The sequence below is a fragment of the Alteromonas antoniana genome (assembly GCF_019249295.1).
Classification (GTDB): Bacteria; Pseudomonadota; Gammaproteobacteria; order Enterobacterales; family Alteromonadaceae; genus Alteromonas; species Alteromonas antoniana.
Window position 1 is genome coordinate 115343 of the sequence record NZ_JAESDH010000010.1, and the last position, 45860, is coordinate 161202.

39 protein-coding genes and 6 pseudogenes (1 of these 45 cut by a window edge) are annotated in these 45860 nt (G+C 44.3%); 20 read left to right on the plus strand and 25 right to left on the minus strand.

Annotated elements, in window-relative coordinates; translation table 11 throughout:
* Both JKP77_RS10430 and JKP77_RS10435 read left to right on the plus strand, forming a co-directional pair.
* On the plus strand, positions 1-360 hold the end of the coding sequence (locus JKP77_RS10430) for a circularly permuted type 2 ATP-grasp protein (protein ID WP_218311132.1). 1092 nt of this gene lie to the left of the window's left edge; the window shows 360 of its 1452 coding nt (coding positions 1093-1452); its start codon lies off the left edge, out of view; it ends in the stop codon at positions 358-360.
* Between the two features lie 4 nt (positions 361-364).
* A complete protein-coding gene (locus JKP77_RS10435) occupies positions 365-1285 on the plus strand; it encodes an alpha-E domain-containing protein (protein ID WP_218311133.1) in 921 nt (306 codons plus the stop codon).
* Between the two features lie 128 nt (positions 1286-1413).
* Here the strand turns inward: JKP77_RS10435 and JKP77_RS22735 are convergent, their stop codons facing one another.
* Both JKP77_RS22735 and JKP77_RS22740 read right to left on the minus strand, forming a co-directional pair.
* Entirely contained in the window at positions 1414-2274 is an 861-nt protein-coding gene (locus tag JKP77_RS22735) for a methyl-accepting chemotaxis protein (protein WP_420840065.1), read from the minus strand.
* Positions 2272-2754, minus strand: a pseudogene (locus JKP77_RS22740) (HAMP domain-containing protein); the annotation flags it as partial. The pseudogene JKP77_RS22740 and the gene JKP77_RS22735, both read right to left, overlap by 3 nt.
* A gap of 182 nt (positions 2755-2936) precedes the next feature.
* Here JKP77_RS22740 and merR (JKP77_RS10445) point away from each other — a divergent pair.
* The 5 genes and pseudogenes from merR (JKP77_RS10445) to merA (JKP77_RS10465) all read left to right on the plus strand — a co-directional run bounded on the left by merR (JKP77_RS10445) (position 2937) and on the right by merA (JKP77_RS10465) (position 6181).
* Entirely contained in the window at positions 2937-3332 is a 396-nt protein-coding gene (gene merR, locus JKP77_RS10445; protein ID WP_425292844.1) for an Hg(II)-responsive transcriptional regulator, read from the plus strand.
* Between the two features lie 84 nt (positions 3333-3416).
* Positions 3417-3764 carry a mercuric transporter MerT family protein gene (locus JKP77_RS10450; protein WP_012801203.1) on the plus strand — a complete coding sequence of 116 codons (348 nt, stop codon included), beginning with the start codon at positions 3417-3419 and terminating at the stop codon, positions 3762-3764.
* A 34-nt stretch (positions 3765-3798) separates the two neighbouring features.
* The gene (gene merP / locus JKP77_RS10455; RefSeq protein WP_012801202.1) at positions 3799-4074 is read left to right on the plus strand and encodes a mercury resistance system periplasmic binding protein MerP; all 276 of its coding nucleotides are present in this window, start codon (positions 3799-3801) and stop codon (positions 4072-4074) included.
* Positions 4075-4087: 13 nt separating this feature from the next.
* Positions 4088-4533 (plus strand): annotated as a pseudogene (gene merC / locus JKP77_RS10460) (organomercurial transporter MerC).
* A 10-nt stretch (positions 4534-4543) separates the two neighbouring features.
* Positions 4544-6181 carry a mercury(II) reductase gene (merA, locus tag JKP77_RS10465; protein ID WP_012801201.1) on the plus strand — a complete coding sequence of 546 codons (1638 nt, stop codon included), beginning with the start codon at positions 4544-4546 and terminating at the stop codon, positions 6179-6181.
* Positions 6182-6559: 378 nt separating this feature from the next.
* Here merA (JKP77_RS10465) and JKP77_RS22745 read toward each other — a convergent pair whose 3' ends face one another.
* From JKP77_RS22745 to JKP77_RS10505, 8 genes are all read right to left on the minus strand, one after another.
* Positions 6560-6850: a bile acid:sodium symporter gene (locus tag JKP77_RS22745; protein WP_197047990.1), complete on the minus strand. Its 291-nt coding sequence runs from the start codon at positions 6848-6850 to the stop codon at positions 6560-6562.
* Positions 6851-7161: 311 nt separating this feature from the next.
* Positions 7162-8049, minus strand: a complete 888-nt coding sequence (locus JKP77_RS10475) for a cation diffusion facilitator family transporter (RefSeq protein ID WP_045980004.1) — start codon at positions 8047-8049, stop codon at positions 7162-7164.
* 34 nt (positions 8050-8083) lie between these two features.
* Complete coding sequence (locus tag JKP77_RS10480) at positions 8084-8986, minus strand: cation efflux transmembrane domain-containing protein (RefSeq protein WP_045980005.1); 903 nt, start codon at positions 8984-8986, stop codon at positions 8084-8086.
* Positions 8987-9162: 176 nt separating this feature from the next.
* Positions 9163-12357: an efflux RND transporter permease subunit gene (locus tag JKP77_RS10485; RefSeq protein WP_018624877.1), complete on the minus strand. Its 3195-nt coding sequence runs from the start codon at positions 12355-12357 to the stop codon at positions 9163-9165.
* 16 nt (positions 12358-12373) lie between these two features.
* On the minus strand, positions 12374-13690 hold the full coding sequence (locus JKP77_RS10490; protein ID WP_246601166.1) for an efflux RND transporter periplasmic adaptor subunit: 1317 nt from the start codon (positions 13688-13690) through the stop codon (positions 12374-12376).
* 10 nt (positions 13691-13700) lie between these two features.
* On the minus strand, positions 13701-14933 hold the full coding sequence (locus tag JKP77_RS10495) for a TolC family protein (RefSeq protein ID WP_045980007.1): 1233 nt from the start codon (positions 14931-14933) through the stop codon (positions 13701-13703).
* Positions 14934-15031: 98 nt separating this feature from the next.
* A complete protein-coding gene (locus tag JKP77_RS10500; protein WP_106646697.1) occupies positions 15032-15397 on the minus strand; it encodes a hypothetical protein in 366 nt (121 codons plus the stop codon).
* 120 nt (positions 15398-15517) lie between these two features.
* Positions 15518-16468 carry a DNA-binding protein gene (locus JKP77_RS10505; RefSeq protein WP_018624881.1) on the minus strand — a complete coding sequence of 317 codons (951 nt, stop codon included), beginning with the start codon at positions 16466-16468 and terminating at the stop codon, positions 15518-15520.
* Between the two features lie 176 nt (positions 16469-16644).
* On the opposite strand from JKP77_RS10505, the gene JKP77_RS10510 reads away from it, so the two are divergent.
* On the plus strand, positions 16645-17586 hold the full coding sequence (locus JKP77_RS10510; protein ID WP_053909437.1) for a site-specific integrase: 942 nt from the start codon (positions 16645-16647) through the stop codon (positions 17584-17586).
* A 234-nt stretch (positions 17587-17820) separates the two neighbouring features.
* Complete coding sequence (locus tag JKP77_RS10515) at positions 17821-20796, plus strand: Tn3 family transposase (protein ID WP_049586311.1); 2976 nt, start codon at positions 17821-17823, stop codon at positions 20794-20796.
* A gap of 144 nt (positions 20797-20940) precedes the next feature.
* Here the strand turns inward: JKP77_RS10515 and JKP77_RS10520 are convergent, their stop codons facing one another.
* Positions 20941-21288, minus strand: coding sequence for a hypothetical protein (locus JKP77_RS10520; RefSeq protein ID WP_218311135.1), 348 nt, complete (start codon positions 21286-21288; stop codon positions 20941-20943).
* 142 nt (positions 21289-21430) lie between these two features.
* Here JKP77_RS10520 and JKP77_RS10525 point away from each other — a divergent pair, with 142 nt between their 5' ends.
* Positions 21431-22357, plus strand: coding sequence for a porin (locus JKP77_RS10525; protein WP_218311136.1), 927 nt, complete (start codon positions 21431-21433; stop codon positions 22355-22357).
* Between the two features lie 153 nt (positions 22358-22510).
* Positions 22511-23581, plus strand: coding sequence for a hypothetical protein (locus JKP77_RS10530; protein WP_218311137.1), 1071 nt, complete (start codon positions 22511-22513; stop codon positions 23579-23581).
* A gap of 742 nt (positions 23582-24323) precedes the next feature.
* Here the strand turns inward: JKP77_RS10530 and merA (JKP77_RS10535) are convergent.
* The 5 genes from merA (JKP77_RS10535) to JKP77_RS10555 form a co-directional block, all read right to left on the minus strand.
* Positions 24324-25763: a mercury(II) reductase gene (merA, locus tag JKP77_RS10535; RefSeq protein ID WP_052806657.1), complete on the minus strand. Its 1440-nt coding sequence runs from the start codon at positions 25761-25763 to the stop codon at positions 24324-24326.
* 3 nt (positions 25764-25766) lie between these two features.
* A complete protein-coding gene (gene merP, locus JKP77_RS10540; protein WP_044447517.1) occupies positions 25767-26045 on the minus strand; it encodes a mercury resistance system periplasmic binding protein MerP in 279 nt (92 codons plus the stop codon).
* A gap of 50 nt (positions 26046-26095) precedes the next feature.
* A complete protein-coding gene (locus JKP77_RS10545; protein ID WP_015067766.1) occupies positions 26096-26443 on the minus strand; it encodes a mercuric transporter MerT family protein in 348 nt (115 codons plus the stop codon).
* 123 nt (positions 26444-26566) lie between these two features.
* Positions 26567-26956: an Hg(II)-responsive transcriptional regulator gene (merR, locus tag JKP77_RS10550; RefSeq protein ID WP_218311138.1), complete on the minus strand. Its 390-nt coding sequence runs from the start codon at positions 26954-26956 to the stop codon at positions 26567-26569.
* Positions 26957-27048: 92 nt separating this feature from the next.
* On the minus strand, positions 27049-28287 hold the full coding sequence (locus JKP77_RS10555; protein ID WP_044447510.1) for a tyrosine-type recombinase/integrase: 1239 nt from the start codon (positions 28285-28287) through the stop codon (positions 27049-27051).
* Positions 28288-28441: 154 nt separating this feature from the next.
* On the opposite strand from JKP77_RS10555, the gene JKP77_RS10560 reads away from it, so the two are divergent.
* From JKP77_RS10560 to JKP77_RS10575, 4 genes and pseudogenes are all read left to right on the plus strand, one after another.
* A complete protein-coding gene (locus JKP77_RS10560) occupies positions 28442-29146 on the plus strand; it encodes a helix-turn-helix domain-containing protein (RefSeq protein ID WP_218311139.1) in 705 nt (234 codons plus the stop codon).
* A gap of 93 nt (positions 29147-29239) precedes the next feature.
* On the plus strand, positions 29240-29389 hold the full coding sequence (locus JKP77_RS10565; RefSeq protein ID WP_246601167.1) for a DUF3703 domain-containing protein: 150 nt from the start codon (positions 29240-29242) through the stop codon (positions 29387-29389).
* Entirely contained in the window at positions 29340-30128 is a 789-nt protein-coding gene (locus tag JKP77_RS10570) for a tyrosine-type recombinase/integrase (protein WP_338024859.1), read from the plus strand. Before JKP77_RS10565 ends, JKP77_RS10570 begins: the two co-directional genes overlap by 50 nt.
* A 320-nt stretch (positions 30129-30448) precedes the next feature.
* A pseudogene (locus JKP77_RS10575) lies at positions 30449-31400 on the plus strand (IS30 family transposase).
* A gap of 182 nt (positions 31401-31582) precedes the next feature.
* Here the strand turns inward: JKP77_RS10575 and JKP77_RS10580 are convergent.
* From JKP77_RS10580 to JKP77_RS10610, 7 genes and pseudogenes are all read right to left on the minus strand, one after another.
* Positions 31583-32794 carry a permease gene (locus JKP77_RS10580; protein WP_218311141.1) on the minus strand — a complete coding sequence of 404 codons (1212 nt, stop codon included), beginning with the start codon at positions 32792-32794 and terminating at the stop codon, positions 31583-31585.
* Positions 32795-33050: 256 nt separating this feature from the next.
* Positions 33051-33683, minus strand: a complete 633-nt coding sequence (locus JKP77_RS10585) for a cation diffusion facilitator family transporter (protein WP_218311142.1) — start codon at positions 33681-33683, stop codon at positions 33051-33053.
* Positions 33684-33791: 108 nt separating this feature from the next.
* Positions 33792-34070, minus strand: a pseudogene (locus JKP77_RS10590) (efflux RND transporter permease subunit); the annotation flags it as partial.
* Between the two features lie 242 nt (positions 34071-34312).
* Positions 34313-37432: an efflux RND transporter permease subunit gene (locus JKP77_RS10595; protein WP_218311144.1), complete on the minus strand. Its 3120-nt coding sequence runs from the start codon at positions 37430-37432 to the stop codon at positions 34313-34315.
* A 60-nt stretch (positions 37433-37492) separates the two neighbouring features.
* On the minus strand, positions 37493-38428 hold the full coding sequence (locus JKP77_RS10600; protein ID WP_139758263.1) for an efflux RND transporter periplasmic adaptor subunit: 936 nt from the start codon (positions 38426-38428) through the stop codon (positions 37493-37495).
* Positions 38428-39684 (minus strand): TolC family protein, encoded by a 1257-nt coding sequence (locus JKP77_RS10605; protein WP_246601168.1) that lies wholly within the window; start codon positions 39682-39684, stop codon positions 38428-38430. Before JKP77_RS10605 ends, JKP77_RS10600 begins: the two co-directional genes overlap by 1 nt.
* 528 nt (positions 39685-40212) lie before the next feature.
* Entirely contained in the window at positions 40213-40830 is a 618-nt protein-coding gene (locus JKP77_RS10610; RefSeq protein ID WP_218311155.1) for a cation efflux transmembrane domain-containing protein, read from the minus strand.
* Positions 40831-40909: 79 nt separating this feature from the next.
* Here JKP77_RS10610 and cadR point away from each other — a divergent pair, with 79 nt between their 5' ends.
* From cadR to JKP77_RS22750, 3 genes and pseudogenes are all read left to right on the plus strand, one after another.
* On the plus strand, positions 40910-41299 hold the full coding sequence (gene cadR, locus JKP77_RS10615) for a Cd(II)/Pb(II)-responsive transcriptional regulator (RefSeq protein ID WP_218311146.1): 390 nt from the start codon (positions 40910-40912) through the stop codon (positions 41297-41299).
* 128 nt (positions 41300-41427) lie between these two features.
* Positions 41428-42192, plus strand: coding sequence for a helix-turn-helix transcriptional regulator (locus JKP77_RS10620; protein WP_218311147.1), 765 nt, complete (start codon positions 41428-41430; stop codon positions 42190-42192).
* Between the two features lie 340 nt (positions 42193-42532).
* A pseudogene (locus JKP77_RS22750) lies at positions 42533-42778 on the plus strand (sterol desaturase family protein); the annotation flags it as partial.
* An 18-nt stretch (positions 42779-42796) separates the two neighbouring features.
* On the opposite strand, the pseudogene JKP77_RS10630 reads toward JKP77_RS22750, so the two are convergent.
* Positions 42797-43949: pseudogene (locus JKP77_RS10630) on the minus strand (IS3 family transposase).
* Positions 43950-44027: 78 nt separating this feature from the next.
* Here JKP77_RS10630 and JKP77_RS10635 point away from each other — a divergent pair.
* A complete protein-coding gene (locus JKP77_RS10635; protein ID WP_218311150.1) occupies positions 44028-44579 on the plus strand; it encodes a DEAD/DEAH box helicase in 552 nt (183 codons plus the stop codon).
* A gap of 84 nt (positions 44580-44663) precedes the next feature.
* On the opposite strand, the gene JKP77_RS10640 is transcribed toward JKP77_RS10635, so the two are convergent.
* A complete protein-coding gene (locus tag JKP77_RS10640) occupies positions 44664-45464 on the minus strand; it encodes a SprT-like domain-containing protein (protein WP_044447527.1) in 801 nt (266 codons plus the stop codon).
* Positions 45465-45653: 189 nt separating this feature from the next.
* Between JKP77_RS10640 and JKP77_RS10645 the strand changes: the two genes are divergently transcribed.
* Positions 45654-45836: a hypothetical protein gene (locus JKP77_RS10645; RefSeq protein ID WP_218311151.1), complete on the plus strand. Its 183-nt coding sequence runs from the start codon at positions 45654-45656 to the stop codon at positions 45834-45836.
* The last annotated feature ends 24 nt before the right edge of the window (positions 45837-45860 follow it).

The following is a 45860-nucleotide window of genomic DNA, read 5'->3' on the forward strand; positions in this document are numbered from 1 at the left end:
GTTATTGAACATATTGATGAGATGGTGGTTAAACCGGCCAATGAGTCTGGCGGCTACGGCATGTTAATAGGTCCGCATGCGACAAAAGCGGAGCGGGAAAAATTTGTCCGCCTCATTCGTCGCGATCCACGAAACTATGTGGCGCAACCCATGCTACTGTTATCAACGGCCCCTACACTTATCGATACAAAAGCGGAGGGAAGGCATTTAGACTTGCGGCCCTTTATTTTGTCTGGCAGCAGCGTGTCTGTAACAACCGGGGGACTAACCCGTGTTGCCATGCGCAAAGGATCGACCGTCGTCAACTCTTCGCAGGGTGGCGGGAGTAAAGACACCTGGATTGTGGATATGGAGGCCTAATCAGATGCTATCACGTGTTGCTAATCATATTTACTGGATGGCCAGATACCTTGAGCGAGCCGAAAATACGGCAAGATTGATACAGGTAAATACCCACTTGTTACTGGACTTACCCAAAAACGTTACCCTCGGCTGGGAACCTATCATCGATATGTTATCGTTTCGCGATACGTTCTATGAACGCTACAGCGAACCCGACGAAAAAAGCGTGATCCGGTTTATGGTAATGGATACCTCAAATCCAGGCTCTATTATTAATTCACTGGCAAGCGCACGGGAAAACGCGCGCATCGTCCGGGAAATCATTCCTTCTGAGGCGTGGGAGCTGATTAACCAGCTTCATCTTCAGGCTAAAGAAGATGGTCAGAGTGTGTTAACCCGCCGGCACCGCTTTAATTGCCTGAATCGGGTTATAACGGGAAACCAGACCATTACCGGACTGGTGGGCGGTACCATGAACCGCGATAACGCCTACGCTTTTTTACGTCTTGGACGTCACCTGGAGCGCGCAGATATGACAACCCGAATCATCGATGTGCGGTCTGCGTCGCTGTTACCGGGACTTGCGGACGACAATGCTGCATTTGAGAACATACAGTGGATGGGCGTGTTGAAATCGTTAACGGCCTATCAAATGTACAGACAAGAGATGCGCTTGCGGATCCAGCGTGCTGATATACTGGAATTTCTGTTACAACGAGATACGTTTCCGCGTTCGCTCAGCCATTCCTTGGGCCAAATTGTTAAGTGTGTATCTGAATTACCGAAGCCAGAAAAAGTCATTGAGTCTGTCAACAATGTGAAAAAAGAACTGCAGTCTCTGGATACCAAGACGCTTAAGCAGGCAAAGCTTCATGATGTCATGGATGAGATACAGGTTCATTTGCTGGACGTTCATAACACAATTGATCAGACCTATTTCTGATTAACAACAGGAAGCATTATCTACAAAAGCCAGTAGGGTATGAAATTAAGACAGATATAGTTGACTATATCTGGCTACTTAATTTCTGCCCTTCTGTCCTGTGTTTTAAAAGACCCTATTCAGGAGGATTACACCTTAAATGTGCTGACGTTTTTGTTTAGCGCATTTGCAATCTCACTGACTTCTTTGCTAACGCTTCCTGCCTCACTAACTTGTTTCAGGTTATGCTGACTTAAGGACTGAAGCGATGAAGTATTGTTATTAATTTCGTCGACCACAGTGCTTTGCTCTTCGGTTGCAGTTGCAATCTGATAAATCATCTCATTCGCTTTTTCTACGCAACTCTTAACCTCTGTCAGCGCTTTGGACAGTTCGTTAGATGATTCCAGTACAACCGTGACTTCAGTATTCCCTCGTTCAATAGCAGATACTGCCTCCGACACGCGGTTTTCCAGTCCTGCGAGCATACTGTTAATGTCTTCGGTCGATTTTTGCGTGCGACTGGCCAGTGTTCGAACCTCGTCAGCAACCACCGCAAAACCGCGGCCCTGTTCGCCCGCTCTGGCCGCTTCAATTGCAGCATTAAGTGCCAGTAAATTTGTCTGCTCAGCAATATCGCGTATCACATCCAGCACTGCGACAATATTTTTAGAGTCATTTGCAAGTTCCATGATGACGCTATTTGCGTGCTGAACAGATGTGTTTAGCTGCGTAATACTTTTTGACGAATGTGTTACCACGTCTGTTGCTTTGTTGCTGGAATCAGACGCCGCCTGGGTATTGCCAAGGGCTGACTGGCTGTTTTCTGCAACTTCATGAACGGCGTGATTGAGTTCGTTTACTGCGGTGGCTATATGGTCAAGATTACTGTCTTGCTCGCTGGTGTTAAGTTCTACTGTGTCTGTACTGTTCTTAAGTGTACCAACGGTATTTCCCAACTGGTCTGCCTGTTTTTTAATATCGATTATCAGTGACTGAAGGTTTTGCATCAGTCTATTGAACGTTCTTGCCAGGATGGTAATTTCATCTTTACCAGACTCGTCGAGCCGACTTCTGAGATCGCCTTCACCTTCACTGATGTTATCCATGACGCTGATAAGATTATTCAGACGCGTGGTCACAAGTTTAGGCCCCACCACAATAGAAATGATAGAGGCCACAAGAACAATAAGAATCACTAAAAACAGGATATTGCGTTGCCGTTCACCGGCAGACTTTGCTTCTGCAGTGACCTCGTCGGCCTTCGCTTTGATACTTTCTCCTACCTTGTCATAGTGTGTTCTGACTGAGTCGAAACGATCTATCAGCTCCCCATTCAGCAGGTTTATAGCTTGCGCTGTATTGTTATTCTGAAGTGCTGAAATTACCTCTTCGGCAGAACGCTTCCAGGCATTAAAATCTTTATCGAAACCGGTTATTGATGTGACCAAATCAGGGTATTTCTGGACAATATCCGAAACCTCATACATGCGATCCTGAGGTACGGCCACGATTCGTGATAAATCGACCAAAAAATAGTTTAACCATATGAAATATATTGAATATCTCAACGAACTAACAGCAGACTTTGCGCTATTGATACACTGTTTGTTATATTCGTACTTTCAACTTAGAATTTTACTACCCACTTCAGTACCGACAATACGGTTAAATTATGTATGTAATTGGTCAACTTGCCAAATTGGCAAGCGTAAACGTTGAGACCGTTAGATATTATGAACGGTGCGGCTTAATTGAACAGCCCCAAAAACCCGTTAAAGGTTATCGTCGTTATCCTGAGACGACTTTGAATCGCATTCGGTTTATCAAACGTGCTCAAGAGTTAGGGTTTTCCTTGGATGAGATCGCTAACTTGCTGATGCTGGAAGAGACTTCTTGCCAAGAAGTACAAAGTATAGCAAACCACAAACTTGCCAGTGTTCGTGCAAAAATGGCTGATCTACGCCGCTTAGAAACCAGTCTTAATGATTTACTGAAACAATGTGCAAGCAACACTGAACAGGCACATTGCCCGATTATTACTTCCCTTCTCCCAGAAAACAACTAATAACAATCGCTAAACCCCTTGACTCCGTACTTGGATACGGAGTTTATACTGTTTTCTATCAGAACATTTGAAGTGGAGTAAGCCATGGCAAAAAACGATACCAGTTTACCGCTAGTTGGTGGTATTGCTGCTGCTATTGGTGCTGGGCTTTGTTGTGCTGGGCCCTTAGTCTTGTTACTACTAGGCGTTAGTGGTTCTTGGATTGGCAATCTGACCGTATTGGAGCCATACCGCCCTATTTTTATCTTGCTGGTACTGGTTTTATTTAGTTTTGCCGGTTGGAAAGTTTATCGACCTATAGAAGAGTGTGAGCCTGGAACCGCTTGTGCAATGCCACAAGTACGTAAGCGCCGGCAGATCATTTTCTGGGTAACCGCCTTCATTGCATTAATATTAGTCACTAGCAATTACTGGATTATCTGGTTTGCTTAATTATATCGTTGAGAAATAACCCTTGGAGAAGAAGATGAAAAAAATTGCACTATTATCCCTACTATCAATACTTAGCTTGGGTGCGTTTGCCAAGCAGCAAACAGTCATGCTTGAAGTTCCCACGATGACCTGCGTAACTTGTCCGATTACGGTGGAAAAAGCATTGCAACAGGTTGAGGGAGTTACCAAAGCTGAAGTGACCTTCGAAGATAAGTTAGCCGTGGTCACTTTTGATGATGAAAAAACTACGGTGGAAAAGCTGACCGAGGCCACAAAAAATGCCGGCTATCCATCTGTGGTAAAGCAATAAAGGACGAATACTAATGAAGAACCTGCTGAGTCTTTTTACCCGCATTGGCGACAAAGCCAGCTCATTAGGTGCCGTGGTGTCTGCCATGGGTTGTGCCATGTGCTTTCCGGCCATCGCCAGCTTGGGGGCAGCCATCGGGCAGGGTTCCTCAGTCAGTGGTAGTGGTTCTTTATCAATACACTCTTGCCTATATTGGCTTGGGTTAGCCTAATAGTTAACGGACTTGGCTGGATTGGTCACAAGCAGTGGCATCGTAACCTGCTTGGTATGCTAGGGCCTATTCTGTTGTTGCTATCACTTTATCCGTTCTTTCAATATGCCTGGAGCACTTATGTGACGTACTCAGCCTTGGCACTGATGGTAGCGGTATCAATCTGGGATATTTTTTCGCCAGCGAATAAACGCTGTGACAATGAAAGTTGTGTGCTTCCTGCCGACAACACTCACTCAAATCCATAAGGAGGTCTTTATGCGTAAATTCTCCATCTCTGGAATGACTTGTGAAAGATGCCCTCAGCAGATCGAAGATGCCTTGATCGTCATGCCTGGCGTCAGAAATGCCACCGTTTTTTATACGAAATCCAGTGCAGTCGTCGAAGCAGAATCTGATGTCAATGAACAGACGCTAATCAATACCATCAAAGCTCTTGGCTACACGGCTCAACCTGTCGCGTTAGATGGCTGCGATAGTGAAGATGTGACTGACAAAAAGTCGCTGCATGTCGCTATCATCGGTACTGGCTCGGCTGCTTTTGCTTGTGCTATCAAGGCAGTGGAAAATGGAGCACAAGTCACACTCGTTGAAGCTGGAGATGTGATCGGAGGTTGTTGTGTTAATGTCGGTTGTGTACCTTCGAAAATTCTGCTCCGGGCTGCCCAGCTGGCTGAACAGCAGCGTAACAATCCTTTCGACGGTCTAGAAAATCATGAACCTTCTTTGGATCGTAGCTTGTTAGCGAAACAACAAACTGCACGCGTGGAAGAGTTACGTGCCGCCAAATATCAGCATATTCTGGATACCAATCCAGCATTGTCATTGGTACAAGGTTATGCATCTTTTAAAGATACTCATACCTTAACTATTCGCAACAAAGATGGTTACGAGCAAGAGCTGGTTGCAGATCGCTTTTTGATTGCCAGCGGCAGTCAGCCATCTATTCCTCCTATTCCAGGCCTGGTTGATACCCCTTATTGGACTTCGACGGAAGCTTTATTCGAAACTGAGCTACCTGAGCACTTGTTAGTGATAGGCTCTTCAGTTGTGGCTGTCGAACTTGCTCAAGCTTATCGTCGGCTGGGTGCAGAGGTCACTATCTTGGCTCGCAGTACTTTATTGCTCCGTGAAGACCCACTGTTGGGAGAAGGCTTAACCGTAGCTTTTGAACAGGAAGGCATTCGCGTACTGGAACATACCCAAGCCAGTCAGGTGTCTTATGAAGATAATAAGTTTATCCTTGATACCGAGCAAGGAGAAATTCGTGGCGATAAATTGCTGGTCGCCACCGGCCGTGCACCTAATACCGGTAAGCTTAATCTTGCCGCTGCCGGTGTAGAAAAAGAGGCCAATGGAGCGGTCACTGTAGGTGATCAGATGCGCACATCACAGTCACATATTTACGCAGCAGGTGATTGTAGTAACATGCCGCAACTGGTTTATGTCGCGGCAGCGGCAGGCAGTCGTGCAGGGATTAACATGACAGGGGGTGAAGCTCGGTTGAATCTATCCGCGATGCCAGCCGTGATCTTTACCGAACCGCAGGTAGCAACGGTAGGGTTGTCAGAACAAGAAGCTCATGCACAGAATATTGAGACCGAAAGTCGAGTATTGCCACTGGAAAACGTGCCTCGAGCACTGGCTAACTTCGACTCTCAGGGTTTCATCAAACTGGTGGTTGAAGCTGGCTCCCAACGCCTGATCGGAGCCCAAGTATTAGCTCATGATGGCGGCGAGATTATCCAGAGCGCGGCACTGGCGATTCACAACCACATGACAGTGGATGACTTAGCGGATCAATTGTTTCCTTATTTAACTATGGTGGAAGGCCTGAAGCTTTGTGCACAAACTTTCAGTAAAGATATTAAAGAACTGTCTTGCTGTGCTGGGTAAGCTTTATCTTTCGTCAGAAAAGATATTTATGAGTCTGCTTTTGGTTTCCAGTGATACGGTACTACCAATTTACTGCATATTTCTTCGTGGAAAGTTTCTTCAGTAACTGTTTGAGAGCTAGCCTCAAGCAAGATATTTGGCCACAATAGGAGATGTGATCATCTGAATTACTGCAAAGAATGTGGCTGGTATTACTATTTCTGATGGCAACCGGGATGCAGCCACAAAAGCCGCTGCAATGCTAAATTCTTTTTTGCTGACAGTAAATAGGTATGCGATGACTTCCGGTCGGTCTGTCGTTATAAACCGTGAAGCCATTCCAATTAAGTAGCCACAAAGATTTAGACTTAAAGCTGCTCCAGCAATTACAAAAGCATACTATCCATAACCAATGATGGTTTCTGCATTGGAAGCCACTACCGCAAGTAATATTACAAGATAGAAGACTGACCCAATTCCTGCGTAAGTCGAATCATGCTTTGAAATAATCGTCGGAAAGTTGGTGCGTAAGGTTACACCGAGAATTGTAGGCACTAAAACAACTAGAGCTAACTCCAGGATGATGGAAACGAGAGGGACTTCTAGCTGTATCCCTGTCAGCCATAGAAAAAGGAGCGGAACTACGAAAGGAGAAAAGGCTGTATTGACCGCATTGAAAAAGGCGACCAGTCAAGAAGCCTGCAATTGAATCGGGCCATAGACGAGCCCCATTGCCAAAAACTGTCTTGACGGTTTGCGAAAGACTATTCGTACGGCATGTGCATCAAATGTAAGGCTGATCACAAACATCAGAATCACAAGTAAAGGGGCTATTGAGGAGTCGAGGTACTTCCCGGATTCGGGCAATATCAGGCCAACTCCAGCTACAATAATCACAAACCAAACAAGATTTGATTCAACGAAATAAATTAATCGACGCATAGGTCAAGGGTACCAGTTACAGTGCGGCCACAATATAAATTATAGCTGTACACTCCCAATTACAGAGCTTGAGAATCATCGCGACATTGCTCATTTGTCATTTCAAGCTCAATGGTCGTATGCTCTAAATTAAATTTACTCAATCGTTCTGCTATGGACTTTTTTAACTCCAGTTGCTGTTGAGTAGACAGTGCCTCTTGTAGAGCTAGATGAGCAGTAAGTACATGATGCTCTCCATCCAATGACCACAAGTGCAGGTGATGGATACTATCCACTTCTTTGAGTTCTATTAAGGTTTTATAAACTGATTTTGACAGTTCTTTGTCAGGGATTGCCTGTAAAAATAACCTTATAGTGTGCCAAAGGTTTTTAGCAACATTAATTAAAATATAGAGAGTGAAAAGAATTGATAAAGCTGGGTCAAGAATGGGCCAGTCAACAAAAAGAAGTACGATGGAAACGATTAAAACTGCAACCCAACCCAGTACATCTTCCAATAAATGCCAATTGAGTACACGCTCATTAAGAGTTTTGCCTTTACTTAATTTATAAGCCGCAAACCCATTAACTAGCACCCCAAACACGGCTAAGGCGATCATGCCCTCAACTATAGGCATTTCTGGTTGCAGGAGTTTAGGGATAGCTTCTGTCAGAACCCAGACGGAACCAATAATGAGGACTAGACCATTAATAAGTGCACCGAACAATGATAACCGGCGGTAACCATAGGTGAACTCTGAATTTGAACCTTTTTCACTAACTTTACTGAGAAACCAAGCAAATCCGATGGATAAACTGTCGCCAAGATCATGAACGGCGTCGGCCATGATGGCGGTACTATTGGTTAAGATACCTCCTATAAATTCGATAATGGTAAAGGTGACATTCAGAAAAAATGCCCAACCTATACGATTATTTGAACCATGTGAGTGCGAATGATCATGCATTTAAGATTACCTCTTGTGGAGCTCTATTCCTACCTTAGGATTTGATCTTCAATATACGAATACCGCCAACTAAAACAATTAATCCAATGATAAACCCAATGATTAAGTCTGGATATTGTGAGCCCGTCCATGCCACTAATCCTCCGGCAATAATAACGCCTGCGTTAGCGATGACATCGTTAGCAGAAAAAATCCAACTTGCTCTCATGTGAGCGCCGCCATTTCGCTTTTTGGCAATTAAGATTAAGCACCAGACATTTGCTACCAAGGCAATTAAGCCAAACACCATCATAAGGTTTGACTCAGGCTCACTCCCTTGAACCAGTCTCCTCACAACTTCTGTTAATACACCCAGAGCTAATATAATCTGTAACCATCCTGATATATGCGCTGCACGGAGTTTTTTTCGGACGCCATGCCCAACGGCGTATAGTGCCACCCCATACACTGCTGCATCGGCAAACATATCCAATGAATCAGCTATCAATCCGGTCGATTGTGCCCACCAGCCGATAACAAGTTCTGTAATAAACATCACTGCATTAATAGCTAATAGCATTTTAAGTATCCCAGCTTCCTCTGCTTCTTCATTTTGTGCCGTCAACCTTGCTTTATGGATAATCTCGCTGTCCACAGCGTTAGTTGATTCCAATCTAGCCCCAAGCCCAAGAGACGTTATCCGGTCTTCTACCATGTCCCTGAGTTCAAGGTGATGAAGCACTCTAACTATGCGTTTATGTGTATCAAACTCGAGGATTACACTTGGCTCAAGACTGTCCAGTGCCATTCGGATCATGCTTTCCTCTGATGGGCAGTCCATTTTAGGAACGTGGTATTCGCTTACATGTGCCCCTTCAAATAACTTGTCGTCGTTAGTAATATCTTGTGTTTCATCTGTAGCATCTGCTTTGCAGTCACGGTTACATTTCTGGCTCATAGGTATACCTTGCATTTTTTGATATTGGCTTTCCCCCTCCCCGATCACTATAGTCTAAAGCGGAGAGTCCTCGATACGAAAATGGGCGAGCTTTCAGCATTAATGGGGTGTTGGTTCAAACCATCTTGCTATTATAAAGTATTGCCGACTCCAAAATAGAGCCGGCAGATTGCTAGTTAGTGTTTCTCCTTCAACTTACCTTTTGAAAACCAGGCAAACAGAACGGGCAACACAAACAGTGTTAAAAATGTGGCTGTTATCAGCCCGCCTACGATAACACTGGCAAGCGGTTTTTGTATCTCTGCGCCAACGCCATTTGATAGCAACATCGGTATTAAACCTAACGCAGATGTCACTGCTGTCATCAATACCGGTCTAAGCCTGGATACGGCACCATCAAAAGCGGCTTCACTGACAGGTAGGCCATCCTTGATACGCTGATTGATACTTTCAACCATCACTACACCGTTAAGTACCGCGACGCCAAACAGGGTAATAAATCCGACCGAGCTGGGCACTGATAAATACTGCCCTGACAGCCAGAGTGAGAACACCCCACCAATAACGGCTAGAGGTACATTTACCAGGATCAGCATAGCCTGACCAACCGAAGCAAAGGCAAAGTAAAGCAACAAGGCAATAAGCGCCAGCGATAATGGCACGACCAGCGACAGACGCTTTTGTGCTCGCTGTTGATTTTCGAATTGTCCACCTATATCCACGGAGTAACCCGTTGGCAAATCAACTTGTTCAGCAATCGCTGCGCGAATATCTGCTACCACACTGCCCATATCACGCCCTTGCACATTGGCCTGAACGACTACTCTGCGCTGAACATCATCGCGGCGAACCTGCGGCGGGCCGGAAGCAATATTTACAGAGGCTACATCACCAAGGCGAACCCAGGCTCCTGAAGGTGCCTGCAAACGAAGGTCAGCAATAGTTTCGCGATCTTGGCGAAAACGTTCATCCAACCGAACATAGATATCATAACGTTCGTTACCATTGATGATTTGTCCAGCGCTGGCACCGCCAAGCCCATTTCGAACCACTTCCATGACATCCGCTACGTCGAGTCCATAACGAGACAATGCGCGGCGATTGGGCTTTACGACCAATTGAGCTTCACCGACAATTTGCTCCATGGCAACATCACGCGTACCGTCGATCTTTTTGACCACTGCCTCAATTGCCTGCCCTTTTTCAGCCAGCACATCAAGATCTTTACCAAAGAGTTTTATCGCTAGTTGCGCTTTAACCCCCGATAACAGCTCATCCACACGGGTGGCAATTGGTTGTGAAAAATTGAACAGCAATCCGGGATGTTGTTCCAGCTTTTGCTCCATCAGGGATTGAAGTTCATAACGATTATCGGCGCTGGTCCATTCTGGCACTGGCTTAAGACCAATATAGATCTCAATGTTATTCACTGGCTCTGGATCACCGCCAATTTCGGCACGTCCAATGCGTGATAACGCATAGGTGACTTCCGGGAATTCCATCAGCATTGCTTCGAGTTTTGGAGCGACTTCAAGCGCAGTATCCAGGCTGGAGGACGGAGCGAGAGTTACCCGGAGGTTGACCGTTCCTTCTTCGAGTTCAGGCACAAACTCGGTACCCAGACGCGGTATTACTAAAGCTGCCGCAACCACGAGCGTTACAGCAATACCAACGACGACCTTACTGTGGCTCATAGCCCACGACAAACCCTTGCGGTAGAGTTTATCAAGTGGTTTCAAGACGAAACTCTCCCGCGGGCGTATCCCTTTGCGAAACAGGTAGGTGGCTAATGCTGGGACTATGATTAAAGCTACAACCAGCGCGGACAGCATAGACAGCATGATACTGATAGCCATCGGCTGGAACAGTTTGGCTTCGACCCCTTCGAAACTGAATAGCGGCATGAAGACAACTAAAATAATTGCTGTCGCAAAAAATATAGGTCTTGCTACCTCTCTGCCAGCTTCTTGCAAGCGTAAAGCAATCCCATGGCTATCATGAGCTGCATCAACAGGATCTGGATCATCCTGAACCATTGTCTGTCTATCTTTGTCATGGGTGGCATCGGGATGGGTCAAATGTTTGAACATGTTTTCGACCATCACTACAGAGCCATCCACGAGCATGCCAATGGCCACGGCAATACCGCCTAGAGACATTAAGTTTGCCGAAAGACCAAACCACGCCATCACCATCAAAGCAATACCGATGGAAATTGGAATTGAGATCAGTACCAGTAAGGTAGCACGCAAATTCATTAGGAACAGCGCCAAAATGACCACAATGAAGACAAACGCCAGTAACAGAGCATTGACAACGGTATCAACCGCTTGCGTCACCAGATCGGCCTGATCATAGTAAGCCTCGAACTTAACTCCTTCCGGTAACGCCTGATTAATACGCTCGATACGGGCATTAACCCCATCAATGGTGCTTTTGGTATTGGCGCCTAAACGTTTTAATACAATGCCTGAGACGACTTCGCCTAGTGTCTCAACTTTCCCATCCGAAGTTCGGCGTGTCATGGTCACTGCGCCCTGGCGGATTTCGCTACCCAGATTCACTTTGGCTACATCCGATACGGTGATAGTGGTGCCATCCACCGTTTTCAGGGGAACTTGACGGATCTGCTCCAGCCCTTGCTTGCCATGATCGAGCCAGCCGGTACCTCGGATCACCAATTGCTCCTGACCACGGTTCATATACCAGCCGCCAACATTGGTGTTGTTACGCTCCAGAGCCGCCATGATATCGTCCTGGGTCAGATCGTAAGATAACAGCTTTGACGGATTCAGATCGACCTGATACTGACGCACCTCACCGCCGAAAGACAGCACATCAGTCACGCCTTCGGCCGGGATAAGCAACAACTTGACCACCCAGTCATTTAAGCTGCGTAGCTCCATGGCATCGAAACCCGAACCGGGTTCGGCAACCAGTAAATACTGATAGACTTGCCCCAGCCCAGAAGTGTTTGGCCCCATTTCGGGTGTACCAACGCCCTCTGGAATCAGCTCTTTGGCAGCCTGAAGTCGCTCGAATACCAGTTGCCGGGCAAAGTAAATATCAGTGCCTTCCTTAAACACAACAGTAACGCCAGACAAGCCAGTCTTTGAAATAGACCTTACTTCTTCTACATCAGGCAGAGCGTACATGACAGCTTCAATCGGATAGGTTATCAGCTGCTCGACTTCCTCAGCAGCCAAGCCAGGAGCTTCAGTATTGACCGAGACCTGAACGTTGGTAACATCCGGAAATGCATCAAGATTCAGCCTTGGAATAATAAAAAAGGCGCTGACCGTTAGTGTAATGAGCGCAATCGCCACCAGCAAACGGTTAGTGACCGCCCAATCGACAATTCGATTAAACATAGAGTCTCCTTAATGCTTAGTGGTTATGCGGATCAAAACCGCCTTTGGCGATTTGTGAAGCAACAAAAAAGGCACCGTCGGTAACAATACGTGTTCCGGGAACAATGCCGTTAATTTCACGCAACGAACCTAGTGCTCGCTTTAGTTCAACTTCTTGAGAGCGAAACTGCCCTGGACTCTCTTCTACAAAAATTGCCCAGTCTCCATCGGGATTTCGCATCAGTGCTGACTCTGGCACAGCCAATACCGGCTCTTCTGTACGAAAACGGAAGAAGACCTCTGCAAACTGTCCCGGATGCAGCCTATGCTCCAGGTTGTCCACCAATAAGCGCACTGTTCGGGTTCGTGTAACGGGGTTTATGGTATGTGCTTCTTGGGATACCTTGCCTTGAATTCGGATATCACCAGCCACAATGTCAGCCAATGTACCGAGCGGAAGTGATATAGACTGATCTGCTGGAAGGTGTGCTTCGACCCAGAGCTGCTTCTCATTGGCCAGCTTGATCAGAGGAGAACCAGCTTCGACGCGCTGCCCCTGCTCGAAGTCGTCAGATAACACAGAACCATCGGTTTCGGCACGTAGGGTATATTCGCCCAATGCCTTAATATCTTGCGATGCCAGAGACTGCAAATCTGACTCAGCTAACCCATAGGCCTGCAACGTTGCCCGAGCAGCCTCCCAGCTGGTTTTGGCCTGGATATAACGCTGCTCTCCAACGGTTTTGCGACCGAGCTTGCGGACTCTTTCCCATTCAGGCCAAGCGGTGCGATAGTCTGCCTGGGCCTGCGCCACATCCTCACTGAACAGGGTTACCAGTGGCTGACCTTGTTCGACATGAGCGCCCAATGCTACGTGACGACGTAATACAACGGAAGCTACTCGCGGTGACACTATGTAGCTAGTGTATCCATTAGAAAGAACTTCCCCTGGTGCGTAGAACTCATAATCAACGCGCTCGGCAGTGAGAGGAGCAACCTGGATATCAGCAATCGTCATTTGAGTAGCATTTAGTGCCGTAGTGGCAGAAGCTTCTTCTTGATGCCCATGTCCATCTTCTTCAGTATTACTTTCGCTGTGTCCCGCATCATCATGACTTTCATTGTGGGAACTATCGCTAGACCCATGTTTTGTATCACCATGACGCTCATGTTCATCCGTGGCATTTGATGGGTGCTCCTTGTGAGACGCATCATCCTTATGCTCAATAACCTCTTGAGCAGGCTTGCTCTTATCATGTTCGTGCGCCTCACCACTCATCGTTTCTGCAAGCCCTATGCTTGGTGCAGTCATTGCGGCGCTTAGCATCGCTATCAATAATCTATTCATGTTCATTATCCTATCTTTAATTCAGTGGCTTAGTCGCAGTTGGTGCAACAGCTCTGAGCTGGCCGGAGTGCAGCAACACTTCGGTTAACGCAAGTTGTGTGTGCTTTTCGAGTGAGATTCCTGCCAGCAGGCTCTCCGAACGCTGGTTGAGAGCGAGCAGGTAGTCAGTTGTTGATAGGTCGCCGCTTCGCCACTGGCGTTCCAACAAGTCAGCACTATTTTCAACTCTGCCACGAGCTAGCTCGAGCCAGCGTCGGTATTGCTCGTCATAACGTTTCCAGGCAGCTTGTGCAGCCTGCCAGTCAAACCGTAGATTGCGATAAACGGCCAAGAATCGGGCCTCTGCTTCTAGTGCTGCACGATTAGCCACACGAGTTTCGGCACTGTAGTCATTACGTACATTCAAAGGAATCGAGAAGGTCAGGCCGACAGTATTTTCTCCACCGTCGCGACCAGCATTGACTCCAAAGGTCGGCTCTGCTTTGGCTGCGCGGCGGGTTGCTACGGCCTCTTCCTTGATGGACTTCCAGCGAGCCTGAGCGCTGGCAACATAGGGATGTTGTAACAACTCCTGGTCAGTAATGGACACTGGCTCCGAAGGCCAGAAATCTTCGGGAATGCCTCCTTTTTCAGGAGTCCACTGTGGCAAAAGTTCGCGCACTCTGCTTTCTGCTTTTTGCAAAGCGACTTCAAGCTCAGCGACCTGTGCCAGCTGTTTTGATAAAGATAGAAAGGTGAGTTCAGCATCAATAGTGCCTATATCCCCTGCTTTTTGGCGCTTTTCAGCCACTTGCAATAATGCATTAAGCTGCTCTTTTTGTGCCTGAGCAATAATGGCGGCTTCATTACTGGCACGCCACTCAACCAATGCTGATAGAGCCTCAGCAGTCTTACTCATAACCTGTTGCTGATACTGGGCTTTGGCTGCTTGTCGGATAAAAGCCGCTTGCTGCTGTTTAGCACCTCGTCTATCCCACCAGTCAACCGTTTGAGAAACACCTACACGGTAGTTATTTTCTTCACCAACCTGTTCCAGCTCAGAAGATAACTCCGGGTTGTAAAGTGGCTGTTCCGCTGCGTCCGCAGTAGCTTCCGAGCCTTGCAGTTGCTCGCGGGCCGCGATGATGTCTGGGTGCTGCTTTATCTGTGATGCCAGCCAGCGCTCCCAATCAACGGGTTGCGCTTGCGCCGAAGCCGACAGCAAATAAATAACGGCACACATCGCATAAGAAACGGATAGTTTCTTCATGAAATTTCCTCACAATTAAAATCAAAGTACATCAGGTACAGCTGGGTTGGCATTTGCACAACGCTATACCTCAGAATAAAAGTTTATTTGTACTGTATTTAACTGATCGGAGGGGGATTATCAGGGAAGGCTATATGGGAACGGTAATGGGAAGGGTTGCCTAAAATAGCACCCTTTTGATAAAGAGAAGCAGAGATATCTTGGCGACCCAGAAAGAAAGGGTGTGATGAGCCATGACAGTGACAACAATGGTGGCAATCAAGCTGGTAGCTTTTGCTCTTTTCTGATTCTAACCAACGCTTGTCATCATCTGGTATTGGAGAAGAGTGAGCTTTTTGATGCTCGTGATCAAAAGTAAGATGCTCAGAACCGGATTGATGAAACTGATGAACGTCCGCCACAGCAACTACCGATTGCAGGGCAATCAATATGGCTAGAGCGAAAGTTAAAAGTTGACGGTTCACGGTAAAAAAGAGTCTCTACTCGTTCTCATAAATGCAGGGCAGTAGACTAGCAGATTATCAGTTAGTTCACAAAAGATAAGTGGATACTAACCAACTATTACACAGCTTTGTGCTTAAAGGCTAGCTTTTAGACTTGGCTACTTCCTGTTTTTTTGCGAGTTTCTCGGGCGATTTCAATTCCTCAACCTCATGCTCTAGCTGAACAACGGAAGTGTTTAGCTCATTGTTTTCTTTGGTTATAGCATCAAGTTGCGCTAGTAGCTCCTCTCTGTCAGTACTGGCTGACTGCACCTGTTCAGTTAACGCTTTTAATGAGTTTTGAAGTTCGCGCTGTGACTTGGCCAACAACCGCTTTTCGGTGATTAGCTCAGCGTTCTGACGGTTCAACTGCGTGAGTTCTGACTGTTGAGAGGCAATGGTTTGCCCCAGCTTTCGCTGCTCTGCTCGCAATCCCGACACTTCTTCAGCGTGCTTGCGCTCTTGTTGATCACGCTGTTCTTTAGCGGATTCGCGGAAGTGGCTCAAGTTGTCATAACTGTGTTGCAGACTCTTCTCCAGATCGATAATTCGTTCATCTTTTTGTCCACAAACAGCTGTAAGTTCTTTCAAGTCACTTTGAATACCTTGCAACTCAGTGTTCAGTTGCTCACTCTCACGGCTGGCAGTATTGAGCTTCGCCTGTAGTGAGTGAATGTTATCACTTAGAGCTTTATTTTGCTCTGTGGCTTGGCTTAACGACTCCTCAAGTCCTGACTTTTCTTGATTCCAAGACTTACGCTCTTTATCAAAGGCTTGCTCCATGTCTTCAATGGTTTTATTCGCTTCAGCGTTGAGCCTGGCAGCAAGCTGGCTTACCAGGTGCCCAATGGCGTCGGAGACTTTGACCTCGGTGAGTGTACCGTTAGTACGGGTCTTTTTAATGTCTTTGAGGTATTTTGAGATGGTGGTTTTGGAGCCAGTGTTACCCAGCTCAGCTCGTATTGCATCAATTGATGGGTTATTTACACCCTGTGAAGTCAATGATTTATATGCTTTTTCAACGTCAAATTGAGAGATGCCTGTGCGCGCCATTTTTTAAGTCTCTGATTATTTTGCAATGTAATACATAATATGTATATACATATTATTACTGTGTCATCTACGTGTCTATAGCTTTCGAAAATTCATTTTAGATAATAGTAGATTATCTATTGTGATAGACATTTTTGGACGATATGATGAGATAAAGTCGTACATAACACGCATATATGCCCGATTCTAAAAATATTGATTTAGTGAGTTTTTACGTCAACGCAGCCACTCGCGAAAATACGGTACGCAGTTACCGTACCGCCATTGAACACTATGAGCGTCACTGGGGGGGACTCTTACCTGCCACTCCAACTGCGATTGCACAGTATCTCAGTCACTACGCTGATAAGCTGACTTCAAGCACCTTAGCACACCGGTTGGCCGTACTTGCAAAATGGCATCATGAATACGGTTTTCCAGATCCTACGAAAGCACCATTAGTAAAAAAAGTAATGAAAGGTATCCGAGCAACGCATGCATACCAAACCAAGCAGGCTCGGCCTCTCCAATTAGAAGAATTGAAAATCATTATTCAGTGGCTTGAGGAGTCGATAAAGGAGTCAAAGGATTATAGGAAAGGCTTGAGACTCATTCGAAATAAAGCCATTCTGCTACTCGGGTTCTGGCGTGCTTTTCGAGCAGATGAGCTCACTAATATCCATGTTGAGTACGTGACCATGATCCCCAACAAGGGAATGTCACTGTATTTTCCTACTACGAAAGGCGATAGGGATAATAAAGGGGTGACCTATAAAGTTCCAGCTTTGCAAAAACTCTGCCCTGTCACTGCTTATCAGGACTGGGTTACGGCCGCTGAATTAAGCAAAGGACCGCTATTTGTAGGGATCGACCGCTGGGGACATTTTAATCATAAGAGCATGACATCCAATACAATCATTAATATTGTTCGAGAGTGTGCAAGTGGTGCTGGACTATTACACCCTGATGCCTTTAGTAGTCATTCGTTACGACGGGGGTTCGCATCCTGGGCCGACAGTAATGGCTGGAGCCTTAAAGAGCTTATGGAATATGTAGGTTGGAAAGATCCAAAAACGGCGCTTCGTTACATTGGTTCATCGCATAAGATTCAGCAACACTTTATTGAACAGCTAAAATAATGCAGTACAGTGACTGGGCCACTTCATCATGAGTTTTAAGCATGAATTCAGTATAGATTGAACTTGGACACTAAACGTCTTGCGCAAGTTTAATAAACTTCTCAGCACTAAAATTACTTTAGATAAACTGCAAGGTGATTGTGGCTGAGCTAAACAGTCGAACATTTTGTAATGTAACCAAATAATCAGACCTCCTAGCTGGCCTCGAGATCCGTCGCTGGTATTTATATCTCTATGACAACAATCAATGAAACCGCTTACCCGCGCATTAAACCTAACATGAGTCAGTCTGAATTACAGTCTGTATATACACCCACCCCCGAGGATATTGCCTATGTTCGCCAGCAGCGCCGGCGCAAATTGGATCAGCTTGCCCTGTTAGTCCATATTAAATTAACTCAGCGTTTGGGGTATTTTCTCAAGTCTCCTGACATCCCTAACAAGATTATTAGTCATATTTCTGAGCAGATGAAAATGAGGAGCGCTCCGAGAAAGTACTTATCACGGTTCGATAGAGGTGGAAGTCGAACCCGGTTAAAGGCTTTAGTGAGAAGGTATCTAGACATTAAGCTAATTGAAAGCAATGATAAAACAACATTATTGCTTCATAAGCTGTCATCCGAAGCATCTGAGAAAAAGCATGAAATCGCTGATATTATCAATATAGTCATTGAAGGGTTGGTTAAACAGCGCTATGAATTACCCGGCTTCTCAACTCTGGTAAAATACGCTAAATCAGCTAAAAAGCAAGTCAACGATGCCTATTTCAAGCAAACGCATAGAAAGCTGAATCATGAGCTGACAGCTGAGTTGGATAGAATGCTTAATAGCTCTGGAAGTAAAACACGCTGGGACTCGATTAAACGAGAAGTTAAAAAACCCACGAATAAAGAAGTCAAAAGCTACCTTCAACATTTACAATGGTTACAAGGCCTAGTCGAACGCTTACCAAATATGGAGTTCCTACCGTTAACGAAGAAACATCATTTCACTTTAGAGGCTCGTTCATTGGATGCTTTTCACTTAAAAGAAATGAAGCAGGCCAAACGTTACACACTGATGGTGTTGATGATCCAATCAAAATTAAGTCAATCCTTAGACGACGTGGCGGGTATCTTTAAACGAAAATTGAATAAGTTGCACCAATCTGCGGAGACCCGACTGATGGAATACCATCAGGAGCATACACAGCGAACGGAAAAACTTATCAGCCAGTTTCGTAATGTCTTAAAAACTTATGGTGATAATGAAGCTGGCGTACCGCCATCACTGTCGGATATTCGAAACGCCATGAGCGAAGAGCCAGCGATACTATTAGCTGAGTGTGAAGAGCACTTAGCCTATGCTGGAAATAATTATTATCCCTTTATGCTTAAATTGTATAAACCGCAACGTGCCCAGCTTCTGAACTGTTTGGAGCTTTTAGAGTTAGGGTCATCATCTGAAGATAGCTCGATTCTACTGGCGCTAGAAACCATTCTGGAGTATCGAAATACCCACAAGCAGGAACTGGGTCACTATGAGGAGTTTGTCGCGCAGCCCTGGGTGAACGATAAATGGAAGAAGCTGATATTCAACGCAGACACGAAAACGGTCAACCGTAAATACTTTGAGTTGTGTGTTCTGTCTCGGATCAAGAATGAACTCAGCTCAGGTGATTTATTCATTCGTTACAGCCTGGAACATTCAGATTATCGCAAAGAACTAATCAGTTGGGATGAATACGAGCAAGGTTTATCTGAATATACTGACATGCTAGGTTTTTCAAAGGATAGCAAAACCTTTGCAACTGAATTAAAGAAAACTCTCAGCGAATTATCAACTCAGGTGGACGAGCAATTTCAATCCAATGAGTTTCTTGATTTCAATAATGATCAGCTTGTGATTAGAAGACATCAGAATATCCCTGAGCCCCAACAACTCAAGAAGCTTGATGAAGCCTTACGGGACTCTCTTGAGGAAAAGAGCATTGTCGATATTCTGGTAGAATCCGAGCAATGGCTGGACGCCCACAAATTGTTTAAGCCTGTATCTGGATTTGAAAGCAAACTTGATAATCCTCGTAAACGCTTTATATCGACCCTTTTTTGTTATGGCTGCAATCTTGGGCCAACTCAAACAGCTCGCTCAATCAAGACCTTAAGCCGTAAGCAAGTTGCTTGGCTGAATTTAAAGTATGTCACTGAAGAGAAACTTGAAAAAGCTATTGTAAAAACCGTGAATGCTTATAACAAGTTTGAGCTGCCATCCTTCTGGGGATCAGGTAAATCAGCATCAGCTGATGGTACCAAGTGGAACGTGTACGAACAGAACCTATTATCAGAGTATCATATCCGTTATGGGGGGTATGGCGGTATAGGTTATTATCACGTCTCGGACACTTACATAGCTTTATTCAGCCACTTCATTCCGTGTGGCGTTTATGAAGCTATCTACATCCTTGATGGCCTCATTAAGAATGAATCGGACATACAGCCGGATGTGATCCATGGAGACACTCAAGCTCAAAGCACAACCGTTTTTGGCCTGGCTCATTTGCTAGGTATTGACTTGATGCCCCGAATACGAAACATCAAGAAGCTGGTATTTTACAAAGCTGACGGTCGAACCAAGTACAAGCATATAAACCGTTTGTTCCGAGGTAATATCAATTGGTCATTGATTGAACGACACCTGCCCGATATGTTACGTGTGGCACTGTCTATTCAGGCAGGAAAAATATCACCGTCTACAATTTTAAAACGTTTGGGAACTTACAGCCGTAAAAACCGACTGTATTTTGCCTTTCGTGAGTTGGGTAGAGCGATACGAACTATATTCTTACTGAAGTACATTAGCGATGTGGAGCTCAGGCGCACCATTCATTCTGCTACCAATAAAAGTGAAGAGTTCAATAACTTCACCAAGTGGTTGTTCTTTGGGGGTGACGGTATTATTGCGGAAAATGTGCGACATGAACAGCGGAAGGTCATTAAGTATAATCAGCTTGTGGCTAATCTGGTTATTTTGCATAACGTTCAATCCATGACAGAAGTTCTGTCGCAATTGAAACAACGTCAAATGCCAATTTCAGAAGAGGTGTTGAAGTTTCTTTCGCCATATCGAACTGAGCATATTAATCGCTTCGGCGATTACCATCTCGATTTAAGTAAAAAGCGAAAGCCCCTAAACTACAAACTTGACATCATAAAAAGCCAAAGCCCGCAGTAATACGGTTGGACGAGATTTTACATTTTGTTGTATACAGCGTCGGTAAATATATTAAATGGAAAACTTCAAATAGACTTATCTGATAACTTCGCAAAGCAAAATCAACAGTTTGACTTGAATTTTTCTTTTAATTCAAGTGGTTAATTATTTTATTGGTCGATTTGTTACGAATCGTGGCCGTACCTCATCCTGTGCTTGCTGGGCGTTCTCACGAAAATCAGCAAGCAGTTGTGCATTATTTGAACTTCCGCTTTGAGATGCATTATTAATTACAAGGCTCTGAATAGCAGTAAGTGACTGATATAAATCACGATCTGCATTTAGCGTAAGATTGACTGAATCGATGAACGTGGTTGAAAGTTCATGCGCATCTTTTGACAACCTCGCACCACCAGTAATGCTGAGAATACTCACTACAATGACTAAGAGGCTTACGAACACGAGCGGAATAGCAAATTTCGTACGAATGGTTAGCTGACTCGAATCCATCATAAAATCCTCGAAGTAACTGCTAAAAAAGTAAAGTCTCTAAAAAATTAGTTAAAATTGGCGAATATGCAAGGTGACTTGATATTTTCAGCGTGAATGTCATTGGTCTATAGCTTATATACCTTTCACCAATAAGTTGAAGATTATGAAAGTCAGGTTGGTAGCTGTTGTGATGGCGGTAGCTTTTTCACACACACCGATAGTCCACGCGGATGGTCTGGGAGAGTTTTACAGCCGAATAAACGTAAATGCACAGTCATCAGAAGAAGGCGAGGGCAGGTTTACTGAAATCCGAAGTAACAACTCCTGGCTAGGCGTACGCGGAGATGTTGCTATTGATGACGATTTATCAGTGATTTATCGCCTTGAATGGAAAGTCGATATTATGCAGGAAAAAGGCCAGGACAATCTTACTGAAAGACCCCAATATATTGGTATCCGTTCAGAAAATTTTGGTGAAGTTACCATAGGCAGAAACTTCACTCCAACCTGGGCAATAGGAAGAGCAGGGGACTTATATAATCACTATGAAGGCGATGTTAATGCTCTGTGGAAAGGAGATAATCGCCTGGCTGACGTTGTTAGTTACACCAGCCCTTCTTTCAATAATTTTCATGTAGAAGCGCTTTATCAGGCTGAAAAAACAGCCGATGGAGACGCCGCTTATTCTGGCGGTATTTTTTATGGGGATAGAAAGCTCAAAAAAACAAAAATCTATGCGAGTATTTCCCACGATTGGGATGTGAAAGATTACAATGTGACCCGTGCAATCACGAGGTTTAACCTGGCCGGCGCCAAAATTACCGGTATTTATCACACTCAGGAGCCTGATGGTGGTGGCGAAAGCCGGGATGGCTATTTAGTTAATTTGAGTTATCTCCTCGGCAAAATAGACTACCGCCTACAATATCAAACCCTGGAAGATGATATGACCTATAGCATTGGGGCCGATTATCGATTTACTGACCGCTTTAAGCTATACACCTGGTATACGAAGATTGACAAGGAAGACGTTGAAGACAACAGCTATCTGGCAGTCGGTTTCCAGTATGACTTCGTTGTGGCCTATTAGAGCAATGTCACTGTGAGAGCTGCTTTATCCTTAATCTTACTAATAACTGCTTCCATGGCGTACGGTAGCCAATCGTCCAATCAGATAACATTAGCTACACAGATACACCAGGATATTGACAGTGAAAGGCCTCGACTTGCTGAGCAGCAAAAAGTGACTTCGGTGCTGAAGTGCATTTTCGACAAACTAAATATGACCATGCACGTACTTGAAATGCCGTGGGCTCGCGCTAAACGTGAACTGCGGACAGGAAAAGTAGATGGCTTATTTCTGACGAGTGAAAATAATATTTCACTCGGGCAGCCAACCAATCCAATCTACCTTGAGAAGTGGCACGCGTACTCATCAAAACCTGTAAAAGCGCTCGGAGACTCTCCTCGGTTAGGCGTGATCAGGGGAAGTGATGAACAACAATGGCTGCAATCTCATGGTGTAGATTTTTTCATGGAAGCGGTTAGTTATTCGCAACTTATTAAACAGCTATACGCTGATCGCGTCCAGGCTTTTATTGCTGATAGTAAGACATTAGAACCAGACAGGTTTGGAAACACAGACAGTGATAAACTTTACAGTACCTTTTTACGGTATGCCGCCAAAACGCTTACATTTTCAAAGCATTATGTTGCAGCTAACCCTGGGTTAGTGCACCGATTTAATGCAAGTATTAGTGCATGCAACACAGAAGTCACACAATTAAGCGCATTGGAAAGAAACAAAATTCTCGATTACGTAAAAACAACCGTATTGCCACAGTTCGATAGCAAAATGCTGGAGAAGATTTCTGAAAAATTAGTGACAACGCAACCAGTTCAAGCGCTGATTACATCTGAAGACGAGGAGTGGCAAAAAGCGTTTGCAGAAGGGAAACAAACAGACACTGCAAAAAGAATTTTAACGAACCAGATTTCATTGAGATTGCGAGAGGTAAAGAAAAACAACCCCGTGATAGGTGAAATCATGTTGACCAATTCAGATGGTTTGCTAATTGCTGCTTCTGACTATACGTCAGATTACTGGCAAGGTGACGAACAGAAAATCATATCTTTAGAAGGTGCTGATTACTCGTTGAGTGACATTCAGTATGATGAATCTACGCGTAAGTTTATTGCACACTTTACGTGTCGATTAACCAAAAGTATTCGGGATAACGATTCTGGGAATGCTGCAATTTTAATAGTAGGTGTACTGTTAGAAGATTTGCTTATTGAATCATTCTTATTCTGACCGCCAAGACGAGAACACGATTACTCGTGCAAACAACTCACACCACAAAGCAAAAAGTCATGTCGTGGCAAAATAACTCCAACAGCATGTACGAATTGGATATCGCCGACGCACATTCTGAGCAAATCTGCGAGCGATAGCGCACGTTAGTGCGTCAGATTTCACGTAGCGCACGCCGTAGTATAAACCGCAGCAACAACCATAGAGCACAGGCCAACGCTGGCCATAGCCGCCCTCATCCATCCCAATAGTCAATTGCGCATAATGTATATTATGTTAAATAAGGCATTAAAACGCACTGACTTGTAACGAGTGTGGCAATTTAAAAAAAATTCGGGAAATTTAAAGATTTCAGGAAATGTGTTCAGCCGTATTTGCTCGAGAGCTTATAAGCTATTCTGCAGTTATGTGGACAGAGCGTAAAAGGAGTGAAAGTTTCTAAAGGTATCGGTAGATGCTTAATAAGCTGTTAGCTTTTTAGGTTACCTGTGTAATTACGTTAAAAGGCAAACTAGCAGGCATTTTCCCTGAACTAGCACCACTCTTTCGATGAGATTTTTCATATTATGGCTGAACTACCGTTTAGGTCACTGAAATTCGATATTTTAACGTAAGCACCTGTTATTTATATATTATTTTTTTAAAGGTTTCACTTAATGCTTTTCTTAAACAAAAAACCAAAATAATGCATAGCGAATGAGAAATATTTGCATAAATAACATCCTGAATAGGTTTTCAGTTACTAACCTGCGCAACAAGACAGCTCACTGACATCCTTACTGAAAGTTTGCGCACACAGTTTCAGTCCTTCGACCATTGTAAGATAAGGAAAGAGTTGGTTTGCTAAGTCATCGATTGTCATTTTATTGTAAATCGCAAGGGCAGCACTTTGGATTAGCTCACCACCTTCGTGTGCTAGAATTTGTGCTCCGATAAGCTTATTAGATTGCTTGTCTACTACAAGCTTGATAAAACCGTCTGTCTCAAAGTTGGCTAAGGCTCTTGGAACATTGTCCATCTCTAAAACTCGGCTAATAACGCTTATACCTTGTTTTTCGGCTTCAACTTCTGTCAAACCAACAGTGGCAACTTGAGGATCGGTAAAAATAACGGCAGGCATTGTTGATAAGTCTAGTTTCACGTTAGCACCTGTCATATTCGAACCAACACGGCTGCCAGCAGCCGCAGCAACATACACATATTGAGGTATGGTTGAGCAATCACCTGCGGCGTATAGATGAGAGATATTTGTCTCTAGTTTTTCATTAACAATGATTGCACCTTTATTGTCTGTCACAACACCTGCGACATCTAAGTGAAGCCTTGAAGTGTTTGCGTGACGACCTGTAGATATCAATAACTTCTCACAGAGCAAATTCTCATCTTGGGTCTGTATTAAAAAACCGTTTTTATCATGGGTGATTCGAGTAACTTGAGAATTATTTCTAATTTCAATACCCTCTTTTTCAAAACACTGACTTAATCTATCGCCCAACAGTGGATCCTCACTTTTCAACAAGGTATTGCGCGCTAAAATAGTAACTTTGCAACCTAATCGAGCATATGCCTGAGCAATTTCTACAGCGACAACAGATGAGCCAATTACTGCAAGGCTCTTAGGTAGCTTTTTTTCGAACAACGCTTCTGTTGAAGTCCAATAGGGGGTGTTTTGTAGTCCTTCTATTTTAGGGATGGTGGGTGTTGAGCCTGTTGCAATAAGAAACTTGTCTGCAAGTAGTGTTACTTCGGTACCGTCAGTATGGGTAATATTCAGCTCATTTTGACTAATAAACCGGGCATACCCCTTAATCAAGGTTAATGCAGGATTGTTTTCCAATATATTTTGGTATTTTGTAGTTCTCAATTCTTCTACGCGACTGATTTGCTGATGCGATAAAAGCGTGCGGTCTATTTTAGGTTCGTGGTCTTCAATGCCTTCAAAAGGGTTGCTTCGTTGTTGATGCGCTAATTGAGCGGCGCGGATGAGAATTTTTGATGGAACGCAGCCGACATTAACACAACACCCGCCTATTACGTCGGCTCCTTCTATTATGGTGACCCTTGCACCATTTTCTGCCGCCTTAATGGCGCATGAGAATGCCGCAGACCCACTGCCAATAATAGCAACATGAAGTTGCTTCGCCTTGCTTGCACAACAATTAGAGCTGCCTTGTGCGTTCATAGATTAATCGCTACTTTTTACGTTAGACGGATAGCCTGCATTCTCGGTGGCTACCATTAACTCTTTTGTATTGGTTTTCGTATCGTCGAAGGTAACAATGGCTTCATTTGGTTCATATGTAGCCTCGACTGTTTTTACGCCTTTCACTTTTTTCAGTGCTAATTTGACCGTAACGGGACAAGTAACACAATTCATGCTAGGTACTTCTAGCGTGACTGTTTTTAACTCTGCCCACGCCGTGGTGCTTGAAAGTAAAGCCATCGTAAGTAATAGTTTTTTCATAATATTTTCCTGTTTTAAAATGTTTTAGGGATTGTGTAAGGTTCTTGAAATCAGATTAACCAAACTAGCCAATAGTTACTTGTGATCAAAACAAGTGCTATTAATGACGTTATCCAAAAGGCAATTTGACGACGACGCCTTGTTTGCGGAATTGCGCAGACACTTCCTGGTTGGCATTTTTCAATCGGCCGATGGATTTTATAACCTGCATAGCCAAGGAAGAGCATGACGGTCACTACAAAAACTGGACGGTACGGTTCAAAAGCGGTTAGGCTACTAATCCATGAGCCACTTATTCCAAGCAACAATAGGACTAACGGACCTACACAACAAATGCCTGCCCCGATCGCCGCGATAATACCTCCCACCATCGGCATTTTAGAGTCGTCGTTGATCATATTTAATCTCGATATTGGATAAGATAGCACCGAGTATAAAGTATGTACCTTCGTACAGAGTCAAGCTTGATTAGTTATTTCATTGTGATTTTTTAGCGGGATGCTCTAGATAGTTAAATACATTTACTTTGGTGACAGGGCATTAATAATGGGGCAATGGCTATCATCATCATTCGTCTGACACTTAGTGATGCTCTCCAATAGCGCATGCTCTAATCGTTTTAGGTCTTCCAGCTTAGATTGCACAGATGCAAGTCTCTGTTTTGCTAGCGCTTCTACCTTGCTACAGCACTCGCTATTTAAGGACAGCAGAGAATCTATTTCTTTAAGCGTAAATCCTAATTCTTGAGCGCGTTTTATGAATCGGATCCTATCAACCGTTTCCTTAGGATATACTCGATAACCCTCAGAGGGCTTTTGTGGCTGACTGATTAAGCCATTGCGCTCATAAAAGCGAATGGTTTCTTTATTCACACCGATTAGTTTTGCAATCTTTCCGATTGTCCCTGACATAAGCGAATCACCTCTACAATATAATTATAAGACACAAGTTGTTATATCAAGGGCTTAAACCGAGATATTGTCTATCTAAATGTCAAATGTAGCTATTGAACTTTTCTGTCTTTACCTGATGCCGCTCGGCGTTTTCGCTCCACTTGCACATAAACCGTGTCAGTGGTCGCACTACTTGAATGACCTAGATCCTCAGATAAATCTTTCAAAGGCCTGTCACGTTCAATCTCCATGCTGGCACCGGTGTGACGCAAGTAATGTGTCGTTGCTTCATTTAATTTCTGTGCGGCTTCTACTCCATGTTCAGACTTCATTTTATCGAAAGCTGCATCAAATACTTGCTGCACGAGCCTGGATATTTGACGGCTTGTTAAACCTCCACGACCTCGTATTTTTTCAACCAACACGGTTTGCTCGCCTTTTGATGGTAACGATGACAATCCACGCCATTCTCTATAGCGTTTTAAAAACGTAAGATAACCCGGTGGTACCGTGATATCTCTAATCTTTTTGCCTTTTCCATAGGCCTTAAACCACCAGTTGTTGTCCTCATCTGTCCAAAAATGACTCATCAATGGTGTCCAGTCTTGGCGCTCCGAGAGCTCTGAAAGCCTTAGGAATAGGGTTTTCATGGTAGCAATAACGAATAAATTGCGTTCCACAAGTGGATCGTTATCAGCCATCTCAACTGCGGTATCTAAGAGATATTGCCATTGCTGCTCCGTTAATCGACTGATCGTCTTCACCTGACTGTCTTTTATCAAATATTTACAATCACGTTTCGCCAATGGAATGGGATTGCCGAAACAAATTTCTTCATCGATGAGATGGCGGTAAAAAGAGCTTAATGCCACAAAAGTAGATTCGAGGGTCTGCAATGATGGTTGGTACTTTTTCGGATCGAGCACTCTATCCTTATCGTATTTGGGCGGCGTTTGCCTGAACGGCGTCCACTTAAGGTTTGAAGCAAAGTATCCGTTTTTGAGGCTAAATCGGTCATGGAGCTGCGTACTTATCCATTTAACCGGTGGCGCCACGCAAAAATCGATGTATCGTAAAATATCTGCTTTGCGCAAATCGTCCACTGGCTGTTTATCCACCATAAAGACCCACAGTAGAAACTTTTCGATGTCATTTCGAAAACGCACATACGTGTGCTGTGATTTGTTGCGACCTATATATAAAAGGTATTCTTTCGCCCAGTCCCAGTGCTGTCTCATCCATGTCGGTTGCTTTTCTAAGAATGAACTTAGCTGCGGATAGTCAGACAAACTGAGCTCTGCCAGCTCAGCATACGTGGGAAACAAAGGTGTGGGTTTAGTGATGGCCAAGTGAGTTTTTATTGTAGGTTAAGATGGCAACACTATAACTTACCCTTATACACTATGTCTAATACTAAACCGTATTAGACATAGGGGGTTAAAGATAGGATATTCGACGGTGATAATAAACCTTTCCTCTTTGGCGAACAAAGGTAAATTTAATTTGAAATGGCAAGGCGAATATTGTTTTGGTGAAACATGGATTGCGTTTCGAGGTATGAGCGCAGAAAATAATTTGCATGCCCATGCCGCTCTGCAGTTGGTTGCAGGCGCAGGCATTACTGTTACCGATGACAACACATTTGAAAAACAAGGTAATGGGTGGTTAATTCCCTCAGGTGTTAAACATAGAATTACTACATCATCACCCATTGTCATTCTACTTATTGAACCCGATTCTTTTTTTGCCAACGCTCTGCAACCCTCTCAGCAAAAAGGTTCAGTAGTACAAAGCCTCTCTCTGGAAATTTTAGACACGTTGTTAGCGGATATTCCTTTGCGTGACATGATGAATAAGCTGGAAACACTTTATCATCAAAATAACAGTGTCATTGACGCACGATTAATCTCGGCGATGACTTATCTCAACAGTATCGATAAACGCCCAACTGTCGAGCTTATCGGGAAACATGTAGGTCTTTCAGTCTCTAGACTTCGCGCCTTATCGACACACTACTTTGGCGTCCCATTTTCAAAAATCATTGTATGGAAACAGGTAAACTTGGCATTTCAATCATTAGCAAAAGGCGCTTCCTTAGCGGATGCCGCTTATGATGCAGGGTTTGCCGATCAAGCTCATTTTACACGAATTCTGCGCGACACTATTGGCGTAACACCAGGACAAACCCAACATATGGATAAACGATAGACGCTTTTGCTTAATACAGGCGATTTGTTCAATACCCTTCGACTAAAACCATGAATAATTCCGGTACATAGACAGTTTGAAGGCAGCAAAATTATGAAACCACTTCTAAAACGTGAATATGAACGCTCAAAGACTTTGGCTCGGGAACTTGAAGCAACAGGAGGTTTATCATCTGCCTTCATTGCGTTAGAGCGTGCACATATTCTGGGTCAACGTTATCTTATTCCTCATCGTGTTTTTTAAATTCTTATTTGACGCTGAATTGGTTAGGCGTAACCATGTCTCTGATGCGAAGAAAAACTGTAAGTACCTGGTTAAAGGCAAGATATACCAACCACCACACACATTTGATGATGATACTTGGGATCTATTTATTGAGAGTTTAACCAAAGCTGCTGATGAAAACCCAAAATACGAATTGCATCGCTTTGTAGTGCTAACACTCAAAGTGCTATTTTTACGTATTTCTGAGTTGTCACACCGTGATTACTATACACCGTTTTTTAATCATTTCAGACTAGACTCAAGTGGCGAAGGTTGGGTTCTAAACGTGATTGGCAAAGGTAAAAAAGAGCGATTAGTTACAGTGCCGGATTCATACATCGACAATGTTTTGTCGCGCTATAGGAGTTCTCTAGGGTTAACTCCCCTGCCCCGAATTGATGAAGATTCACCAATGCTTCCCTCTCGCAAAACAGGTGCACCTTTGCATCAAGATAGCTTGAATAATGTTGTTGAAGAGGCATTTGATTTGGTAATAAAAGAACTAGTTAAGACTAATAGGAAGCAGCAAGCACTTTTTATTGCGGGTGCCTCTTCACATTGGTTGCGTCATACGGGCGCTACTCAGGCATTGGACGAATCAAATGAAACCATGCTAGCTGAAGAGCTTGGACATGCTAGCGTAAAGACTACTGTTGAAGTTTATGTGGCGCCTGCGCACAGAGATAGAGTTCGAAAAGGTTCGACGAGAAAGCTTTAGCCTCGGACTGAAATCGACCATCTTCTTTCTCCGGCTAAGGTTTGATTTAACCCTAATTGAACTAGTCACTTCAATTAAACCACGTGAAAACGGACCAAATGACTTAGCAGGCCGAATGGCAAAAATACTGAGACTTCTAAATCACCCTTAAATAATTTGGAAGTCTAGTTCTCAAAAACTTTCTAACCTGCTGTTTGAATCTCTATTTTACTAAACCCGAATTCAGATAATAAGTGCACCACTCATGGTTAAACGGTGAGGAGAGATCAACTGCCTGTTGGTGGTACTCTGTAGTCGCCAAACAAACATGAGTAGTTACCATGAGTTACAAGCAGTTGATCGAAGGGCAACGATACCAGATCGAAGCCTACTTACGCGAGGGTTTCAGTTACCGAGATATTGGAAAGCGGCTGAAAGTGAGTCACAGCACGATTAGCCGTGAAGTCCGGCGCAACAGAATTCGTGATAATCACTACCTGCCGGAAGTGGCTCATGCTAAGACAATTAAACGACGATGTCTGGCAGCCAAATACGGCATACCAGCACTTACAATTACGTTTGTTGAGTTCGGGCTTAACCAGAAATGGAGCCCTGAGCAAATTGCAGGTGTAGGTAAAATCATTGGACATTCGGTAAGCCATGAATGGATTTACGGCTACGTCCAGAGAGACAAACTGCGTGGTGGTAAGCTGTATAAGCAATTGCGACATGGTCGCCGGAAGTACCGACAAGGCAGCAGAGCGAAACGTGTCATTATCCCGAATCGCGTAGGGATTGAACGTCGCCCAGCTATTGTAGATAAGAAGAAACGGTTTGGGGACTGGGAAGCCGATACCGTTTTAGGGAAGCAAGGAACAGGCGCGATAGTCAGCTTAGTCGAGCGCAAGAGTAAGCTGTACCTGATACGTAAAGTCCCCGCGAAAAGTGCGGCGGAGGTGAGCAGAGCCATGGTTGGCATGTTGTGGCGATATCGCCGCCATGTTCGCACTATTACGGCGGACAACGGCAGTGAATTCTGTGACCATGGACTGGTTGCAGAGAAGTTGAAGACGGACATTTACTTCGCTAACCCTTATTCGTCTTGGGAGCGCGGATTGAACGAAAACTTTAACGGATTGTTACGACAAATACATCCGTAAAGGCACCGATTTACGAACAGTAACAAACGAACAGATAGCGAACATTGAAAAGGCACTGAATGCCAGACCGCGAAAGTGTCTGGGATTTAAACAGCCAGTCGCGGTATTCAAAGAATTACGCAACGTGGCTTAATTTAGCGAGTGGTGCACTTCGGGGTTGAATCCGCGAATAGAGCATATGTACCCCCCATTTAAAGCAGCAGTTAATTGTAGGAATTCTTTAAGCCGCTATCAATAGTTGTTTGGGTGTGTGAGGTTTCCCCGATAAATATTTCATAATATACGTCATCACCCAAACAACTTTTCACTGGTAAACTATAAAAATGGAAGCACAGCCACACCAATTGCAAGCCATCCATACGCGACAATCGAAAGCGACAGCAGTATCCAGTCGCCTAGGCTTCGATTAGCTGACATCGATTTTTCTTTTTTGTAGAACTGCCAAACGATGAATGCAGCGGTTAGCGCGAGAAAGAGCAAATTCAAGAAAAACGTGTAGTCTATGTTAAAAAACTCACGATCTGTCATTGACTGAAATCCTGAAGCATCAGGCAAGTGCCCCAAGAGATCGAGTCCATAGTGCATGACGAGCGAGACGCCCACAAGCGCACATAGAAATACAATCAGTATATAAATGGCCATTTTCCAGCCATAGTACTGCGCCTGAATCCGCAACACTGGAAATACCACCAGATCACTAAAGATAAACGCCATTACTCCAGCGAAACTTACCCCCTGCCCGAATAACACGGCCGCTAGCGGAATGTTGCCCATGGAGCCGATAAAAGTAAAAAAGGCCGCAACGGGGCCAACGATGGTTTGTGCAAGAATCTGCAAAAAGGAGTTCGATTCTTGCCCGGCTCCGATGAAAAGTGATTGAAAAAATTCAGTGGGGACAAATACCGCGATGATACCGGCGACCGTAAACCCAATGGTCACATCTTTCCATACCATCTTCCATTCCATCGTGTAGCGGCTAGCAACTTGGTGCCATCCCGCTTTACTCGCTATTTTATCTTTCCAGCTTTTTTCCTTGCTACTCGCTTGGTTATCGCCACCTTCTGCTTTTTTTGCATGCTCTCGCGATTTTTCCTCAAACTCTTTTTTACACGTCAGTTTGACCAACAGCCAAACGGCTAGGATAAGTAGAATACCACCGACATATTCTCCTACAACAAACTGCCACCCAAGAAAAATAGAAATGATTATGCCTAATTCCACCACCAAATTGGTGGACGCCAACATGAAAGCAAGCGAAGGGATTAAGCCTGCACCTTTTACAAATAGAGCACGCGTTGTAGATAAAGCTGCGAAGGAACAGGAACTGGAAATAAAGCCAAAGAAAGTGCCCAATGCGACACTTTTGGGTCCAGTTTTTCCCATGGATTTTTGCATTCTCTCTTTGGTGACAAAAACTTGGATCATTGAGCTTATTAGGTAACCAAGCGCGAAGGCCCAAAAAGCCATCCAAAATAGGCCCAAAGTAGTGTGGGCGGCCTCTTGCCATTGCGTTAAAAACTCACTCATGTTTCCCCTCCTTTCGCACGATGTAAATCTAACCCTGATTCAGTTAAAAGCGCTATGGCTTCCTGTGTATTTGTATTTTAATCATTGGACGCATGGATCATTGCCTTATGTGCCGTACTACGATCACCGAAGTATAGAACTGCTCCGCTAACAGCATTACCTGATAAAAATCTAAGTAATTAAGAAACTATTATAGTTTTTACAAAATGAATAACGTCAGTTTTGAGCGAATGTATTGTAAACGTCTAGAGGTCTGTTACTTCTTATCAACGTTGATTTCTCTTGCTTTAGTGTAGGCCTCCCAACCTTCTTTTGCTGCATAAGGTACAATGAGCAACGCCGCCACAGGATCTGTCCACCACCAGCCAAACCAATTTACCAATAGCAAACCAGCAAGAACAACGATAGTTTGGTATAAACAGATAAAGGTATCTTTGGCATCGGCAAGTAACGCTGGACTGTCCAGCTTACGGCCATATTTTCTTTTGAAATAAATAAAAATAGGGTTGATAAGCAAAGAAGTTACTAAAATGATTAACCCCATAGTGCTCCAGCTTGAAGTTTGCTGACTAAGAAGTTTTGTAACTGCATCATAAGATATAAATATGCAGACCAAAGCAAATGATACTGCGATCACGTAAAGAGTTATTTTTTTCCGTCTGTTCACCTGATCTTTATCAATTCCTTTAAGCTCACCGTGTAGACGCCAGCCAAGGGTGGCAGCACTTACCACCTCTATTGTGCTGTCCAATGCCCATCCTATGAGCGCTGAACTATTGGCAGTTATCCCTGCTATTAAAGCGACTATTACTTCAATTGCATCATAGATGACATTTAATATTTGAAGCTTTCTCGCCTTTTTTAAATCACTTTTTCTTGTTGGTTCCATACTTTTTCCTGCAACGTCAAAAAATGAATGACACGACAATATACTAGTTTCGCCGTTCTGGATAATTCGAAATAAGGGCTTTCGTCATTAATCTGAAAGCCGTTAACATTAGATTGCAGTTTTGCTGTGAACGAGTCTATAGAGTACAGGTAGTACAACCACAGTTAACAAGGTAGAGGATATGATCCCACCAATGACCACGGTTGCCAGAGGTCGCTGCACCTCTGCGCCAGTACCTACGTTAAGCGCCATGGGCACAAAAACAAGGTTCGCCACTAGCGCGGTCATGAGTACTGGCCGCAAGCGAGTCATTGCACCATCAATAATCGAGTTTACTAACTCGCCAGTTTCTTCCATCCTCTGCCTGATAAAAGACAGCCATAAAATGTGCCACCCCACATCATTCTATGATCACAATAATGTCTAGATTGCTGAGCCCAAGTGTTGCGTGGCGTTAACCCAATTATTTACGTTCCTTTATTTAGCTGTTAACGATACAACTCATATGGCACGTCATTCACTTTCTGAGAGCTGCTCCTTCAACTGATAAATAGGCTGTCACGGATTTCTTTGACTATGAAAAAAGGAAGCGATCGTTTATCGGCAACGAATGCTTCCTCGACTTAGCGCTAACGAAGTGCAACTTCCTGTTTTGCATATACGATGCGATAAAGAACCGGAAGAACGACAAGCGTGAGGAGCGTCGAAGATACAATTCCGCCAATCACAACGGTAGCCAACGGTCTTTGTACTTCTGCACCAATACCTGTATTCAGCGCCATGGGCACAAACCCTAAGCTTGCCACTAATGCCGTCATTAGCACTGGACGTAATCGAATCAGTGCTCCTTCAACAATGCTATTCACTAATTCTCCGGTTTCTAGCAAACGTTGCTTTATAAAGGACAGCATTACCAATCCGTTTAGCACGGCAATTCCCGATAATGCGATAAACCCTACCGATGCGGATATGGATAAAGGCATATCCCTTAACCAAAGAGACATTACACCGCCTGTTAATGCCAAAGGGATACCTGTGAAGATAATTAACGCATCGCGTATAGAGCCAAACGCAATCACCAGCATAGTCAATATCACAAACAACGTAACGGGTACCACAATAGTCAATCGTTGACTCGCACTCTCGAGCTGCTCAAAGGTTCCACCATAGTCGAGCCAATAACCAGCAGGTAAATCTACTTCATCATTGATTCTCGCCTGAGCTTCTTCAACAAAAGTGCCAATATCTCTGTCACGCACATTTGCTGTGACAACAATACTACGTTTGCCATTTTCCCGGCTTATTTGGCTAGGTACTTCTTTAAATGCCAGTGTGGCTAATTCGCTTATCGGTACATGCTCACCAGAGGGCGTGACGATGGGAACGCTCTCAAGCTGAGTGAGTTCATTTCGAATGTCGTCGCCATATCGCACGACAATCTCAAAGCGTCTGTCGCCGTCAAAAATCATTCCAGCGGTTTCTCCACCTGTCGCAGCATTGAGCCATAACTGCAAGTCGGCTATATCCAAACCAAAGCGTGCCAATTGATCAGGCTTTGGTGTGACGGTGAAGATTGGAATGCCTTCTACCTGCTCAAGCCTCGCGTCATCAGCTCCTTCAATCGTTGAAATAACGGTCAAAATGTCAGAAGCAGATGCAAAGAGCGTATCTAAGTCATCCCCAAATAGCTTTATCCCCAAATCTGCCCTTACGCCACTAATCAATTCGTTAAAACGCATTTGTATAGGTTGCGTAAATTCATAATTATTGCCGGGCAAAGTAAACAAGTCCTCTTCAAACGTTTCCACTAACTCAGCTTTTGTCATTGATGGATCGGGCCATTGCTCCCGAGGCTTTAAAATAACAAACGTATCAGTAATGTTTGGTGGCATAGGGTCGGTGGCGACCTCACCCGTACCCGTGCGACCGAATACCGTCTGTACTTGCTCATACTGCATAAGTTTCGCTTCAAGAGTTTTTTGCATTTCAACTGCTTGTTCTACCCCTGTCCCAGGGATCCGTATTGCCTGTACTAAGATATCACCTTCATTGAGCTGGGGAATAAACTCGGAGCCTAATTTACTGCCCATCCATAAACTGCCGACAACCAAAGCACTCGCTGCTACTACCACTAGCCATCTAAAACGCAGCGCTCCGGTTAAAACAGGACGATAGACTGCCTTTGCACCTTTAATAATTGGGCTTTCTTTTTCGCTAATTTTACCTCTCATGAAAATTGCTATCGCCGCAGGCACTACGGTAAAACAAAATACCATTGCGGCAAGCAAAGCCATTATCACGGTCGCTGCCATGGGGTGGAACATTTTACCTTCGACGCCAGTGAGCGTGAACAAGGGGATATAAACAATGGTAATGATCAATACACCAAACAAACTGGGACGTATGACTTCATTAGTGGCTTCATATACAACATTCAGTCTTTCTTTGAGCGGTAGAGTTGCGCCGTTTTGCTTCTGGGATTCGGATAATCGCCTGATACAGTTTTCAACAATGATAACTGCGCCATCGACAATCAAGCCAAAATCCAGTGCGCCTAAACTCATTAAGTTAGCAGACACATCGGTTTTGACCATACCGGATATCGTGGCAAGCATTGCCAGGGGTATTACAGCGGCTGTAATAAGTGCAGCTCGCACATTCCCAAGCAAAACGAATAGCACAACGATGACAAGTAAAGCGCCCTCGACGAGGTTTTTCTGTACTGTGTCGATGGTTTTGTCAACGAGGCTTGTTCTATCGTAAACCGCTTCAAGGATAACGCCCTCGGGTAAGCTTGTTTTAATGGTTTCGAGCTTACTGTCCACAGCTTTGGCGACCGTACGAGAGTTTTCTCCCACTAACATCATTGTCGTGCCAATCACTGTTTCTTGGCCATTTAACGTGCCGGCTCCAGAGCGCAGCTCTTTACCGAGGTTGATTTGGGCGATGTCTTGAATTTTTACCGGTACGCCATCAATGATCTTAACAACCACTTGGCCGATATCGTCGATGCCCTTCAGTTGGGCTTCCGATCTGATCAGTACTTGTTGCCCATTTTGTTCTACAAAACCAGCGCCTTGATTCGCATTGTTGCGTTCTAGCGCACTGAGAAGGTCACCTGTACTTATCCCAAAGTTTATCATTGCGACTGGATTAGGATTCACATGATATTGCTTTTCAAATCCGCCTACCGCATAAACCTCGGTTACCCCCTCAACAAGCGACAATTGGGGCTTAACTACCCAATCATGGATCTCCCTTAATGCCATAGCATCATAGGGTTGACCGTTGTCCTGTCGCGCCTGAGGCTCAGCACTTAACGAGTACATGTAAATTTCACCCAAGCCTGTGGCGATAGGGCCCATTTCAGGGGTTAACCCTGTTGGCAATTGCGCCGCGATGGCGGTGAGACGCTCGTTGACGAGATTTCGTGCGAAATATAAATCGGTGCCCTCTTTAAACACGACTGTGACTTGCGACAAGCCATAGCGTGATATCGAGCGGGTATACGATAAATTAGGCAAACCGGCCAGCGAGGTTTCAACTATAAACGTTATGCGTTGCTCAGTCTCCAAAGGCGAGTAACCTGGGGTTGCGGTATTTATCTGCACTTGCACGTTGGTGATATCAGGCACAGCATCAATCGGCAGTTGTTTGTAACTGTACATACCAAAAAAGGCGACAAACAAGGCGAACAACATCATGACACCACGGCGCTCAATCGACAGACGGAGTATTCGTGCAATCATGCTCTCACCTCACCGTTTTTATGGACTTGGCTTTGCTTTTGACAATAAATGCGCAGGTAATTAGTCATCATCGCCCGCCTCCATTTTTAATAAATCAGCTTTTAGTAGATAGCTATTTTCTACAACGACTTGCTGGCCTATTTGAACGCCCTTCACAATCTCTACTAAACGGTTGTCCGTGTTCCCAAGTTTTACTTGGCGGGGGTAAAATCGTTCCCCTTCTTTGACAAAAACAATGGTTTGCCCATCTAACTCTTGTATTGAACTTTTGGGGAGTGCCAGATTGACTTCTTGGAAACCAATCTGAATATAACCCTCTACCATAGCGCCTAAAGGCCAATAACCACTGCCATTATCAACGTTCACAAACGCGATAGAATAGGGTTTGTCATCCGGTGAGGACGTAATGTGGCTTATACTTGATTGTTGCTGCAATTCCTCAAGCCTTAAAGTGACTTCCATATCAGCGGCAATATGAGTACGTTGTTTGGGGAAAATAGCCAATTGAGCAATTGCGCGAGAGTAATTAGCAACAGAAAGCAGCACTTGACCGTTGGTGAGCTCACCATCATTGGCGTGTCTAGCTATGATTTTTCCAGACATCGGTGAGGTGATTGAGTATTGATTTAAACTCTCGTTTGACTCAATGATTGCCAGTGTGTCACCTTTTTTTACTTTATCTCCAATATTCACCATGATACGTTTTACAACACCGTCGAAGCGGGCACGAATATGACTCAGTGACGCAGGATCATGAACTATCCGCCCAAATGTTCTGGTTGTGAGCGATAATGATCCTGACGCGGCTGAAGCAGTCACGATATCGTGTTCAAGCATCCGTTCTTGAGATAACACTACGTACTCGGGTCTTTCTTCGGCTTCCTCATCGTCATCATCAGCCAGGGCGACAGTAGCAAACAGTAAAGTAAGTAGCATGGCTAACACGCCAAGCAAGTCACGTGCGCTAGTGAGTAATGTAAATTGTGATGTATTCATTATTTTTTCTCTAGTAATTCTGATGATTGAGCAGACGTCGAGGGAGAGTCAGAAAACACGGGAATTCCCGTAAGTGCCTCTAGATCTGCGCTTCGAAGGTGGACTAAGCCTGCGGCTTTTATCAGTGTTCGTTGCATATCTATGAGTTGCTGTTGCGTTGTCACCCACTCTATATAGTTGTAGCGACCACTTTCATAGCCATCCCGCGCCAATTTCAATGCAGATTCCAATGTGGGAACGACATTGTCTTGAAGGGTCGTAACAGTGAGCAAGGCTTGGTCTTTTGCGCTAATGACTTGATTTAATTGGCGAGTGAGTTCACGAATTTTCGCTTGTTTTTGATAGTCGATACTGTCAAGCAATGCGCGCTGTTGTTCGTATTCTCCTAGATTCCGCTGCTTGGTATTTAACGGCACCGAAATACTGGCGACTAACGCTGTGTCATTAATTCCCTGCATTCTTCGGATACCGGCTTCCCACGCAATGTCGAACTGCTGACTGGCCTGAACCACTCTCAATCTGGCCTCTTGTACCCGATAGTTATCAGCATAAAGCAGAACGTGTGGATTGCTTTGAAGCTGTGAAAGCATATGTTCAAGTGATAGTGAATTTGGAAACGATAACAGTGTCCCTTCAACTTCCGCAAACGCAGCGTTAGTGTCACCCCACATGATGGCCAGGTCGCGTTTATACTCATTGAGTTTTTGTTCACTTATCAATAACGACAAACGCGCCTGCGACAACGCCGACTCTGCACGTTTTTTCTCAAGTGGTGAAGAAGCTCCCGCTTCAACCCGTGTAGAGACTGTCTGAAGCATTGTGCGAGCCAGCATTTCAGCTCGTTGCTCAGTCTTGTGCAACGCTTGTTGGACAATGACATTGATATATCGTCGAGTTGTTTCACCTAGGATGTCCAGCGTACGAATTCGCCGTTGAGTAAGCAGTTGTGTTTTTTTTGTGCTCACCACATTCATTCGGCCGCTGACTTTATCGCCAAGCTCGATGACCGACGATAAGGTCAGTGTCAAATCGGCATCTTTGATACCAGACACTTCGCCTGTTCCCAACACATTTTCAACTTCAACCCCAACAGACATTTTGGGTCGTAAATTGGCCATTTTTGATTCACCATCCAATGCCGAAGATTTAAAATCGAACACAACTAAATCTGGGTTGTTTGATAATGTGCGTTTGAGCGCATTTTCAAGCGTGATTGAAGACTTTTGTGCATTGGCAGATTGAACAGATATGCTCATTGTTACGAGTACAGCAGATATCAATTTCAGATACGCTGAGCTAGCTTTTTTTATGCCCAATGGGCGAGAAAAACTCATAAAAGAACCTTTTTTCATAAGATAACGACATACATGGAAAGCGCCCATGCAAACATGTAGAAGGGAATGGATTAATGTTGAGGTGGGCGTAAAAGACCTTCGACTAGGCCGTCAGTGACGTTGCGGGAATAACTGTATTGATTGGTAGATAACGGTTTAGCTACGTCACTTATTGGGTGTTGTGCCAGAAACTTAATCTGTCCACATTGACACAGCACACAATGCAAACACTTAGACTCTTCACTCGACGTATCATTAGCATTTACATTTTTTTCGGGAACACCATAATTGCTTATGGACTTTGATTGTTCAGGGACTGACGATACCTCCGCCGGGTAGTCATCGCATTGAGCGGCGAACGAAAAGCCCGATTGACACATGAGCAAAGTAATAAGTAACCATGCCAACCTACGCAGTTTTGATGTGCAATTAAAAATTGGCATGTTCTTATTAATTTTGCGCACTAAGCGCTCGCTGTCTTTCATTTTTAGCATCTTCGAGGATCATTTTTGCCCCGCGCAACACAACGCACGAAACTATCACACCGATAACCAAATCAGGCCATCGAGAATCGAGCCAAAACACCAAAACGCCAGCAAAGATAACACCTAAGTTGGCAATCACATCGTTGGCTGAAAATATCCAGCTTGCCCGCATATGCACTTCTTCATTTCTTTGTTTGCGTATGATCACAAGACAAATGACATTAGCAACCAGTGCAACTGCCCCCATAGCCATCATTAGTCCCGATACAGGTTCGCTACCGTAAATTGACCGTCTTACAATATCAATGATAATCAACAGACCCAGTGCCATCTGAAAAAAGCCGCTAATTCTAGCCGCATTCGCTTTGTGTAATAGCGATTTACCAATAGCATAAAGGGCAACACCATAGACAACTGCGTCGGCGAGCATATCAAGTGAATCGGCTATTAATGCGGTTGAATCAGCAAGCAACCCGATCCCCATTTCTATAACAAACATTGTCGCGTTTATTCCCAAAAGCCAATACAAAACCTGTCGTTGAGACTGGTCTTTTATTTCAACTTCGCACCCACATCCGCTCATTAGAAACACACTCTTTACTGATGAATGACATGAGTATAAAGTCTATACTTGGTATAGAGTCAACGGTTAGGAGAAAAAAATGAAAATTGGTGATGTCGCAAAGACGACAGGTTGTAGTATTCAGACCATTCGTTTTTATGAAAAGAAAGGTCTCTTACCTGAGCTCAAGCGCTCAAGTGGAAATTATCGTGTCTACGACAAGGGGACTATTGAACAACTCCTGTTTATTAAACAGTGTCGTTCATTAGATATGTCTATCACGGAAGTAAAAACGCTCATGGACAGTCGTTCGAAGCCAGATCAGAGCTGTTCAAATATCAATACGTTAATAGCTAAGCATTTATCAGACGTCATTATTCGCATTGAAGAGCTAAACGCATTAAAGTCATCACTCGAAAATATGGCGTCAAAGTGTGATCAAGACAAAACCATTAGGGACTGTGGCATTTTAAATTATTTACACACTTAAAAGTATAAGAACCACATAATTTTACTGTGCGCGCTCGCCTCAACGTGTATCTATCGGCTAACATTCGTCATGCGTATAGATTTGTGAAGCAAAAAATACTAGCCTGAACTTTTGATACTGAGTAAGCTATGCATATTCATTTGTGGCCCTACAAAGCGATTTACATCGGAGTCAGTCCTGACAATGATGTTCATGCACATCATGCTGTCCAAATTTGCATTGGTTTAGACAAAGACATCGCGGTTCAAGATTACAAGGCACAAAATATTCACACCGGACAATGTATTGTGATTTTCGAAGATGTCCCTCACAAGGTTTTGGCACAGGATAATCAAATTGTAGTCATCTATTTAGAGCCTGAAGATAGGCATAACCAACAATTTCTCACTGCCTTGCGTCAAACCAGGAGTGATGGAATTAATACTCTGCCGCTTACTGGTAAAGAATTGGGATACATTTCTCAGCATCTATTTACTGACGTCGATATCGACAAAGTGTGGAAAACAGTAAATAAAGCGGTAGGGCTAGTCTACAGTCCTGCGTTTTCATCGCGCCCAGAGGATAAACGGGTACGAGCGGTCATCGACATTATTGCTTCGCAGCGAGGTTGTGCAATCGATATGGCGTTTTTATCATCGAAGGTTTTCTTGTCCCCAAGTCGTCTCACACATCTTTTTAAGCAAGAAGTGGGTATACCTATTAGTCGTTTTATTGTCTGGTGGCGTGTGCGCGCCGCAATAGAACAACTGAGTAAGTCAGCAACATTGACTGAGGCTGCCCATGCTTCGGGTTTTTCTGACTTACCTCATATGAGTAAAACGTTTAAACAGCTGTTTGGATTTGCACCTTCCTCGTTATTCAAACCGCACACCATTAAAATTCACAGTAATTAGCCGTTTGATACAAGCCGAATCAAGTTTGACTAGGGAATAATATACGCATCTATAAAAACGCGAATGTGTAAATACTATGAGAACGCTGGTCCAATGGATGTTCAGTCCGCTATTTTTTTTAAGCTTTATCTTTGCTGCAACCAGTATTTCCCAAAACACAGGATCTCCAGCTTGGCTTATCCCCCTGCTTTTATTCGCCATCGCCTTATCTTTTGCAGCTGAGAAATGGTTACCATATGAAAAAGCATGGAATACACCGCAGGGAGATTTCGGGCGAGATATAGTGCATGCCATTGTCAATGAAGGCTCTTTGGCTCTCACGGTCGCGTTTATCCCAATAATGACCGCGATAGTGCCCCACTTCAGTATTTGGCCTCACCATTGGCCACTACTAGTACAACTTGGCTTTGCCATCATCGTCGCTGACTTTGGGATAACGATGGCACATTATTTTAGTCATAAATACAAAGTGCTTTGGCGCTTACACGCGGTTCATCATAGCGTTGAACGATTGTACGGGTTCAATGGATTGTTAAAGCATCCCCTTCACCAAGCGATTGAACTAAGTGCAGGTACACTCCCTTTACTTTTGATAGGTAGGGTTCTACCCCGTTTTCACGGACGGTTTGATAAAGACGTAAACTTGTTGTCTTGATTCGCTAGTCTACGTCGCATTCTTGGATTATGAAACAGCTCAATATAATCGAATATGTCAGCTCTCGCTTCATCCCTTGTTCGATATTGTCGATAGTTAATCCGTTCACGCTTCAGCATACCGAAAAAACCTTCACAGGCGGCGTTGTCAGCGCAGTGGCCTACGGCACTCATGCTACTGATTAGGTTCTCGCGCTTGAGCAGTTTCTGATAATCGCCGCTGGTAAACTGTGTCCCGCGATCAGAGTGCAGCACTACGTTATGTTGCTCCTGACGCTGCCAGACCGCCATTTCGACGGCACGCATGACCATGTGCCTGTCCTGGCGATGATGCATTGACCAACCCACGATGAGTTTGCTGAACAAGTCAAGCACCACACACAGATAAAGCTTGCCTTCCAGTGTCGCGATTTCAGTGATGTCAGTGACCCACTTGGTTTCCGGCTCCTGCGCTGTAAAGTCACGTTCAAGATGGTTGGCTAGTCCAGCAGGACGCACTGATTTTCGCTTTGCGCCTCTGCCTTTTTTACGTGGCCAGCCATAAAGCCCATTGACTGACGTTATCCGGGCAATGCGATTTAAGCTACCTTCAAAGCCTTCGGCTTGCAGGTCTTCATACATGCGCGGCGCGCCAATAATACCGCCACTGTCGTCATGAATTTCTCGCATACGCTCAAGCAATTGAGCATTGGCGATGTCACGCGCACTGGGCTGACGCTCCACCCACGCGTAATAACCACTCGGTGACACGTTTAGGCAGCGGCACATCATGCGAACGGCAAAGCTTTCGCGGCAACGCGATATCGCCTGATACCTTACGGTAACTCTTTGGCGAAGAACGTTGCCGCTTCTCGCAAAAAATCGCGTTCCTTTTTGACTTTAGCCAGCTCTCTTTTTAGCTTTGCCATCTCTTCATCGCGAGGGCTGCCATGGCCTTTAAATGCCTGGTCTTTAGCCTGCTCAGCTTCACGCTTCCAGCGGTTTAACAGGTTAGGATTAACACCGATATCCAGTGCTATCTGGCGACAACTCACACCCGGTTGCTGGGTCAGCAAAACGGCTTCACGTTTAAACTCGGGGGAATATTTTCTTCGTTTGGTCATAGACACTCCTTCTAGGCCTATTATGCCTTCTTATGGATGTGTCCGTAAAATCTGGGTAGAACCCCTCAAATACAACGAATGTTAAGAGACATTACGCAGCAAGAGCCATGGCTCGTTACGAGTGACACAGATAAAAGCCATGCAGTCATTCAACAATTTAGAAATTCAGCTGCGCCTTGGTTAATTTCAGTTGGTATGGTCAGTGAGGGAACCGATATTCCAAGACTACAAGTATGCTGTCACCTTAGTCGGATCTGCACTGAACTGCACTTTAGACAAGTGCTTGGCCGTATCCTAAGGAAGCGCCCAAAAGATAATCATCAACAAGCAACTTTGATTGTTCCTGCGCACCCAGAGTTAAGTGAATTTGCCGCGATACTCAAAGCAGAAATTCCTGAACATGTTTCGGTGGTCTGGCGTAAGAAAAAAGGCAGCAGTTTAATGACATCAGTAAGTTCATCCAATGACACGCTAAAGCCTGATCCTGTAACAAATATAACAACTCAAACCATAGAAGGCTTGAGCCTTACAGAGCCGCAGACTGCGACGAATAAAGGGGCGACTTCTAGCGCTTTGGTCGCGCTAACGTCGTACGGAAGATTTGAAAAAGAGGTACTCCGTTTCACATAAATCGGAAACGATAAAAAAACAGTTCAAACGAAACAGAGGAAATTAGCTTGATTGGATTAAACAACGCGTACCTTATTGCTTGTTTTATTCTCGCTCAAAAGGTAATTCGCAATCTCCACAAATGACATTAAGTGTGGCTTTGCCGTAGATCTTTGTATCACATCCAGGACACACATGTTTACTGCGCGTTTGACGTTTAGCGACTTCTGGAAGGTAAAATGTGTCTGGCATAGCGTTGAAATCGTCATTCGTAGACGGTAATGCGCCAGATGCTGCCTCATCATCCAATGACACAACGTTGGCATTTAATACATCACTTGCATGAGCACAGTGTTCAACTAATGCATCCTGCGCCAACGTGGGTGTGTCGACAATCACAGGCTCATGAAGCTTGGGCAGCGCCAATCTATCTACCCAGTTTAGTCTGAAATCTATATCTTGCGTCAAGGTATTCGCCGCCTTCATAAAAGGACCTTGTTTCATGATAAAGTCACTCATATGACGTCCTACGATCGCACCTCCGGGCTCGCCTGTATCGGAGGGCATCAAACCGACATCCATCATCTTTTGTGCCCATTGTCTATTGTGGTAATGGCCATCGCTAGGCTGTCCAAAATGAAACTGCCATGCATGGACCATTTCATGAACGAGCGTTTGAAAGATTTCAATCATTCTTGATGAGGCGAAATAGGCGGGATTGATGCTGATTTCACTACACAGTTTACCTTGTGCGTTACCCCATCGCTTAGCCGCGAAGAACCCCATGACATTCTTTTTTCGTTGTAAGGTGAAAATCACGGGAGGCAACGCATTGTCAAATAAGCATGCATTAAAATGATCGTATGCGGTCACGAGCGGTGCGTAAAGTTCATCTGTAGGCGACATGACGTAATTACTACTATTCTGACATTCGTTACAATGTACATTACATTAGTGACGACAGTTTTGTTAGAAGATACGGTTATTAAAAATAGAAGAGTGATTCCAAAATACTTTATTTTGTACAGTGTACACTGCACAAATTTATCGATAATGTTATTAAAAAGTCGATATTAATATCGAAAAGGAATGAACATGGCACAAATGAAGGTGCTATCTGCTGCAAGAAAACAAGCCTTTAATAGCGTACCAAAATTGACCAGAGAAGCAACGCTTGGCTATTTTACTTTGGATTTAGAAACAAAAAAAATCTTACGTAAAATGCCGCGAATTCAACTCCGAAGTGCACCACTCGCTAAATTAAGCTGCCTTACGTAACTGCTCGAAGACGACGGCAGGCTG

What these genes read in the sequence shown, in the direction of transcription:
- JKP77_RS10520 (WP_218311135.1), bottom strand. Translation starts at nt 21,288, where the DNA reads ATGATGGATTCGAGTCAGCTAACCATTCGTACGAAATTTGCTATTCCG.
- merA (WP_052806657.1), bottom strand. Translation starts at nt 25,763, where the DNA reads ATGAACGCACAAGGCAGCTCTAATTGTTGTGCAAGCAAGGCGAAGCAA.
- JKP77_RS10490 (WP_246601166.1), bottom strand. Translation starts at nt 13,690, where the DNA reads ATGAACATGAATAGATTATTGATAGCGATGCTAAGCGCCGCAATGACT.
- merP (WP_012801202.1), top strand. Translation starts at nt 3,799, where the DNA reads ATGAAAAAAATTGCACTATTATCCCTACTATCAATACTTAGCTTGGGT.
- JKP77_RS10485 (WP_018624877.1), bottom strand. Translation starts at nt 12,357, where the DNA reads ATGTTTAATCGAATTGTCGATTGGGCGGTCACTAACCGTTTGCTGGTG.
- JKP77_RS10635 (WP_218311150.1), top strand. Translation starts at nt 44,028, where the DNA reads ATGTTAAGAGACATTACGCAGCAAGAGCCATGGCTCGTTACGAGTGAC.
- JKP77_RS10450 (WP_012801203.1), top strand. Translation starts at nt 3,417, where the DNA reads ATGGCAAAAAACGATACCAGTTTACCGCTAGTTGGTGGTATTGCTGCT.
- JKP77_RS10585 (WP_218311142.1), bottom strand. Translation starts at nt 33,683, where the DNA reads ATGGAACCAACAAGAAAAAGTGATTTAAAAAAGGCGAGAAAGCTTCAA.
- JKP77_RS10600 (WP_139758263.1), bottom strand. Translation starts at nt 38,428, where the DNA reads ATGAATACATCACAATTTACATTACTCACTAGCGCACGTGACTTGCTT.
- merP (WP_044447517.1), bottom strand. Translation starts at nt 26,045, where the DNA reads ATGAAAAAACTATTACTTACGATGGCTTTACTTTCAAGCACCACGGCG.
- merA (WP_012801201.1), top strand. Translation starts at nt 4,544, where the DNA reads ATGCGTAAATTCTCCATCTCTGGAATGACTTGTGAAAGATGCCCTCAG.
- cadR (WP_218311146.1), top strand. Translation starts at nt 40,910, where the DNA reads ATGAAAATTGGTGATGTCGCAAAGACGACAGGTTGTAGTATTCAGACC.
- JKP77_RS10645 (WP_218311151.1), top strand. Translation starts at nt 45,654, where the DNA reads ATGGCACAAATGAAGGTGCTATCTGCTGCAAGAAAACAAGCCTTTAAT.
- JKP77_RS10610 (WP_218311155.1), bottom strand. Translation starts at nt 40,830, where the DNA reads ATGAGCGGATGTGGGTGCGAAGTTGAAATAAAAGACCAGTCTCAACGA.
- JKP77_RS10545 (WP_015067766.1), bottom strand. Translation starts at nt 26,443, where the DNA reads ATGATCAACGACGACTCTAAAATGCCGATGGTGGGAGGTATTATCGCG.
- JKP77_RS22735 (WP_420840065.1), bottom strand. Translation starts at nt 2,274, where the DNA reads ATGCAAAACCTTCAGTCACTGATAATCGATATTAAAAAACAGGCAGAC.
- JKP77_RS10480 (WP_045980005.1), bottom strand. Translation starts at nt 8,986, where the DNA reads ATGAGCCAGAAATGTAACCGTGACTGCAAAGCAGATGCTACAGATGAA.
- JKP77_RS10565 (WP_246601167.1), top strand. Translation starts at nt 29,240, where the DNA reads ATGAAACCACTTCTAAAACGTGAATATGAACGCTCAAAGACTTTGGCT.
- merR (WP_218311138.1), bottom strand. Translation starts at nt 26,956, where the DNA reads ATGTCAGGGACAATCGGAAAGATTGCAAAACTAATCGGTGTGAATAAA.
- JKP77_RS10495 (WP_045980007.1), bottom strand. Translation starts at nt 14,933, where the DNA reads ATGAAGAAACTATCCGTTTCTTATGCGATGTGTGCCGTTATTTATTTG.
- JKP77_RS10435 (WP_218311133.1), top strand. Translation starts at nt 365, where the DNA reads ATGCTATCACGTGTTGCTAATCATATTTACTGGATGGCCAGATACCTT.
- JKP77_RS10505 (WP_018624881.1), bottom strand. Translation starts at nt 16,468, where the DNA reads ATGGCGCGCACAGGCATCTCTCAATTTGACGTTGAAAAAGCATATAAA.
- JKP77_RS10595 (WP_218311144.1), bottom strand. Translation starts at nt 37,432, where the DNA reads ATGATTGCACGAATACTCCGTCTGTCGATTGAGCGCCGTGGTGTCATG.
- JKP77_RS10620 (WP_218311147.1), top strand. Translation starts at nt 41,428, where the DNA reads ATGCATATTCATTTGTGGCCCTACAAAGCGATTTACATCGGAGTCAGT.
- JKP77_RS10510 (WP_053909437.1), top strand. Translation starts at nt 16,645, where the DNA reads ATGCCCGATTCTAAAAATATTGATTTAGTGAGTTTTTACGTCAACGCA.
- JKP77_RS10605 (WP_246601168.1), bottom strand. Translation starts at nt 39,684, where the DNA reads ATGAGCATATCTGTTCAATCTGCCAATGCACAAAAGTCTTCAATCACG.
- JKP77_RS10525 (WP_218311136.1), top strand. Translation starts at nt 21,431, where the DNA reads ATGAAAGTCAGGTTGGTAGCTGTTGTGATGGCGGTAGCTTTTTCACAC.
- JKP77_RS10580 (WP_218311141.1), bottom strand. Translation starts at nt 32,794, where the DNA reads ATGAGTGAGTTTTTAACGCAATGGCAAGAGGCCGCCCACACTACTTTG.
- JKP77_RS10640 (WP_044447527.1), bottom strand. Translation starts at nt 45,464, where the DNA reads ATGTCGCCTACAGATGAACTTTACGCACCGCTCGTGACCGCATACGAT.
- JKP77_RS10475 (WP_045980004.1), bottom strand. Translation starts at nt 8,049, where the DNA reads ATGCATGATCATTCGCACTCACATGGTTCAAATAATCGTATAGGTTGG.
- JKP77_RS10515 (WP_049586311.1), top strand. Translation starts at nt 17,821, where the DNA reads ATGACAACAATCAATGAAACCGCTTACCCGCGCATTAAACCTAACATG.